This is a genomic window from Neobacillus sp. BF23-41 (assembly GCF_041106275.1).
In genome coordinates this window covers 57,672-114,686 of record NZ_JBGBPR010000006.1, presented here as the reverse complement: position 1 = coordinate 114,686, position 57,015 = coordinate 57,672, and the positions used below count along the sequence as shown (strand labels likewise).

54 protein-coding genes and 1 other RNA gene (1 of these 55 cut by a window edge) are annotated in these 57,015 nt (G+C 38.4%); 43 read left to right on the top strand and 12 right to left on the bottom strand.

Going from position 1 to position 57,015, the window contains the following annotated elements; genetic code table 11:
* Both AB7942_RS12050 and rpsD read right to left on the bottom strand, forming a co-directional pair.
* A partial coding sequence (locus tag AB7942_RS12050; RefSeq protein ID WP_369447034.1) for a hypothetical protein occupies positions 1–1,195 on the bottom strand: 1,195 nt, incomplete at its 3' end.
* Positions 1,196–1,600: 405 nt separating this feature from the next.
* Positions 1,601–2,203: a 30S ribosomal protein S4 gene (gene rpsD / locus AB7942_RS12045; RefSeq protein ID WP_088089267.1), complete on the bottom strand. Its 603-nt coding sequence runs from the start codon at positions 2,201–2,203 to the stop codon at positions 1,601–1,603.
* Between the two features lie 389 nt (positions 2,204–2,592).
* Here rpsD and AB7942_RS12040 point away from each other — a divergent pair, with 389 nt between their 5' ends.
* Positions 2,593–4,023: a sensor domain-containing diguanylate cyclase gene (locus tag AB7942_RS12040; protein WP_369447033.1), complete on the top strand. Its 1,431-nt coding sequence runs from the start codon at positions 2,593–2,595 to the stop codon at positions 4,021–4,023.
* A 91-nt stretch (positions 4,024–4,114) separates the two neighbouring features.
* A complete protein-coding gene (megL, locus tag AB7942_RS12035; protein WP_369447032.1) occupies positions 4,115–5,299 on the top strand; it encodes a methionine gamma-lyase in 1,185 nt (394 codons plus the stop codon).
* A gap of 38 nt (positions 5,300–5,337) precedes the next feature.
* Here the strand turns inward: megL and AB7942_RS12030 are convergent, their stop codons facing one another.
* A complete protein-coding gene (locus AB7942_RS12030; RefSeq protein WP_369447031.1) occupies positions 5,338–5,820 on the bottom strand; it encodes a GAF domain-containing protein in 483 nt (160 codons plus the stop codon).
* 156 nt (positions 5,821–5,976) lie between these two features.
* Between AB7942_RS12030 and refZ the strand changes: the two genes are divergently transcribed.
* The 7 genes from refZ to rarD all read left to right on the top strand — a co-directional run bounded on the left by refZ (position 5,977) and on the right by rarD (position 14,481).
* The gene (gene refZ / locus AB7942_RS12025) at positions 5,977–6,609 is read left to right on the top strand and encodes a forespore capture DNA-binding protein RefZ (protein ID WP_088089263.1); all 633 of its coding nucleotides are present in this window, start codon (positions 5,977–5,979) and stop codon (positions 6,607–6,609) included.
* Between the two features lie 247 nt (positions 6,610–6,856).
* Positions 6,857–8,545, top strand: a complete 1,689-nt coding sequence (gene ezrA / locus AB7942_RS12020; protein WP_369447030.1) for a septation ring formation regulator EzrA — start codon at positions 6,857–6,859, stop codon at positions 8,543–8,545.
* Between the two features lie 284 nt (positions 8,546–8,829).
* Positions 8,830–9,972, top strand: coding sequence for a cysteine desulfurase family protein (locus AB7942_RS12015; protein WP_369447029.1), 1,143 nt, complete (start codon positions 8,830–8,832; stop codon positions 9,970–9,972).
* Positions 9,973–11,178, top strand: a complete 1,206-nt coding sequence (gene thiI, locus AB7942_RS12010) for a tRNA uracil 4-sulfurtransferase ThiI (RefSeq protein WP_369447028.1) — start codon at positions 9,973–9,975, stop codon at positions 11,176–11,178.
* Between the two features lie 100 nt (positions 11,179–11,278).
* Positions 11,279–11,482, top strand: a complete 204-nt coding sequence (locus AB7942_RS12005) for an alpha/beta-type small acid-soluble spore protein (protein ID WP_098933347.1) — start codon at positions 11,279–11,281, stop codon at positions 11,480–11,482.
* Positions 11,483–11,649: 167 nt separating this feature from the next.
* On the top strand, positions 11,650–13,236 hold the full coding sequence (mbcS, locus tag AB7942_RS12000; protein ID WP_369447027.1) for an acyl-CoA synthetase MbcS: 1,587 nt from the start codon (positions 11,650–11,652) through the stop codon (positions 13,234–13,236).
* A gap of 312 nt (positions 13,237–13,548) precedes the next feature.
* Positions 13,549–14,481 carry an EamA family transporter RarD gene (gene rarD / locus AB7942_RS11995; protein ID WP_369447026.1) on the top strand — a complete coding sequence of 311 codons (933 nt, stop codon included), beginning with the start codon at positions 13,549–13,551 and terminating at the stop codon, positions 14,479–14,481.
* Between the two features lie 43 nt (positions 14,482–14,524).
* Here rarD and AB7942_RS11990 read toward each other — a convergent pair whose 3' ends face one another.
* The gene (locus AB7942_RS11990; protein ID WP_369447025.1) at positions 14,525–15,328 is read right to left on the bottom strand and encodes an NAD kinase; all 804 of its coding nucleotides are present in this window, start codon (positions 15,326–15,328) and stop codon (positions 14,525–14,527) included.
* Between the two features lie 168 nt (positions 15,329–15,496).
* Between AB7942_RS11990 and sppA the strand changes: the two genes are divergently transcribed.
* From sppA to AB7942_RS11945, 9 genes are all read left to right on the top strand, one after another.
* Complete coding sequence (gene sppA, locus AB7942_RS11985; RefSeq protein ID WP_369447024.1) at positions 15,497–16,507, top strand: signal peptide peptidase SppA; 1,011 nt, start codon at positions 15,497–15,499, stop codon at positions 16,505–16,507.
* Positions 16,508–16,519: 12 nt separating this feature from the next.
* A complete protein-coding gene (locus AB7942_RS11980) occupies positions 16,520–16,987 on the top strand; it encodes an RDD family protein (protein ID WP_369447023.1) in 468 nt (155 codons plus the stop codon).
* Between the two features lie 103 nt (positions 16,988–17,090).
* Complete coding sequence (locus tag AB7942_RS11975; RefSeq protein WP_369447022.1) at positions 17,091–17,762, top strand: DUF2953 domain-containing protein; 672 nt, start codon at positions 17,091–17,093, stop codon at positions 17,760–17,762.
* 17 nt (positions 17,763–17,779) lie between these two features.
* A complete protein-coding gene (gene ytfJ / locus AB7942_RS11970; RefSeq protein ID WP_369447021.1) occupies positions 17,780–18,286 on the top strand; it encodes a GerW family sporulation protein in 507 nt (168 codons plus the stop codon).
* A 194-nt stretch (positions 18,287–18,480) separates the two neighbouring features.
* A complete protein-coding gene (gene tpx, locus AB7942_RS11965) occupies positions 18,481–18,981 on the top strand; it encodes a thiol peroxidase (RefSeq protein WP_369447020.1) in 501 nt (166 codons plus the stop codon).
* Between the two features lie 109 nt (positions 18,982–19,090).
* Complete coding sequence (locus tag AB7942_RS11960; RefSeq protein ID WP_369447019.1) at positions 19,091–20,074, top strand: class I SAM-dependent methyltransferase; 984 nt, start codon at positions 19,091–19,093, stop codon at positions 20,072–20,074.
* Positions 20,075–20,319: 245 nt separating this feature from the next.
* Positions 20,320–21,513: an acetate kinase gene (locus tag AB7942_RS11955; RefSeq protein WP_369447018.1), complete on the top strand. Its 1,194-nt coding sequence runs from the start codon at positions 20,320–20,322 to the stop codon at positions 21,511–21,513.
* Between the two features lie 111 nt (positions 21,514–21,624).
* Positions 21,625–22,467, top strand: a complete 843-nt coding sequence (locus AB7942_RS11950) for an EcsC family protein (protein ID WP_369447017.1) — start codon at positions 21,625–21,627, stop codon at positions 22,465–22,467.
* Positions 22,464–22,976: a MogA/MoaB family molybdenum cofactor biosynthesis protein gene (locus AB7942_RS11945; RefSeq protein WP_369447016.1), complete on the top strand. Its 513-nt coding sequence runs from the start codon at positions 22,464–22,466 to the stop codon at positions 22,974–22,976. The genes AB7942_RS11950 and AB7942_RS11945 overlap by 4 nt, the downstream gene beginning before the upstream one ends.
* Before the next feature lie 39 nt (positions 22,977–23,015).
* Here AB7942_RS11945 and AB7942_RS11940 read toward each other — a convergent pair whose 3' ends face one another.
* A complete protein-coding gene (locus AB7942_RS11940; protein WP_369447015.1) occupies positions 23,016–23,330 on the bottom strand; it encodes a hypothetical protein in 315 nt (104 codons plus the stop codon).
* A 141-nt stretch (positions 23,331–23,471) separates the two neighbouring features.
* Entirely contained in the window at positions 23,472–23,924 is a 453-nt protein-coding gene (locus AB7942_RS11935; protein ID WP_369447014.1) for a universal stress protein, read from the bottom strand.
* Between the two features lie 105 nt (positions 23,925–24,029).
* On the opposite strand from AB7942_RS11935, the gene AB7942_RS11930 reads away from it, so the two are divergent.
* The 3 genes from AB7942_RS11930 to ald all read left to right on the top strand — a co-directional run bounded on the left by AB7942_RS11930 (position 24,030) and on the right by ald (position 26,037).
* On the top strand, positions 24,030–24,188 hold the full coding sequence (locus tag AB7942_RS11930) for a hypothetical protein (RefSeq protein WP_369447013.1): 159 nt from the start codon (positions 24,030–24,032) through the stop codon (positions 24,186–24,188).
* Between the two features lie 165 nt (positions 24,189–24,353).
* Complete coding sequence (locus tag AB7942_RS11925) at positions 24,354–24,743, top strand: hypothetical protein (protein WP_369447012.1); 390 nt, start codon at positions 24,354–24,356, stop codon at positions 24,741–24,743.
* Between the two features lie 175 nt (positions 24,744–24,918).
* Entirely contained in the window at positions 24,919–26,037 is a 1,119-nt protein-coding gene (gene ald / locus AB7942_RS11920; protein ID WP_369447011.1) for an alanine dehydrogenase, read from the top strand.
* A 396-nt stretch (positions 26,038–26,433) separates the two neighbouring features.
* Here the strand turns inward: ald and ssrS are convergent.
* Both ssrS and AB7942_RS11910 read right to left on the bottom strand, forming a co-directional pair.
* Positions 26,434–26,629, bottom strand: a non-coding RNA gene (ssrS, locus tag AB7942_RS11915) — 6S RNA.
* A 56-nt stretch (positions 26,630–26,685) separates the two neighbouring features.
* Positions 26,686–27,783: a M24 family metallopeptidase gene (locus AB7942_RS11910; protein WP_369447010.1), complete on the bottom strand. Its 1,098-nt coding sequence runs from the start codon at positions 27,781–27,783 to the stop codon at positions 26,686–26,688.
* Positions 27,784–27,974: 191 nt separating this feature from the next.
* Between AB7942_RS11910 and AB7942_RS11905 the strand changes: the two genes are divergently transcribed.
* The 3 genes from AB7942_RS11905 (at position 27,975) to AB7942_RS11895 (ending at position 30,423) form a co-directional block, all read left to right on the top strand.
* A complete protein-coding gene (locus AB7942_RS11905; protein WP_369447009.1) occupies positions 27,975–28,655 on the top strand; it encodes a metal-dependent hydrolase in 681 nt (226 codons plus the stop codon).
* A gap of 84 nt (positions 28,656–28,739) precedes the next feature.
* Entirely contained in the window at positions 28,740–28,979 is a 240-nt protein-coding gene (locus AB7942_RS11900; protein ID WP_369447008.1) for a hypothetical protein, read from the top strand.
* Positions 28,980–29,103: 124 nt separating this feature from the next.
* Complete coding sequence (locus tag AB7942_RS11895; protein WP_369447007.1) at positions 29,104–30,423, top strand: DRTGG domain-containing protein; 1,320 nt, start codon at positions 29,104–29,106, stop codon at positions 30,421–30,423.
* 205 nt (positions 30,424–30,628) lie between these two features.
* On the opposite strand, the gene AB7942_RS11890 is transcribed toward AB7942_RS11895, so the two are convergent.
* Positions 30,629–30,940: a YtpI family protein gene (locus AB7942_RS11890; RefSeq protein ID WP_369447006.1), complete on the bottom strand. Its 312-nt coding sequence runs from the start codon at positions 30,938–30,940 to the stop codon at positions 30,629–30,631.
* Between the two features lie 97 nt (positions 30,941–31,037).
* Between AB7942_RS11890 and AB7942_RS11885 the strand changes: the two genes are divergently transcribed.
* On the top strand, positions 31,038–31,988 hold the full coding sequence (locus AB7942_RS11885) for a DHH family phosphoesterase (protein ID WP_369447005.1): 951 nt from the start codon (positions 31,038–31,040) through the stop codon (positions 31,986–31,988).
* A gap of 142 nt (positions 31,989–32,130) precedes the next feature.
* On the opposite strand, the gene ytrI is transcribed toward AB7942_RS11885, so the two are convergent.
* The gene (gene ytrI / locus AB7942_RS11880; RefSeq protein ID WP_088089237.1) at positions 32,131–32,631 is read right to left on the bottom strand and encodes a sporulation membrane protein YtrI; all 501 of its coding nucleotides are present in this window, start codon (positions 32,629–32,631) and stop codon (positions 32,131–32,133) included.
* Complete coding sequence (ytrH, locus tag AB7942_RS11875; protein WP_088089236.1) at positions 32,628–32,966, bottom strand: sporulation membrane protein YtrH; 339 nt, start codon at positions 32,964–32,966, stop codon at positions 32,628–32,630. The genes ytrI and ytrH overlap by 4 nt, the downstream gene beginning before the upstream one ends.
* A 236-nt stretch (positions 32,967–33,202) precedes the next feature.
* Here ytrH and dnaE point away from each other — a divergent pair, with 236 nt between their 5' ends.
* From dnaE to AB7942_RS11835, 8 genes are all read left to right on the top strand, one after another.
* Positions 33,203–36,565 (top strand): DNA polymerase III subunit alpha, encoded by a 3,363-nt coding sequence (gene dnaE / locus AB7942_RS11870; RefSeq protein WP_369447004.1) that lies wholly within the window; start codon positions 33,203–33,205, stop codon positions 36,563–36,565.
* A 127-nt stretch (positions 36,566–36,692) separates the two neighbouring features.
* Entirely contained in the window at positions 36,693–37,931 is a 1,239-nt protein-coding gene (gene ystJ / locus AB7942_RS11865) for an NADP-dependent malic enzyme (RefSeq protein ID WP_098933361.1), read from the top strand.
* Positions 37,915–38,568, top strand: coding sequence for a FadR/GntR family transcriptional regulator (locus tag AB7942_RS11860; RefSeq protein WP_369447003.1), 654 nt, complete (start codon positions 37,915–37,917; stop codon positions 38,566–38,568). The genes ystJ and AB7942_RS11860 overlap by 17 nt, the downstream gene beginning before the upstream one ends.
* A gap of 183 nt (positions 38,569–38,751) precedes the next feature.
* Entirely contained in the window at positions 38,752–39,630 is an 879-nt protein-coding gene (accD, locus tag AB7942_RS11855; protein WP_088089233.1) for an acetyl-CoA carboxylase, carboxyltransferase subunit beta, read from the top strand.
* The gene (gene accA / locus AB7942_RS11850; protein WP_088089232.1) at positions 39,624–40,601 is read left to right on the top strand and encodes an acetyl-CoA carboxylase carboxyl transferase subunit alpha; all 978 of its coding nucleotides are present in this window, start codon (positions 39,624–39,626) and stop codon (positions 40,599–40,601) included. Before accD ends, accA begins: the two co-directional genes overlap by 7 nt.
* Positions 40,602–41,066: 465 nt before the next feature.
* Complete coding sequence (pfkA, locus tag AB7942_RS11845) at positions 41,067–42,026, top strand: 6-phosphofructokinase (protein WP_215011045.1); 960 nt, start codon at positions 41,067–41,069, stop codon at positions 42,024–42,026.
* 59 nt (positions 42,027–42,085) lie between these two features.
* Positions 42,086–43,849: a pyruvate kinase gene (gene pyk, locus AB7942_RS11840; protein WP_369447002.1), complete on the top strand. Its 1,764-nt coding sequence runs from the start codon at positions 42,086–42,088 to the stop codon at positions 43,847–43,849.
* 107 nt (positions 43,850–43,956) lie between these two features.
* On the top strand, positions 43,957–44,343 hold the full coding sequence (locus AB7942_RS11835) for an FxsA family protein (RefSeq protein ID WP_369447001.1): 387 nt from the start codon (positions 43,957–43,959) through the stop codon (positions 44,341–44,343).
* Positions 44,344–44,389: 46 nt separating this feature from the next.
* Here the strand turns inward: AB7942_RS11835 and ytvI are convergent, their stop codons facing one another.
* Positions 44,390–45,505 (bottom strand): sporulation integral membrane protein YtvI, encoded by a 1,116-nt coding sequence (gene ytvI, locus AB7942_RS11830; protein ID WP_369447000.1) that lies wholly within the window; start codon positions 45,503–45,505, stop codon positions 44,390–44,392.
* Between the two features lie 219 nt (positions 45,506–45,724).
* Between ytvI and AB7942_RS11825 the strand changes: the two genes are divergently transcribed.
* The 10 genes from AB7942_RS11825 to ytaF all read left to right on the top strand — a co-directional run.
* Positions 45,725–46,186 carry a DUF441 domain-containing protein gene (locus AB7942_RS11825; RefSeq protein WP_369446999.1) on the top strand — a complete coding sequence of 154 codons (462 nt, stop codon included), beginning with the start codon at positions 45,725–45,727 and terminating at the stop codon, positions 46,184–46,186.
* A gap of 281 nt (positions 46,187–46,467) precedes the next feature.
* Positions 46,468–47,586, top strand: a complete 1,119-nt coding sequence (gene citZ, locus AB7942_RS11820; RefSeq protein ID WP_369446998.1) for a citrate synthase — start codon at positions 46,468–46,470, stop codon at positions 47,584–47,586.
* Between the two features lie 135 nt (positions 47,587–47,721).
* Complete coding sequence (icd, locus tag AB7942_RS11815; RefSeq protein ID WP_369446997.1) at positions 47,722–48,990, top strand: NADP-dependent isocitrate dehydrogenase; 1,269 nt, start codon at positions 47,722–47,724, stop codon at positions 48,988–48,990.
* A 103-nt stretch (positions 48,991–49,093) separates the two neighbouring features.
* The gene (gene mdh / locus AB7942_RS11810) at positions 49,094–50,032 is read left to right on the top strand and encodes a malate dehydrogenase (RefSeq protein ID WP_088089224.1); all 939 of its coding nucleotides are present in this window, start codon (positions 49,094–49,096) and stop codon (positions 50,030–50,032) included.
* A gap of 90 nt (positions 50,033–50,122) precedes the next feature.
* Complete coding sequence (locus AB7942_RS11805; RefSeq protein WP_369446996.1) at positions 50,123–50,599, top strand: MaoC/PaaZ C-terminal domain-containing protein; 477 nt, start codon at positions 50,123–50,125, stop codon at positions 50,597–50,599.
* 241 nt (positions 50,600–50,840) lie between these two features.
* Positions 50,841–51,557 (top strand): response regulator, encoded by a 717-nt coding sequence (locus AB7942_RS11800; protein ID WP_369446995.1) that lies wholly within the window; start codon positions 50,841–50,843, stop codon positions 51,555–51,557.
* Positions 51,554–52,972, top strand: coding sequence for a two-component system histidine kinase PnpS (gene pnpS / locus AB7942_RS11795; RefSeq protein ID WP_369446994.1), 1,419 nt, complete (start codon positions 51,554–51,556; stop codon positions 52,970–52,972). Before AB7942_RS11800 ends, pnpS begins: the two co-directional genes overlap by 4 nt.
* A gap of 20 nt (positions 52,973–52,992) precedes the next feature.
* Positions 52,993–55,629 (top strand): DNA polymerase I, encoded by a 2,637-nt coding sequence (gene polA, locus AB7942_RS11790; protein ID WP_369446993.1) that lies wholly within the window; start codon positions 52,993–52,995, stop codon positions 55,627–55,629.
* Positions 55,630–55,647: 18 nt separating this feature from the next.
* Positions 55,648–56,475, top strand: a complete 828-nt coding sequence (mutM, locus tag AB7942_RS11785) for a DNA-formamidopyrimidine glycosylase (RefSeq protein WP_088089219.1) — start codon at positions 55,648–55,650, stop codon at positions 56,473–56,475.
* A gap of 105 nt (positions 56,476–56,580) precedes the next feature.
* On the top strand, positions 56,581–57,015 hold the 5' portion of the coding sequence (gene ytaF / locus AB7942_RS11780; protein ID WP_215001023.1) for a sporulation membrane protein YtaF. It continues 201 nt past the right edge of the window; only the first 435 of its 636 coding nucleotides appear in the window; its start codon is at positions 56,581–56,583; its stop codon lies off the right edge, out of view.

The window sequence follows — 57,015 nt, the reverse complement described above, 5'->3', positions numbered from 1 at the left end:
TATTGGTGTTATTGTTGTTATTTTCACTCTCATCGTTTGATTCTTGAGGTAATATTTGGGAAGTTCCCTGAGGGCTACTATTGGTGTTATTATTGTTATTTTCACTCTCATCGTTTGATTCTTGACATAATATTTGGGAAGTTCCCTGAGGGCTACTATTGGTGTTATTGTTGTAATCTTCACTCTCATCGGTTGGCAATATTTGGGAAGTTCCCTGAGGGCTATTATTGGTGTTATTGTTGTTATTTTCACTCTCATCGTTTGATTCTTGACGTAATATTTGGGAAGTTCCCAGAGGGCTATTATTGGTGTTATTGTTGTTATTTTCACTCTCATCAGTTGATTCTTGACGCAATATTTGGGAAGTTCCCAGAGGGCTATTATTGGTGTTATTGTTGTTATTTTCACTCTCAACGTTTGATTCTTGACGTAATATTTGGGAAGTTCCCAGATGGCTACAATAGGTGTTATTGTTGTTATTTTCACTCTCAACGTTTGATTCTTGACGTAATATTTGGGAAGTTCCCAGAGGGCTATTATTGGTGTTATTGTTGTTATCTTCACTCTCAACGTTTGATTCTTGACGTAATATTTGGGAAGTTACCTGAGGGCTACAATAGGTGTTATTGTTGTTATTTTCACTCTTATCGTTTGATTTTTGACGTGATTTTTGTGAAGTTCTCTTAGGGCTGCTATTGGTTTTATTGTTGTTATTTTCACTCTTATCGTTTGATTTTTGACGTGACTCATGTTTTTCCGATTTAGCCTTTTTAATTTTTACTCCATAACTAACATTTTTAATGTGGGACATGGCAATGCGAATGATTTCCCCATTATTGACCAAATGAACTAAATCATTTTTTACCTCAATGAGTACCCCCTCTACCTTCTCCGTACTGCCACGATTGATATTTACCCAACGATATACCAATGATTTAAGCAGGTCTTTGAAATTGTTAGCTTTTTTAAATTCGAAATCCTTCGGAACATCAACGTCGAATTTAAACTGCTCTTTCAGATTATCTGTAAAACTTTTAATATGTTTAGTTTTGTGGTAGACGATCCCATCATCTTCCGTGAGAAGGCAGAGATAATCTTCACTTGCATCCATTAACATCCCAATTATGGATTCTGGTCCGCCTCGATCAACCTTGATTACTCTATCTTGAAAATATTTCGTGAGGTCTTTGCCCATATAAAAAATTCTCCCCTTTAAGTTATTAACTACACTGCATCGTATGTATAACGGGAGGAAGTTGTCCTAAGCAAATAGCCTGTCTTTTAATTGTTTGTCCTTTTCACTTTTTAACTAATAGGTGCTAGAGTTGAAGATCAGAGCTGTCATTTGGCAGCTTCTTGTTGTGCTAACGGGGAAGGATAGTGAAATATGGGCTCTATCATAAGGAGGTTTGTGTATGATAATTCTCCATTCAGGAATTATGGGTTTTCATCCAGCACCATCGGTTAATGAGAATAAATTCAAACAAATATGTTACTCTCTGTTCAGGTCAAAAGTATAGTAAAAATAAAAAAACCCTAGAAGTTGAGTAATATCAACATTTCTAGGGTTTTTATTATTGCTGGCTACGACACGTTTTTATTAACGTGAGTAGAACTCGACGATAAGAGTTTCGTTGATTTCAGCAGGTAATTCAGAACGCTCTGGTAAGCGAGTGAAAGTACCTTCTAATTTGTCCGCATCAAATGTTAAGAAATCAGGAACGAAGTTATTAACTTCGACAGCTTCTTTCACAACATCAAGATTGCGAGATTTTTCGCGTAGGCTGATTGTTTGACCAGCTTTTAAGCGGTATGATGGGATATCTACACGAGCGCCATCAACTAAGATGTGGCCATGGTTTACTAATTGACGAGCTGCACGACGAGTGCGAGCAAGACCTAAACGGTAAACAACGTTGTCAAGACGTGATTCAAGAAGAATCATGAAGTTTTCACCGTGTACGCCGCTTAATTTGCCAGCTCTATCAAAAAGATTACGGAATTGACGCTCAGTTACGCCATACATATGACGAAGCTTTTGCTTCTCTTGTAATTGTAATCCGTATTCAGAAAGCTTTTTGCGTTGGTTTGGACCATGTTGTCCAGGAGCGTACGGACGCTTTTCTAATTCTTTACCTGTGCCGCTTAGAGAGATTCCAAGACGACGGGAAATTTTCCAGCTAGAGCCAGTATAACGAGCCATGAATGACTCCTCCTTAGTGTTTTTATTTTGGTAAAATAAAAACCGTTATGAGACGCTTTAAAGCCATTTTATTTTCATGCACCTTCGCCCTAGCAGCTAAGGGTTACAAGATACACCATCATTTAAGGGCAATCTACCTTTAAGAGGAATAAAATGAGACGAATAAAGTTTTCACATAGGCTGCAATATTTTACACAAGGAGTATTATATAATTTTTATTCCTGTAAAGTCAAGAATATTTTTTGGGGATGATGATACAGGAGAAAATTATCGGAAAGATTATTTTAATAAAGTTAATAAATTATACAAATAAATGTCGCCAAAGTGTCTGAAAATTAACTATAATTAGGGTACTATGTATATATCTGGAATTAGATCGGGTGAAACCTATGGAAATTCTCGAATGTGATTTACACATGCAAGTTAATAGATATAAACAATTACTACAAATTACAGAAAAACTTCATTCGTTCCTTGATGTTAATCTCATCTTGGGAGAATTATGCGTAGCCCTTAAGGAAGTGTACCCTGACTATTCATTTTCCTTATTGCTTTCACAGGATACTCAAAGCCACAGTGACCTTCCGATTATTGAACTTGAATATGATAGTGAAAATATTGCTGCTATCAATGCATATGCAACCGGGGAGATTCAATTTGAATATTCCCCCCCTGAAAAACATGCAATTATTTATGCCCCATTAAAAGGGAAGCAGGTAACCTATGGAGTCTTGCAGATAATTGCAGCGGATACGACTGAATTTATTGCATATGAGGTGGAGTTTCTTACATTATTGGCAGGTTCTGCGGGATGTTCAATGGAGAATGCCCACCTCTATCAACAGTCAAAGAGGGAAATCTCAAACCTACAATTAATCAACGAAACTTCCCATTGTTTAAATTCTAACCTGCGCATGGTTGATACGATGACATATATGACAGAACAAATCATCACTTCCATTGATGCACAAGAAGTTGGCTTTTTCTTATTCTCAAATGAACAAGCAAATGTAAAAATACTCCCAGGTTCCACTTCATACTTTTACACTAAACAGGCCCGACTCTACATTGATTATATAAAGGAAAAGATCGAAAAGGAAAAAAATCCTTTATTTATAGGAGATATCAATCTCCAAAACATAAAGAGTATGACAAGCTTTCATTCGATTCTTGCGATTCCGATGATTCAGAGCGAAAAATTAAAAGGTTTCTCCATTGTGATGCATCAAAAGCCTTATTTCTTTTCCTTTGACACATTTAAGCTCCTGCAGTCACTAGTTCATCATTCATCGCTAGCGCTTACCAATTCAATGCTCAGAGAAGAGTTAGAGCATATGGTAATTACAGACCACCTTACCAAGCTCCATTCCCGCAAATTTTTGGATGAAAAAATCCAGTGGTCAATGAAAGAGATTGAAGAAGGTACCTTTATTCTCCTCGATATTGATAATTTTAAAGAATTAAATGATACATACGGCCATCAGGTTGGAGATAAAGTTCTTGTTCAGGTTGCAAACCTTATTAAACGAAATATTCGCGGGCAAGATATAGGCGCCCGCTGGGGTGGGGAAGAACTGGCCCTTTATCTTCCTGGTGTCCCTTTAGACAGAGGGGCAGCAATCGCTGAAAGATTAGTTAAAATGGTATCCGAATGCTCCGACCCGCATATTACAGTGTCCTGTGGTGTTTCTTATTGGAATAAGGAACGGCTCGATGCCTATCATTTCTTATTTAAACGAGCTGATGAAGCGTTGTATATTGCTAAAGGAACTGGGAAGAACAAAGTGGTCATTCAAGGAAACAATATAATGGTTAGTTAGGGCATTCATTTATGAATGCCCTAACGATATTCCCCCAACCTACATAATATATTATAAATATGAAAACGTTTTCAAACAGGAGGAATCCAAAATGGGGAAAAAGAAATCACGGTTTGAAACGGAAGTTATTCATTCAGGCTACTGGCCAAACGAACATCAAGACAGTTTAGTTCCCCCGTTATATCAAACATCTACCTTTACATTTACCAGTGCGGAGCAAGGGGAAAGAAGGTTTGCAGGGCAAGAAGAGGGATTTATTTATTCACGCTTGGGAAATCCGACGGTGAAAATACTGGAAGAACGGATGGCAGTCCTTGAACAAGGTGAGGCAGGCTTAGCTTTTTCGTCAGGAATGGCGGCCGTGAGTGCAGTGCTAGTAGCCTTAACAAAAACAGGTGACCATATCCTATGTTCACAAGGAGTATACGGCTGTACCTTCGGATTGTTGGAACTATTAAAAGGGAAATATGGGATTGAACACGACTTTTCTTTAATGGAATCGGCAGAAGCATTAGATCAAGAAATCCTCCCTAATACGGCTTGTATCTATATTGAAACGCCAATAAACCCTACAATGAAGCTGGTAGATTTGGAATTGGTGGCGATGGTGGCAAATAAAAAAGGGATTCCCGTTGTTGTGGATAACACATTTTGTTCCCCATATATACAAACCCCTCTTACCCTCGGATGCAATGTTGTCATTCATAGTGCAACAAAATATATCTGTGGACATGGCGATGTTATAGCGGGTCTTGTCATTGGGGAGAAGGAGTTTATTAGGCAGGTGTCACGGACGACCCAAAAAGATATTGGCGGGATTATCTCTCCTTTTGATGCATGGCTGTTGTTAAGGGGGATTAAAACACTGCCAGTGCGCATGGACCGCCATTGTGAAAATGCCCTGAGGTTATTTGAATTTATGAAAAGTCATCCGAAAATTGAATCAGTGTATTTCCCTGGGGATCCAGAACACCAAGATTATTCGATCGCGAAAAAACAAATGAAACAATCAGGCGGGCTCATATCATTCACGATAAAGGGATCCAAGGTATCGGCACAACAGTTTATGAATCAATTACAATTAATAAAAATTGCGGTAAGTCTTGGAGACGCCGAAACATTAATTCAGCATCCTGCAACGATGACCCATGCCGTGGTTCCAGAGGAAGAACGAAAAAAAATGGGGATTGAAGATAACTTGCTGCGGCTATCTGTTGGGCTCGAAGCATGGGAGGACATTCAAGAAGACCTGGATCAGGCACTGGAAAGGATTTAAAGAGAAAAAGCACAGAGAGAATTTCTCTGTGCTTTTTTCTATATATGTTCAACTAAAATTGCAACAAATTCTTCCAACATTTGTTGATCAAGTGCATCAAAACGATTTTTTTCAGGTGAATCAATATCCAGAACTCCAATTAGCTGCTCATTTTTAATGAGAGGGATAACAATCTCGGATTGGGAGGCTGCATCACAAGCAATGTGGCCGGGAAACTGATGAACATCTGCCACAAGAACGGTTTCTTTTTTCAAAGCAGATGTCCCGCATACACCTTTACCCAAAGGAATTCGTACACAAGCAGGAAGACCTTGGAATGGTCCTAATACCAGTTGTTGATTCGTATCCATTAAATAAAATCCGACCCAATTAATTCGGTCAAGAAATTGGTTCAAAAGGGCACTGGCATTGCTGAGATTCGCAATCTGATTGTTCTCATCGTGAATAAGAGCATGCAGTTGTTTTTTAACAAGATTATAATTTTCCTCGCGGCTCGCAGTATACATTTCGAAGTTAAACATGGTATTTCCCCTTTGTTTCAACAATTTTATTTATTATTTTATCAAATTTACAAGAAAATGAGCAGACTTTGTCGATTTTTTCATAAAGGAATCTGTGTTATAACAAAGAATTATAATGTAAGGGGATTTTTGGGTATACCAGAAGGGGGACAAATTATGAAGAAAAATGCTAAAGAAGCGATTGTTAAGGCCGCTATAACATTGTTTAAGTCCAATGGATACTCTGGAACATCAATCCGGGATATCGCCCGACTGGCAAAAGTAAATACGGCAACGATTGCCTACCATTTCGAAAATAAACCAGGTCTGCTAGAATATTGCTTTACGCATTTTTTTGAACAGTATATTAGTAAAATGGAAGAAGCCTACGCATCGATAGACAAGGGAGCAAAGGAGTGTTTAAAGCGAATTGTCACAGATTTACTTCATTATCAATGTGAAAATAGTAAATTAGCCAGTCTTGTCTATCGGGAAATGTCCATGGATTCGCAAGTGGTTCGCGAAATCATGTCAACCTATTTACTTAAGGAAAAATACTATTTTCAATTAGTATTTGAGCGTGGTTTTGAATGGAATGAATTCCGCCCTCACTCGATTCCTTATTTAATTATTCAACTTAAAGGATTATTGATGATGCCATTTATGAATACACATTATATGAGGGAAGTCTTGTATGTCTTTCCAAATGAACCATTTTTTGAGCAGAAATATTTAAAGGATATTAATTTATGGATTGATAAAACACTATGCTCGGATGTACCAATGAAAATGAGTGCAGTCATAAAATAGCGGCAATCGCTATTTTTTTTTAGTTAATAGGAAAGCATAAATTCAACTGCGCCTCATGAACCGTCCTATCAGACTCGGCAATTGGTGAGTTTTCATTTATTTTACAAAAAAATTGAAAATAATAGTCAAAAAATGTCGTTAACATGGTATCATAATAGCATTGAATCGAACATTAAGAGATTTTTTTATAATAGATGCATGAAAACTGGAATTTGAAAGAATGTTTTGGGAAATAGGGGGCTTACTTGTGAAATATTTCATTGGATTTTTTATCCTTTTACTAGCCTTATTTGTAATTGGGTATTTAATAAAGAAAAAGTACTTTAAGGAAATGGATCGATTGGAAGCATGGAAAATCGATTTAATGAATCGTCCAGTACTGGATGAAATGTCAAAGGTGAAGCTGCTTAATATGACAGGGCAAACTGAAGAACTATTCGAACGTTGGCGAAATCAATGGGACGATGTGGTAACGGTACAGCTGCCTGATTTAGAAGAATTGCTTTTTGATGCCGAAGAGTACATAGATAAGTACCGATTCAGTAAAGCGAAAGGTGTCCAGCAAGCTATTGGAGCAAAGTTACAAGAAACTGAGGATCAAATAAAAAGTATATTAGAAGAGTTACATGAATTGGTTGGCAGCGAGGAAAAGAACCGAGTTGAAATTGAAGAGCTTAAGGAGCAGTATCGGGAATCAAAAAAGATGCTGCTTGCCCATCGTCACAGCTTTGGCAGTTCAGAAAAGTGCTTAGAGGAACAACTCAACGTCGTTTCACTAAAATTTCAGGAATTTGATGAGAAAACTGAACATGGTAATTATCTTGAAGCCCGTGAAGTAGTTTTAATGATTCATAGTCAGCTTGGAATGATTAAAAAAGATATGGACTTGATTCCACAGCTGTTAATTGAATGTCAATCACTTCTGCCAAATCAGCTTTCAGATATTCATGACGGATACCGTGAAATGTCTGATCAAGAATACTATTTAGAACATATTAATTTGGAAAATGAAATCAAACGCTTAGAAGAGAAACTGGCTGAGAATCTAGAGCTTATCGAAGCAACGAAGATTGATGAGGCAGTAGAATGTATAAAAGAAATAAAGGAAAGAATTGATGTCCTTTTCGATTTATTGGAAAAAGAAGTACACGCCAAGCATTTTGTCATAAAAAATGAAAAAATAGCAAGTGAACTTCTTATTTCTGCCCAAGAGGAAAATAGTCATCTTTCAAATGAAGTCATTCATGTTCAAGAAATCTACCAGTTATCTGAAGGTGACTTTGAAACGCAGCGACAGCTGGAAAAAGAACTTTCCACTGTTTATAAACATTTTGAGATTCTGATTGAAAAAGTAAAGTTAAACGAAACAGCACAATCAGTGGTTAGTGAAGAGTTAGCTCAAGTAAAAGAACAGTTGGATATCATCCGAGAAGGGCAGCAAGATTTCGCTTTAAAACTTCAAGCCCTTAGGAAAGATGAATTTGAAGCAAGAGAAAAGCTTAAAGAACTTACCAAGAAAGTTGGAGAGACGGTTCGTCTCGTATCTAAGAGTAATGTTCCTGGCTTACCAGAAGATTATAAGTATTTATTTGAGGATACAAATGAAAGTATTCAAAATGTGAGATACCAGCTTGAAGAAAAGCCACTTAACATTTCTGCTCTCAATCAATATTTAGAAATTGCTGTATTAACGGTGGATAAACTTACCAATTCAACGATAGAACTGCTAGAAAATGTGATGTTAGCGGAAAAAGCCATTCAATATGGAAATCGTTATAAAAGCCAATATCCAAATGTAGCCAAAGGATTATTGGAAGCAGAAATGGCATTTAGACACTATGAATATCAAGTGGCTTTAGAACAAGCGGCTGCAACACTTGATGTTATTGACCCAGATGCATTGAAAAAAATAAAAGCCACATTTGCAACAGAATAATAAGAAAAGCTCGCTTCCTCTGCGCGGCGTATGGACTGGAGCACTTTGACTGAGATAAAGGAAACACGGAGAGCGTTAGCGCATTCGTGATTGACTTATCGTAGGGAAAAGGGCGAAGTACACTAGCCGCTGGAGCTAGACAAATCGCTGAGTTCAAAAAATTATACTCTTTTAACACATACAAAAAACCGATCAGTGCACTTTTAAGCTGAATCGGTTTTTTGTTATTCTTTTTTTTGTCTTTATGATAAGATTTATTTTTGTAAGAGTTCGGAGGAGAAAAAATGATTTATTTTGATAATAGTGCAACGACAAAACCGTTTAAAGACGTTATAGATTCGTTTGTTACGGTGTCTAGTGAATATTATGGGAACCCTTCCTCACTACACAGTATGGGGGGACATGCAGAGAAGCTGCTATCCCAGGCGCGGGAACAAGTAAGCAAGCTCTTAACAGTAAAGCCATCTGAAATATATTTTACTTCCGGGGGCACGGAAGGAAATAATATAGCGATAAAGGGATCTGCTTTATTACATAAAAATAAGGGTCGGCACCTGATTACATCAAGTGTTGAACATCCATCAGTTAGAGCCGCAATGGAACAGCTTGAACAGGAGGGTTTTGAGATAACTTACTTGCCTGTTGACAGGTTTGGAAGAATTAATGTTTCGGATCTTGAAAAAGCGATAAGAAAAGATACCATTTTAATATCCATTATGCAGGTGAATAATGAAGTGGGGACGGTTCAGCCAATTAAAGAAATTGGAGACCTATTAAAAAAACATCCAACGATTTTATTTCATGTTGATGCAGTCCAAGGAATAGGAAAGATTCCCCTTTCTCTCTATAAAAACAGAGTGGATCTTTGTTCGATATCCGGTCATAAATTTCATGGCTTAAAAGGCACCGGTGCCCTTTTTATCCGTGAGGGTGTGAGACTTGCTCCATTATTTTCTGGCGGCAATCAGGAACGGAAGATTCGAAGCGGTACAGAAAATGTGGCAGGCGCCGTTGCAATGGCAAAGGCACTTAGGATGACATTAATGAAAGGCGAAGCAGAGATGGAACGAATGAAGAATATCCACAGCCTGCTCAGGAAGGGGTTAGCAGAAATAGAAGGTGTTCAAATTCATACACCTACTGAAAATGCAGCACCCCATATTTTAAATTTCTCATTAAAGGGAATAAAATCAGAAGTATTCATTCATTCACTTGAGCGGAAAGGTATCTTTGTATCCACCACAAGTGCATGTTCCTCAAAAAAGAAATCACCAAGTAAAACGCTTCTCGCAATGGGCGTTCATGAAACGCAAGCTGAAAGTGCCATCCGGATTAGTCTCTCATTTGAGAATACCAGAGAAGAGGCAATGACAGCTCTAGTTGCTTTTAAAGAATCCGCAAACCAATTACGAAAGGTTATGAAATAGATGGAATATGATCGTATACTCATTCGCTACGGTGAAATATCGACAAAAGGAAGAAATCGCAATCAATTTGTAGAAAAATTAAGAAAAAGTGTTAGACTTGCTCTTGCTCCCTTCCCAAAAATTAAAGTAGAAGCAAGCCGTGATCGGATGTATGTCTTATTAAATGGTGAAAGCAGCGAAGCAATTATTGGAAAATTAAAGAATATATTTGGAATCCAATCCTTTAGTCCGGCCATCAAGCTGGAAAGAGATATTGAGGTATTAAAACAGACTTCACTTGATATGATGCGCTCCCTATACAAGAAGGGTCAAACCTTCAAAATTACTCCGAAAAGATCTGATAAAACATTTGAGTTGGATACGGACGGAATTAACCACACCCTTGGCGGCCATTTGTTGCAGCATATTTCTGGACTCAAAGTGGATGTGAAAAATCCGGATATTAATTTACGGATTGAAGTCAGAAAAGAAGCGATTTACCTATCATGCGAAACCATTCAGGGCGCCGGTGGACTTCCAATTGGATCAAGTGGAAAAGCCATGCTCATGCTTTCTGGTGGAATTGACAGCCCTGTTGCCGGCTATATGGCAATGAAGAGGGGACTAGAAATCGAAGCGGTTCATTTTTTCAGCCCCCCATTTACAAGTGAACGATCAAAGGAAAAGGTCATTGACCTTTCAAAAAAACTGGCTGAAATATATGGATCGATGACCTTGCACATCGTCCCGTTTACTGATATTCAGCAAACAATTCGCGAACAAGTACCTGAAAATTATTCGATGACATCAACGAGAAGGATGATGCTTCGAATCACGGATGAGATTAGGAAAAAACATGAAGGTCTTGCTATAATTACCGGTGAAAGCCTCGGGCAGGTTGCGAGCCAGACGCTTGAGAGTATGTACGCAATCAATGATGTAACAAATACACCTCTTTTGCGTCCATTGATTACGATGGATAAAACGGATATCATTAAAATCGCAGAGGAAATTGATACACTTGAAATTTCGAATAGGCCGTTTGAGGATTGCTGTACCATCTTTGTCCCAGCTTCTCCAAAAACAAAGCCAAAAAGGGAAAAGGTTCAGCATTATGAAAGCTTCTTTGATTTCGAACCACTCATTCATGAAGCGGTGCAAGAGACAGAGACGCTTGTCATTAAACCTGATGACAAGCAGCACTCAGAATTTAGAGAATTATTTTAAAAAGGTAAAATTCGAATATTTTGTGAACAATTACCAATTGTAATATAGAATGAAGCTAATAAGTTCTACACATTCTATACTCACAAGGAGGTGATATCACATGGCAAGCAACAACTCAAATCAATTAATAGTTCCTGGTGTTGAACAAGCTCTTAGCCAAATGAAATATGAAATTGCTACTGAATTTGGTGTAAATCTTGGTGCTGACACTACTTCACGCGCTAACGGTTCTGTTGGTGGTGAAATCACGAAGCGTCTAGTAGCAATGGCTGAATCACAATTAGGCGGCGGATTCTCTCGTTAATAAAAAATTAATACGATGGCTACAGAGAGCGTGGGGCTTCCCCCGCTCTCTTTTTTATGCTCAAGATAGTGAAAAATATTTTTAAATGAATAGCAATTTAAAATTTTTAAATAATTTTGTATAATTAATTTTGTGGGATAAATACGAAAAAGTTAAGGGGGAGAAGTATGAAGCGGGAAGATTTAATTGCACCAGAAAAGTATAATCTTGTTTCTGAAATGGAGCGTTTTGCCAAAGAACCGAACAGAGTCGCATTGAAGTGGGAGAATGAGACTGGAGAGACAAAACAAGTTACATATCAGCAATTAATGAAGAAGGTTAACCAAGCTGGGAATGTTTTCGCCAAGAATGGTTTAAACAGGGGCGATGTGGTCCTTGTAATCGTGCCCCGTCTGATTGAAGCATATGTTGTTTATTTAGCCGCATTAAAAGCTGGAATGGTTGTCATTCCAAGCTCTGAAATGTTAAAGGAAAAAGACCTGAAGTATCGTATTACACACGGTGATGTTAAGGGGATCATTAGTTATTATCCATTCGTTGATCAATTTGAAAATATAACGGCACCACAAGCTTTGGTGAAATTTACTATCGGGGGGTCTGAAGAAGGCTGGATTCATTTGGACGAAGAGATGAAAGATGCATCAGAAGAATTGGTGCTCGCAGATACGTTTAGAGACGATATGGCATTTTTGTCCTATACCTCCGGCACAACAGGGAATCCTAAAGGGGTTGTTCATACGCACGGATGGGCCTATGCTCATTTAAAAACAGCTGCGCCAAAGTGGCTTTGTATTGAAGATGGTGATACGGTTTGGGCAACTGCGGGTCCAGGCTGGCAAAAATGGATTTGGAGTCCCTTCCTATCGGTACTTGGCTCGGGAGGAACAGGATTAGTCTACAACGGAAAATTTGATCCGAAAAAATATTTGAGCCTCCTTCAAAAATATGATGTCAATGTCCTTTGTTGTACACCTACCGAATATCGATTAATGGCGAAGGTAGATAATTTAGCTGATTATCAATTGCCAAATCTTCATAGTGCGGTTTCAGCAGGTGAACCTTTAAATAGAGAGGTTATTAATACGTTTAGAAAGCATTTTAATATTGATGTCCGTGATGGTTATGGACAAACTGAAAATACCTTGCTAGTAGGCGTTACAAAAGGGATGGAATTGAAGTCTGGATCCATGGGCAAGCCGACACCTGGAAATAGAGTTGAAATCATTAACGAAGAAGGCCGGGTTTGTGCTGTCGGAGAAGTGGGCGATATTGCCGTCCATGTAGAAACTCCAGCTCTTTTCAAAAATTATTACAAAGATCCAGAAAGAACGGCAATGCAGTTCCGAGGTGACTATTATGTAACAGGCGATAAAGCCAAAATGGATCAAGATGGCTACTTCTGGTTTGAAGGCCGCGGTGATGATATTATCATTAGCTCGGGCTATACAATTGGACCATTTGAAGTGGAGGATGCGCTCGTTAAACATCCATTTGTTAAGGAATGTGCCGTCGTGGCAAGCCCTGATGAAATTCGTGGCTTTATTGTCAAAGCATTTGTGGTCTTACAAGAGGATATTGATTCAACGGACCCAGAATTAACAAAGAACTTGCAGGAGCATGTCAAAACACTTACAGCTCCATATAAGTACCCTAGAAAAATAGAATATTTGAGTGAACTTCCAAAAACAACCTCAGGGAAAATCCGTCGAATTGAACTCCGCAAAAAGGAACTCGAGGCGGCTAAACAAGTTTAGGTTAATATATAAAGTTCATTGTTGATTTTGGCATTATGTTGATTGGAGCGGAAGGCGCGAAGACTCCTGCGGGAGGACGGGGTAGGGGAGACCCCGCAGGCGCTTAGCACCGAGGAGGCTCCCCGGACCGCCCGCGAACCGCCCGCGCCTGGAGCGGAAATTAACAGGCAAGTTTAACAGAGATAATATTTCAAGGAAGCAGGCGGAATTCCGTCTGCTTTTTAATGGAAGCAAAAAATTCCCCATTTCACAATGTTTCGAGTTATAATAGAAATTATTTCGAAACTAGAAAGAATAGGGGCTCGAAAACAGATGAAAAAGACTGAAACGCAAAAAGGAGTCATTTATGCCGGCTTTTCTTACTTGTTGTGGGGATTATTGCCGATTTATTGGAAGCTTTTAGACAATGTTAATGCCAAGGAAATTTTAGCGAGCCGTGTTTTATGGTCGTTTATTTTTATGATCATCATTCTCTTCCTAACCAAAAAATTAGGGCTATTTCTTCAAACCATTAAAGGGTTCGCTAAGAATAAAAAACAAATGTATGCCCTGACGATTGCCTCCTTATTAATAAGTGTGAATTGGTTCATATATATTTGGGCGGTTAATAGTGGTCATATGATTGAAGCTAGCCTTGGATATTATATCAATCCATTAATTAGTATTTTATTAGGTATGATTGTTCTTAAGGAAAAATTAACTATTTATCAATACGTCTCTTTCATTTTAGCTGCAATAGGGGTATTGATTATTTCCATTTCGCATGGTCAGTTTCCGTGGATTGCCATTTCTTTGGCCCTATCCTTTGGATTGTATGGTTTAGCGAAAAAGTTAATAAACGTTGATTTTGCAGTCGGATTAACATTAGAAACACTGGTTGTTACACCTGTTGCCGCCATCTATATTGGTTACTTATTTATGAATGGATCCAATTCCTTTATAACATCAGGAATCCAAACCGATCTGCTTTTAATCGGTGCTGGAGTTGCAACAGCAGTGCCGCTTCTTTATTTTGCAAAAGGAGCACAAAAAATTCCCTTATCTTTATTAGGATTTCTCCAATATATTGCACCTACATTAACCTTATTATTAGGGGTATTTATCTATCATGAACATTTTTCAAAAATACAACTTCTATCCTTTATGTTCATCTGGTCCGCGTTAACAATTTATTCCCTTTCAAAAACAAAACTATTGTCTCCACAATGGTTACATTTGCGAAAAGAAAAGAGCACGAGTATATAATGAAAAAACCTTATCCCTGACATAGGATAAGGTTTTTTTAGCTTTATAAAAAAGTCCGTTTCACTTTTTCCCAGAAGGAGTTGTCTTTTAGTTTGAGTGTTTTTAACTTTCTATCACTTATTCTTATGCTGATTTTCTCAACGTGTCGAATGCTTAATGCTTCATTATCCATCCCCATGGTTGGATGATCATTGCCTTCGGATATTACTTTGAGTGTAAGTGTCCTTTCATTTCCAACAATAAAGGAGGAACCTAATGTCCGGTAACTGTTTGTATTTAGGGATGCTACTTCACTAACCTGCATGCAGGGTAGAAGGGGGTCAACAATCGACCCGTTCACCGATTTGTTATAAGCAGTACTTCCAGTTGGTGTGGCAACAATTAGTCCATCCCCGCGGAAAGTTTCTAAATGGAGCTGGTTAATAAAGACATCTACCACTAGTGTCTTTATGATTGAAGAGCGGATGCTGAATTCGTTTAAGCAAGGAAAAGTACCTTGCCCATCAACAGAAACCTCAATTAGCGGATACCGACGGACTTTTATATTTTCATTTGTAATAATAACGTCAATCATTTTTGAAATATCATTAATTCGGAAATCACAATACATATTCAAACTATCATTGGTTGAAATCCCCATATAAAGGCAATCATCACGGAAGCCTGTTTTCCTAACAGCTTGTAGAAATGTGCCGTCATCACCTACACTGGCAATAATATTAGCGTTTCGGTAATCGCTGACAATCGTAAAGCCATACCGGTTTGCAACTTCCACTAGAGGAGCTACCTTTGAAAGCATGTCCGCATCCCGTTTGTGATACAAGAAAATATTACGTCTATTTCCCATTTTATGTACCCCCTGTAAAAAGATGAGATAATTGTAACATGATTATCCAACCGATAAATAATCTTTGGCAAAATAATGTTAGTCTGAAATTAGTTTAGCATTTTATAGAAACAATATAAAAGCAGGACATAAATTTTAGACAAAAGAAAAAGGGGGACTTACATTTCTATGAATGGAAAACGGTGGGCCGCTTTAGGGATTGCGGCAGCGTTATTTTTTGTTTCTGTGGTAATTAATTTTTTATCTGCTACTGCTTTTAAAGGAATACAAACTGATTTTACCGACTTTATGGCATCAGCTGAGCAGCCTTTTACGGAAGAGGTTGTCAAAGAAGGCAACGAATTAAAGAAAATAGTGATTCTCGATGTAAATGGTGTCATTCAGGACACAGGGGAATCAGCTTCTTTGCTTGGAAGTTCAGGCTATAATCATCAGGATTTTATGAAAAAGTTAAACTACATAAACGAAGATGATTCTGTAAAAGGGATAATTGTAAAGGTTAACTCACCGGGCGGCGGCGTGGTTGAAAGTGCAGAGATTCACGATAAGCTAGTGGAAATTCAAAAAAACAGTAAAAAACCAGTCTATATATCAATGGGTTCAATGGCAGCATCAGGAGGATATTATATTTCAACTGCTGCAAAAAAGATTTATGCAAGTCCTGAGACGATGACGGGCAGCCTTGGGGTTATTATGGAAGGCATCAATTATGAAGGTCTTGCTGATAAGTATGGGGTTGATTTTGTCACCATAAAAAGTGGCAAGCATAAGGACATTATGAGCCCAACAAGAAAAATGACAGATGAAGAACGGCAAATATTACAGTCGATGATCAATAATTCCTATGAAGGATTTGTCAAAGTGATTTCAGAAGGGCGTAACTTGCCAGTCGCCCAGGTGAAAAAAATTGCTGACGGCCGTGTTTACGATGGACGACAAGCGAAGGATTTACACCTAATTGATGGATTTGGCTACTTAGACGATGTAGTGAAGCTTATGAAAAAACAAGAAAAGCTCAAAGGTGCGCAGGTGGTCCGTTATTCAGATTCTCTTGGTTTGGGTTCTTTATTTACTATGCAGGCAAAGAAATTTATGGGTGAAAACGTTGAAATGGCCGGATTAATGCAAATACTTTCGAAGCCGAATTCTCCACGTCTCATGTATCTGTATGCAGAATAGGGGGGCTAATTAATGGAAATAAATGAATATCAAGAAACCACGACTGAAAGAAAGGAAAATTATACCGTTCGGTATGCGGGCTTCTGGATGCGCTTTTGGGCGTATCTGCTTGATTTAGTGGTCGTAGGAAGCATTGTACGGCTGCTAATTAAACCTATATTTCGATTATTGGATATTCCTTTATCAGAAACCAATATGTTTGCGCCAGTATCCATTTCATCGGCGGTCATCTTTTATTTATATTTCGTCTTGATGACAAAATATTTTAATCAAACCCTTGGGAAAATGGTGTTTGGATTGAAGGTAGTCGATTTAAAAAATAATCAATTGACTTGGGGAACCATTCTCTTTCGAGAATGGATCGGCCGATTTATATCGGCAACGATTATCTTTGGATATATCATTGTCGCTTTTTTACCAAAAAAACAGGGCTTGCATGATCTCTTCACTGACACGACAGTTATCCATGTGGAACGGTGAAAATAAACCTATCAACAATTGTTGGTAGGTTTATTTTTTTGTATAAAAGCAAATACTACCCGCTGAAAGGTTGTGATTGAAATTGTTTTGGGTGCTCCTGGTTTTGTCCATTCTATTGCTCTTATTCATTCTCATTCTTTTTACTAAATTAACGATCCTTATTAATTATTATCATCATAATGACAACGACGAGCTAAAGATAAAATTAAAGATATGGTTCGGGTTAATAAAATATACAATTAATGTTCCGTTAATAAAAGTGGATGATAATTCTCCTAGCATAGTTGTAGAAAGTAATACTAAAATGGGCGATTCCGCAGGAGAATCAACTAAAAAAGGCTCGAATCAAATCACCACTGAAGATGTGGAGACTAATTTATCAAATGCCAAAAAATTACTTAATCATGTGTTCGGATTACATCGTATTGTCAGGAAATTTTTTCGGAAGGTCACAATGAAAGGCTTAGAATGGAATACGCTGATTGGTCTAGGAGATGCGGCGCACACTGGGACAATAACCGGAGCAATATGGGCCTTTAAGGGGAGCATCATAGGGCTTCTCAGTCATTATTTCAAACTTAAAGAAATGCCCAAAATAACGGTTACCCCACACTTTCAAGCAGCCGTAATTCAAACAAGATTTACATGTATTATTCAGTTTCGTATCGGGTATGCTATTCTAGCAGGATTAAAACTGTTTAGATTCTGGAAGGGCGGACTTCCGCACTTTAAAAAGAAAACTAATTTTGCAAATGATAAAACAAAATCCGTTTGAAAAAGGAGGAAACAGCCATGTCTGACCACCCAATTCAAGGTTTGATGACAACTGCAATGGAAAGTTTGAAAGAAATGATTGACGTTAATACGATTATAGGGGACCCAGTTGAGACCCCAGACGGCAGTGTTATTTTGACAGTATCGAAAGTAGGCTTTGGATTTGCTGCAGGTGGTAGTGAATTTAAGCTCGAAGGATCTCAAAGTCAAGGTCAAGGTCAAGGACAAGGACAAGGAAAAGAACAAGGTCAAGGACAAAGTAAAGGTTCATCCCATCCATTTGGGGGAGGGAGCGGGGGCGGTGTTTCTATTACCCCAATTGCTTTTTTAATTGTCAACTCTCATGGAGTTAAAATGCTTCACCTAGATGAAAGCACCCATTTGTATGAGAAAATACTTGAACTTGCTCCATCAGCGATTGATAAAATTCAGCAAATGTTCTCAAAAAAGGACCAAGGCCAACAGCAAAATAGTTCGCAAGGAACTAAAAACGAGAATAAACCAAAAGCAGAGCTTGAATTATAGTAGGAAAGGTTAATCTTCCAGAGGATTAGGAAGGTTAACTTTTTTCATGTAGCTAAACAGATGCTTATGATTTTCGATTAAGTCTAAATAATTGCAAAATAGATTTTGAAAAGATATATTTACACTGTACATATTTGAAGTGAAGTGGTTTACAACAATCGCTTGAACTTGGATACGACAAAGGAGGATGTATTATGGCAAATGTAACATTTAAAGGAAACCCAATTACTCTATTAGGCAATGAAGTAAAGGTAGGGGACAAAGCGCCTAACTTCACTGTCCTAGCGAATGACTTATCAGCAGTATCATTAGAGAATACAAAGGGTCAAGTGCGTTTAATTACTTCCGTCCCATCTTTGGATACGGGTGTGTGTGATGCAGAAACACGCCGGTTTAATGAAGAAGCAAACAGCTTAGGCAACGTGAAAATTTTAACTGTAAGCATGGACTTACCATTTGCACAAAAGCGCTGGTGTGCTGCAAGCGGGATAGAAAATGTTCAAACGTTATCTGATCACCGTGACCTTTCATTTGGAGAAGCATATGGGGTTGCTATCCAAGAATTAAGACTACTGGCTCGTGCTGTATTTGTTGTTGATTCAAATGATACAGTGACATATGTTGAGTATGTTAGTGAAGCAACAAACCACCCTAACTACGAAGCAGCAATTGAAGCTGCAAAGGCTGCAAAATAGTAAAGCAGAAGGCCTCGGTATTGCGAGGCCTTTTTGTTTGCTTAAAACTTGTATAAAATAGCTATACTCGATTAAAATGGATAAGGAATTTAAAGAGGGAGGGGAAAAGATGAACGTTTCTCCAGTAGAACAACTTTTTACGCTATTTAATGAAACAGCACTTCTTTTACAGGAAGAACTTAATTGTACATATTTAGAGGCACTTGCAGAAACTGGCGAGAATTTATTTCATGGCTCTATCCTTCAGGCTGAGGTCAGCGAACTAACAGAAAAAAGGATTAAGAAACAATATGAACAGATCAATTTAAACAAATTTTCAAACGAGGAACTTCGAAAGGCATATCAGCTTGTCATTTTAAAAGGGATGAAAGAAAGTGTTCAGCCTAACCATCAAATGACACCTGATACAGTGGGGATGCTTGTCGGTTATTTAGTAAATAGATTTATGAAACAGTCAACATTCCGCTTGCTTGACCCAGCAGTAGGAACCGGTAATTTGTTAACAACTGTATTAAATCACCTGCAAAAAAAAGTAGATTCTATCGGTGTGGAGATTGATGACCTGTTAATTAAGCTTGCCTATGTTAATGCAAATTTACAAGAGCACCCTATTCAACTCTTCAATCAAGACAGCCTTGAGCCACTGCTTATCGACCCCGTAGATGCGGTCATCGGTGATTTACCTGTTGGATATTATCCGAATGATGTCAGAGCAGCGGAGTATCAAGTTAAGGCAGATGAGGGACATACCTATTCCCATCATTTATTCATTGAGCAAAGTGTCATGTATACAGCACCTGGTGGGTATTTATTCTTTATTATTCCTAATGGTTTATTTGAAAGTGAACAAGCCTCTCAACTAAGTGAATTCTTTAAAGAGCATGTCATTGTGCAAGGATTGTTACAATTACCTACGAGCATGTTTAATAATAAAAACACAGCTAAGAGTATCATCATCCTTCAAAAAAAGGGTTTAGGCGTGCAACCGCCAAAGCAGGCATTACTTGTCGATTTGCCTAGCCTTTCGAATGCAGTAGAAATGGATAAAATACTATCTAAAATGGAAAAATGGTTCCAAGAGAACAAAGGATGAACAGGGTTTAAACCTTGCTCATCCTTTTTTTTCTGAGTGTTATAAATCTTATAAAATTACCGAAATATGTGAATATATTAACATTCGTAATGTAAACGCTGCCATGTGAATTATACCTTGAAATATAATATACACAATGATTAAATGAGGAAGGAAATAATCAAGAGCGGTTTGAGCAAAATAATGTTGTACTAACAAAAATAACTCCAAACCAGTGTTGTTATATAAAAGGAGCGGTAACAAAAATGGCAAAAATTATTGCAATTAATGCAGGAAGCTCTTCCTTGAAGTTTCAATTGTTTGAAATGCCAAGCGAAGATGTTATTACAAAAGGATTAATTGAAAGAATCGGTTTGAATGATTCGATTTTTAATATTACAGTAAATGGAGAAAAAATCCAAGAAATCAGTGATATTCCTGATCATGAAGTCGCGGTTAAAATGCTTTTGGATAAACTAACCACCTTAGGAATTATCAAATCACTTGATGAGATTGTCGGAATGGGACACCGAGTAGTCCATGGTGGTGAAACATTTAATGACTCAGTGCTTATCACAGATGAAGTATTAAAGAAAATTGATGAATTATCAGAACTTGCACCTCTGCATAACCCAGCAAATCTTACAGGAATTACAGCTTTCATGAGTGTGCTCCCAAATGTTCCTGCAGTAGCTGTTTTTGATACGGCTTTCCACCAAACGATGCCAGAAAGTTCTTACCTGTATAGCCTGCCAATGGAGTATTACGAAAAGTATGGCATTCGTAAGTATGGCTTTCATGGAACATCACATAAATATGTTTCACAACGTGCTGCAGAGTTACTAGGTCGACCCGTTGAACAACTTCGCCTTATTTCATGTCATTTAGGGAATGGAGCAAGTATTGCTGCGATTGAAAGCGGTATGTCGATTGATACATCTATGGGCTTCACACCACTTGCAGGGGTAACGATGGGAACTCGCTCAGGTAATATTGACCCTGCACTCATTCCTTATATTATGGAAAAAACAAATAAAACAGCGGATGAAGTCCTTGATGTTTTGAATAAAAAGAGTGGTATGCTCGCTATGTCAGGCTTCTCTAGTGATTTAAGGGATATTGAAATTGAAGCGAAAAAGGGGAATGACCGCGCTCAACTTGCTCTAGATGTATTTGCAAACCGTATCCATAAATACATCGGTTCCTATGCTTCAAGAATGAATGGTGTAGATGCGATTATTTTCACAGCTGGTATCGGTGAAAATAGTGATACGATTAGGGAGAAGATCTTAAGAGGCCTTGAATTCATGGGTGTTTATTGGGACCCTGCTTTGAACAAAGTGAGAGGCGAAGAAACATTCATAAACTATCCACACTCACCAGTTAAAGTATTAATTATACCGACTAATGAAGAAGTAATGATTGCTAGAGACGTCGTTCGATTAGCAAATACTCATTAATAAACAGAAGGCAAAAGCTAATTTAATGGCTTTTGCCTTTTGACTTTTTATCCTTTTATTTCATTGTGATATACTGGAGATAGAAAGCCTTGCTGTGGAGGGGAATCGATCATGCCATTAACAGACCGTGAAGCAAAGGTCTTGAATGAAATACAGAATTGGGAAAGAAATTTACGTGATTTTGAGCCCAATGATTTCCAATTAACTTATGAAAAATATCTGCAACAATCATTCTTATTATTACCTGAAAAGGTTCAACGGCAATTCTTTACTGTTATTGATAGTTTGCTGTTTCATTTACATAATATGATACAAGGCTCGCAGCTTCAGATGGATGCAAAGGAGAGAATTCTTTCTGCGGGTAGGATATTCCATAAAGACTTAGATAAAGTAGAAGACTTACGCCAATTAAAAATTGAGCAATTACAATACATTGCAGAGCAGCAAATTGCGAGGCATCGTCTATACTCTTTTGCTCAAGGTGGTTTAGCTGGGACTGGTGGTCCACTTCTTCTAAGCACAGACATACCAGCAATAGCCGTTATTAATTTAAGGGCCGTTCAATTAATTGCAATGACCTATGGGATTGAGGTTAATACCCCGTTTGAAATGATGACCTCTCTGAAGGTGTTTCATACGGCAACATTGCCGCCAAGGCTTCAACTAGAGGGATGGACCTCGTTGATGGATGAATTGGAGAATCGGGATGATTATTATTTTTATAAAGGAAATGAAGAAATTATAGATATTACATGGATTGAACAGCCAGTGCAGCAACTATTGAAAGCGTTGGTTATTACATTGTTTCGAAAAAAGATGATACAAGGTATCCCGCTTGTCAGTATGGCGATTGGTGCTGGCGCTAATTATCAGTTAACGAGAAAGGTAACTGATTTAGCCCATAAATATTACCAACTTCGCTACCTAAAAGAAAAAGAGGAGTTTGTTGGATGAGTACTCAAGAACATAAAAAGGAAGCCCCAAGGACGGTTAATTGTAAAGTAATCACAGTTAGTGATACCAGAAATAGCGAAACAGACAAAAGTGGTAAACTGATGATGGACCTGCTTGAACAAGCTGGTCACAAAATTATAGATTACGTGATTGTAAAAGATGAGGCCGCACCAATTCATGATGAAATAGTAATGGGCTGTTCAAAAGAAGAAATTGATGTCATTTTAACAAATGGCGGCACAGGGATTGCTAAGCGAGACGTAACGATAGAAACCGTACAAAATCTACTAGATAAAGAAATTGTTGGATTTGGAGAATTGTTCAGGATGTTAAGCTATCAAGACGATATTGGCAGCGCTGCAATTCTTTCAAGGGCCATTGCGGGTGTGATAAAAAATAAAGCCGTATTCTCCACCCCAGGCTCAACTGGTGCAGTGAAACTAGCGATGAATAAATTAATTTTACCTGAACTTGGCCATGTAGTGAGAGAAATACAAAAAGACCTTTAATAGAGAAAACTCCCTTTTTCGATGGAGAAAGGGAGTTTTTTATTGATGGACTTTTGTTGAAAGAACTTCGTTTGCTCGGTACCATAGCCATAAATCATTAATAATCGAAGCTAGTTCCGCAATTTCTGTGTTCAGTTGACAGGAGCGAGGGAAATTACTTTCATTCGAAAGAAGTGCTTGTTTCTGATTAATTTGGATTTCTAGTTCTCCAATCCGGTCCGGGATAGAGCCGCGAACTTGTTCCCAATATAAGAGAATCTCTTCCTGTGTTTCTATGCTGTAATCAGCCAATTCCATTGTTAAATCGGGGAGCTGGATACCAAGACGTTCATCAAATGAAAAAAATTCTTTCATATAGTTGCCTCCAATCTGTTTATTAGTATTTTATTATACTATACATATATAAACCATTCTCTACAAACCTATTTTTAAGGTAAATTTAGTGTATAAAAAAGCACGAAGCATCATTGCTGCGTGCTTTTGAAAACTTCATATTTATTCGGAATCTTTGTCTGTGCGTACGACGAGAACGTCACAAGCTGCATATCGGGTGATATGTTCAGAAACACTGCCGATAAAGAACCTTTCCACTACATTTAATCCAGTAGCACCGCAGAGAATTAAATCAACATTGTGTTTTTTAGCCAAATCTCTAGGAATTCTTATTTTAGGAGAGCCGTAGTCTATTTCATATTGCACTTTTGTCAATCCTGCAACCTCCGCTTGTTTTAGATAATTTTCAAGCATATCTTTTGCAAGCTTTTCTGCCCGATCACCAATAACTGTATCGTAAGCCTCAATTAATGCAAACGTCCTAGTGTCAATAACATGGACTAATAATAGGGTGGCGTCATTTCTTTTGGCAATTTCAATTCCCTTTTTAAAAGCCCAATCTGCTTCTTTTGAACCATCAATAGCGACTAAAATATTCTGATATTGAAGTCCCATGATTTATCATCTCCTTACTTAAATTATACATTATTTAACAAGGAATAACTGTTGCAATTTTTCGAACAATAAAGAGGTAGTTTACAAAGGAAAGGAGATTGTCGGATGGTAAACCATGACCAGAATAAAAAGTTTTTGTTTGAGTTTGACGAACAGGGTACGATTGAAGTAAGCCAACAAATTATGAATTCGTATAATAGTGGTTTTATTGGCGAAGGAACAGCGATTGCTGATAATGAAGATTATTCTGGTACTGAGAGCTAAGTAAAAAATGTATTGATACTGAGGGACTGTCCAATATTGGGCAGTCTTTTTTTCTGGACATGTGTCTTGGGAATTTTTGCGATTACAGGCTAATACCCAAGAATATGCATATTCACTTGCATATTCTTTAATGTGTCAATTAATTAGAAATTGAGGAGGAGAATTATGAGTACAGAAATGTATGGAATGCCTAATAACGTTGATGTGCAATATGATTTGGTGAATCCTGCTGATGAAAGGATTCGTCCAGGGTTCGGAGGGTTCGGACATTTTGGTGGTTTCCATGGAGGATTCGGCCGTCCAGGATTTGGATTTGGTGGATTCGGCAGACCAGGATTTGGATTTGGTGGATTCGGCAGACCATTTGGATTCGGCTTTGGAAGACCCTTTGGATTTGGTTTTGGTAGACCATTTGGTTTTGGATTTGGGTTCCCATTCTTAACTGGCTTAGCAGCAGGTGCCTTATTAGCTCCAGGTTACGGTTACGGTTACGGATATCCTTACTATCCACCATACCCATACCCGTACCCATACCCTTATTATCCTTATTATTAATGAATCATTAAAACATAGGCTTTGCCATAATCGGCAAAGCTTTTGCTGTATTTTTTATGGAATTAAAATGTGTATTTGTTATCATCAACGAGAATACATCTAACTTATGAAAAAGGTTATAATAAAATTGGCTTGGTCTATTTTTCTATGAATAAAAATACTTGGAGGGAAACACATGCGGATCGGAGTACCTACGGAAATCAAAAATAATGAAAACCGTGTAGCCATGACACCTGCTGGAGTGGTCAACCTGGTGAAATTTGGTCATGAGGTTTTTATTGAAAAAGGAGCAGGGCTAGGCTCAGGTTTTTTAAATGAGGATTATGAAACAGCAGGTGCGAAATTAGTAGATACAGCAGAAGAAGCATGGTCCATGGAAATGGTGATGAAGGTTAAAGAACCGCTTCCTAGCGAATATAAATACTTCCGAGAAGGCTTAATATTATTTACATACTTACATCTTGCACCTGAACCAGAATTAACCAAAGCATTGATTGATAAAAAAGTAGTGGGTATAGCCTATGAAACGGTTCAGTTACCTAATAGAAGTTTACCATTATTGACACCGATGAGTGAGGTCGCTGGAAGAATGGCTGCTCAAATTGGTGCTCAATTCCTTGAGAAGGTTCATGGAGGGATGGGTATTCTTCTATCAGGAGTCCCAGGAGTCCAAAGAGGAACAGTAACTATTATTGGCGGCGGTGTGGCTGGAACGAATGCGGCTAAAATGGCGATTGGTTTAGGTGCAAAAGTGACCATTATTGATTTAAATCCAGATCGACTTCGTCAATTAGATGATATTTTTGGATCCGATGTGACAACCTTAATGTCCAATCCTTATAATATTGCTGAAGCAGTAAGGGAGTCGGATTTGGTCATTGGTGCTGTTCTTATTCCAGGGGCCAAAGCACCGAAACTTGTAACGGAAGCGATGATTCAATCCATGAAACCTGGCAGTGTCGTTGTCGATATTGCCATCGACCAAGGTGGAATTTTTGAAACAACTGATCGGATTACTACTCATGATAATCCAACCTATGTGAAGCATGATGTTGTCCATTATGCTGTTGCCAATATGCCTGGTGCAGTACCAAGAACATCAACCATTGCGCTAACAAACGTAACCGTACCATATGCGGTTCAAATTGCCAACAAGGGGTATAAACAAGCATGTCTCAGCAATGAAGCATTATTGAAGGGTATCAACACACTAGGCGGGTATGTGACTTATGAAGCAGTCGCAGACGCACACGGACTTGAATTTTTAGATACCAAAACATTGTTGGAAAAATAATGATTAACTAGCAAGGAGGAGGGACGGATATGTCCCTCCTCCTTTTTATAAAGGGTTTCTACGTGCCCGAAAAGAGCCAGGACCAGAGAAAAGGGTAACGTAGAGAGGTTCTACGTGCCCGAAAAGAGCCAGGACCAGAGAAAAAGGTAACGTAGAGGGTTTCTACGTGCCCGAAAAGAGCCAGGACCAGAGAAAAGGGTAACGTAGAGGGGTTCTACGTGCCCGAAAAGAGCCAGGATCAGAGAAAAGGGTAACGTAGAGGAGTTCTACGTGACTGAAAAGAGCCAGGAACTTTGAACCAGGGCACATTTGGCGTATAAAGTCTAAAATTATTAACAAAGCATTTAATAAAAATAAAACCAGCTCCTAAAAAGGAACTGGTTTAATAAAACTAAATATGTAGCCGCATTTGCCGTATTAATATAAGAAAGTTTTAAACCACCACTCCTCAAAGTGGGTGTTCTCAGAAACTTTTCTGCATGTCCTCCAGGTCTTATAGACAGAGGCTTGTCATACGAGCTCCAATGGTTAAACTCCCTTTTACAGCTTAAAGGTTAAAACTTTATTATGACTACGAACAACGCAGCTTGTATTTATATAATATATCAACTCTTCACAGATTTCAATGTAAAAAAAGTCCAAAAGAAATTATTTAATGATCTGTAACTCTTTTGGGAATTTCGTTAGGACTTTTGCCCCATCTGCTGTAATAAACACATCGTCTTCAATGCGAACACCAGCCACATTTGGTACATAGATACCTGGTTCAATCGTGTATACCATACCTTCTTCAATAATAAGGTCATTTGTCTCGGTTAGAGATGGGTATTCATGCACGCTTATCCCGAGGCCATGCCCAAGGCGGTGTGGAAAATACTCTCCGAATCCGGCTTCAGCAATGATTCGACGGGCAGTTAAGTCCACTTCGGCTGCACGAACCCCTGGAATGCTTGCTTCAATGGCAGCAAGCTGGGCTTTTAATACGGTGTCATAGATTTCCTGTTGCTTGTCATTAATGTCCCCATAAGCAACCGTTCTAGTGATATCAGAACAATACCTGTCAACGACCACTCCCAAATCAAATAAAACAAGATCGCCTTTTTGAATTTTTGTTTCTCCAGGGTTTCCATGAGGGGAAGCTGCATTTGCCCCGGTAAGCACCATTGTCGAAAACGACATTTCGGTCACACCCTTTTGTTTTAGGGCGTATTCTAAGGCATTAAGTATTTCCAACTCCGTTCTGCCTTCCTTGATTTCACTAGCACCGAATTCAACTGCGTAATCGGCCAGGGCACAGGCCTCTTCAATGGTTTTTAACTCCTTGGCATCTTTAATCATTCGAAGCATTCGTAATTTTTCTTCTGCAGAAACAAATGATGCTTGCGGGAATAACTTTGAGAGTTGTTCATAACGTTCCACATTCATATGCTCTTTTTCAATAGCTGCTTTTGCCACATGGTTTATTCTTTTATTGATGGAATTTAGAATCATTTCCCATGGATTGTCAATGTCGCTATAGCCGAGAATTTCATAGTCCCAGCCAGAACGTTTGGTATCATGGACTTCCATTCCAGGGCAGACTAGGAATGGCTCGTCCGTCTGAAAAACGGCCAGTGCAAGCAAGCGTTCATGTGGATTGGTGTAATATCCGCTTAAATAAAATACATTCTCTGATGAGGTTAGGAAGCTAACTTCAATATCGTTTTCTCTCATCCATGTTTGAAGCTTAGTTAATCGTTGATTCATTTTTACTCCCCCTATGTAATTCATGTCCTATGATGAGATTATCAATTAAAACTTGAAATGTAAACTAACTGACCACCTTGTACTTATCCTTGCTTAAAATCAATATATTAGGATTAAACTAGAGATATGGCAGGAATTCCAGTGATTGTATGGAAGTATATACTGTATGAAAACCGAGAGGAGCAAGTCTAATGAAAATTTCGTATCATGGACATTCAGTTGTACAAATTCAAACTAACGGGAAAACCATCTTAATTGACCCCTTCATAAATGGTAATCAATTGACGGACTTGAAAGTGGAGGAACTAAGACCAGATGTCATTATTTTATCGCATGGTCACAATGACCATGTCGGGGATACGGTTGAGCTGGCAAAGAAAAATAACTCCCTTGTCGTTGCTAACCACGAAATTTCTACCTTCTTAAGCTGGCAGGGAGTTAATACCCATGGCATGCACATTGGTGGTGCCCATCAATTTGAGTTTGGCAAAGTTAAACTAACTCAGGCCTTTCATGGATCAAGCTTTACAACAGAAAATAATGAACTCATCTATTGCGGCATGCCTGCTGGAATCTTATTTATGAATGAAGGAAAGACGATTTATCATGCTGGTGATACGGGGTTATTTTCAGATATGAAGTTGATTGGTGAGCGCCATCCGATTGAAGTAGCCTTCCTGCCCATAGGTGATAATTTTACAATGGGGCCTGAAGATGCAGCATTCGCAGCAAAGCTGTTAAAAGCAAAAACAGTTGTACCGATCCACTACAATACCTTCCCGCCAATCAAACAAGACCCGTTTAAGTTTATTGAGATGCTGGAAGATAAAAACGGTAAAGTACTCCAACCAGGGGAAGCCATCGAAATTTAATTGTTCTTAGGTGATTTACATACTTTTTTCCCTCCACTAAGCATAAATATGGAACAAGCAGTCTTTTAGGGGGAGGAAATAAAATTGAAAAAGAACAGATATTTACTTTGCCTGTTACTCTGTGGCATCTTGCTTTATTATGGAGCACCAAGATTATCGATTTATGCTGATGGGGCTCAAGGGATATTTTCATTAGCCTGGCTCTCATTTGCCTTAATCGTTATCGCTGGAAATCTTACTGGCCTTCTTTATAGCCCCAAAAAGCAAGGACATAAACTTCAATCGGAGCGACGAACTAGGAAGAAATCTAGGTTCTATCATTGAGAATTAAGAGTAATGTGAGAATCCGCATTGAATCAAGGCTTTCAACACTCTATAATAAAAATTATATGTAATCCGGGTTATTCTAAATAGAATAATTGGAATTTGACTATAAAGGGTGAAGGTCTTGGCCACTAAGCATGAACAAATTTTACAATATATTGATGGTCTCCCTATTGGGGAAAAGATATCTGTCAGACAAATTGCCAAGGCGATGTCCGTCAGTGAAGGTACAGCCTACCGTGCGATTAAAGAAGCGGAAAATAAAGGATATGTAAGTACCATCGAACGAGTTGGAACGATTAGAATAGAACGGAAAAAGAAAGAGAATATTGAAAAACTTACTTTTGCTGAGGTAGTAAATATTGTTGATGGTCAGGTATTGGGCGGAAGAACGGGCTTGCATAAAACCCTAAATAAATTTGTTATTGGTGCCATGAAATTAGAAGCCATGATGCGCTACACTGAGGCTGGTAACCTATTAATAGTCGGGAACCGGACTCAGGCGCATGAACTTGCTTTAAAAGCTGGAGCCGCTGTGCTCATAACCGGTGGATTTGATGCTGACGATCATATCAAAAAGCTAGCAGATAAACTAGAAATACCGGTCATCTCAACGAGCTATGATACGTTTACGGTCGCAACCATGATTAACCGGGCGATTTATGACCAATTAATCAAAAAAGAAATTATTTTAGTCGAAGATATTTTAACCCCTCTTGCTGATACTTTTTATCTAAAAACGTCGGATAGGGTGTCAAAATGGCATGAATTTAATCAACAAACTGCACACAGCCGCTACCCAGTTGTTGACCAAAACATGAAGATTCAAGGGATGGTGACAAGTAAGGACATTTTAGGTCAGGATTTAGAAGCATCCATCGATAAAATTATGACCAAGCACCCCATGTCGGTAAATGGGAAGACAAGTGTGGCTTCAACTGCACATACCATGGTCTGGGAAGGAATTGAAGTACTTCCTGTTACAGATGACTCAAACCGTTTGGAAGGTATTATTAGCAGGCAGGATGTTTTAAAAGCATTACAAATGAACCAGCGGCAGCCACAGGTCGGGGAAACTCTCGACGATATCGTTACAAATCAAATGGTATTAATGCAGGGAAAAGCAAAAGGAGAAGAAGTTTACTCTTGCGAAGTAACCCCGCAAATGACCAACCAACTTGGAACAATCTCTTACGGTGTGTTTACAACGATTGTCTCTGATGCAGCAAACCGGGTATTACGGAGCTATAAAAAAGGCGATCTTGTCGTTGAAAATATGACTATATACTTTATTAAACCTGTTCAAATGGAGAGTATATTAGAAATTTATCCGAAAGTACTTGAAGTTGGACGTAAATTTGGAAAAGTGGATGTAGAAGTTTTCAATGAAGGAATATTAGTTGGAAAAGCAATGATGATGTGTCAATTACTTGATAGAAATTAGAAAAGTGGAAGCGCCCGTTTAGCGGCGTATGAACTGGAGCGCGCCAACTGAGATAAAGGAAACACGGAGCTGCACAAGATTCGATGTTGACTTATCGTAGGGCGGAGAGCGAAGTACACTAGTCGCTGGGCGCTGGAGCTGGACAATTATCAAAGTTATATACTCTAAAAAAGCCGCTTCACCAATGGAGAAGCGGCTTCTATATTTATTTTTGCAGTTCAAAATTTTTTGCTTCCTCGATTGCGAATGGAAGGTAATGTTTATATTTTTTGAAACCGATCCAGCTAAATATTGCTCCATAAACAATAAATACTGCGGCAACTATATACATAACCGTTGTTTCGGAAATAAATAGCATGTGATTAACTCCAAATAAAAAGACAAAAAGCCCTAGGGCAATATTTGATTTAGCAGCAAGCCATTTCTTTTCTACTAAACGGTTGCTTCTGATGTATTTTGTTTTATAAAATAGATAGAAAGCAAATAGTATAGCAATTAATACAACAAGTACAAACATATTATTTCCTCCAAGCATAGAAAATCTTCTATTATTGTAACTGTAAAAACAAAAAAATACCACATTTGGTTTTTTAGTTGGTAAAGGAGCATTGCACATGATTGAGCAGATTTTAGCAGAGATTGAACAATTTGAAACCATCATTATTCATCGTCACGTCCGTCCAGATCCTGATGCCTACGGTTCACAAGGTGGATTGGCAGCGATTCTTCAAGAATCCTACCCGAATAAAAAGATTTATGCCGTTGGTCTAGAGGAACCAACCCTTCATTACATGCGCAGGCTTGATGTGATTGAAGATGAAGTATATAAGGGTGCATTAGTGATCGTTTGTGATACCGCAAATGCTGAAAGGATTTGTGACAAGCGTTATTCTCTGGGTGAAAAGTTAATAAAAATTGATCATCATCCAAATGAGGACCCGTATGGTGATTTATTATGGGTGGATACAAGCGCTAGCTCGTGCAGCGAAATGATTTATGAATTTTATTTAAACGGAAAAGACAAAGGGCTAAAAATGAATGATGCAGCAGCGAGATTGTTATACGCTGGAATTGTCGGTGATACTGGAAGATTTCTTTTTCCGAGTACGACGGAAAAAACACTGGGGTATGCTGGGGAATTAATTCGTTACAATTTTTCACGGACTGAGCTATTTGACAAGATGTATGAATTGGATACCAATATCATTAAGTTAAACGGTTTTATACTCCAAAATTTTGAGTTACAGAATAACGGTGTTGCCTCCGTTAAGCTAACAAAAGAACTATTACAAGAATACAATGCAAAACCCGCAGAGGCATCCCTCTTAGTTGGAACATTAGGAAATGTAAAAGGAATAAAGGCATGGGTTTTCTTCATCGAGGAAGCCGAACAAATAAGGGTACGGCTGCGTTCAAAGGGTCCTGTCATCAATGGAGTTGCAAGGCAGTTTAAAGGTGGGGGGCATCCACTGGCATCAGGAGCATCCATCTATTCTTGGAACGAAGTGGACGATGTATTGAAAGCACTTGACGAAGTATGTGAAAATTATTCATTTGAAAAATAGGATGTGTTAAAGACATTATTGATTTTTAGCCAAGTTGATTGGAGCGGAAAGCGAAGCGCCTGGAGCGGAAATCAACAGCTAAGTTTAACTGAGCCAACAAATAGAAAAATCGGCCCTCGTGAGAGTGAGGGTCGATTTTTTATTATTCAAACTGAATCTCTAATTGGATCGATAGGTTTGTATAAAAAACCATTTCTTTAACCTTTAGTTTATACCTTTTATCATTGATTTTAATTGGTTTATTTTCAATAATTTTTTTCAAAAGGTCCTTACTTTTGTAGACTGTTTCGATATCTTTTGCAATCATCATGCTAATATCATCTCTTACCGAGTCTTCTGTCTCCAATACACTTAAAGAATCAAGTTTATATTTTTCCCAGTTTGTAATTCTAATGTTGATTTTCTGGACTGTAAGCTGTTCAATATTTCGCTTATTAATTTCTTTATATTCTTCCTGCCAAATTTTTTTCTCTCCGTTTAAGTCAATAATTTCCTTCGCTTGTGTCCGAATTAATTCGGTGTTCTTTTCCTGCCAAACCCCATAAATATATAAAAAAATACACCAGCTAATCACACCACCTACGGCCATTCCTCCAAAAAAACGCTGCCAGGAAGGTCTTCGATATAATGGCGGGATTCTCATGATGAGATATGCTCCTGGGTTAACCAATTAATCAGGAGGGCACCAGTTTGGGCCCCGCCTAAGGCAGAGAGTATTAATAAAAATTGTTTGAAAAGATCCTTTGTATTCGCATCAAACAAACCTCTTTCAAACGTATAAACCGCGTCAAATGTCCCGCCAATCGCCGAAACAATCGCCCAAATTCGAAGCGCTGATGATAAGCGGTAAACGGTCGTTAGCGGTGGCTGTCCGGTTAGAAATGAGGCTATCCCACCAATAAGCGAACCACCAAGCACCACACCTAAGGCAATAAAGTAGCTTTCTATAAAAGCAGGAAAAAAACCAATTTCTTTCATCTCGTCAACCGCCCTTATCCATAATCAATCCCAATACTCATTTATATGGACAAACAATTACAAATATGTTTTTAAAAATAGGCAGAGTTAAAAGTCATTGTTGATTTAAAGCCAGTTGATTGTAGCGGAAATCAACAGCCAAGTTTAATAACGCCTAAAAATAAGAACATATTTTCCTTTTTTCAAATTAAGTTCTATAATAAAGGGAGAGATTATGGAATTAAGGGTGTGACAATATGTCTTTTATTCACCTACATGTATATAGTGCATATAGTTTATTAACAAGTACGGCATCTGTCCCGGATTTAATTGAAAATGCACAAAAAAAAGGCTTTTCTGCGATCGCCTTAACCGACAGAAACGTCATGTACGGAACGATTGAATTTTATAAGTTGTGTAAGAAAAATAATCTTAAACCCATCATCGGGTTAACAGTGGATGTAGAAAGTGAAAACAACAATAACGAGTCCTATCCGTTGGTCTTACTCGCAGAAAATGATCATGGCTATAAAAATCTATTAAAGATATCTAGTACGGTTCAAACAAAAACTGATCATGGGATTCCGCTCAGATGGTTGAAACATTATTCGGAAGGGCTTATAGCGATCACACCTGGACTAGAAGGAGAAATTGAGCAGTCCATCTTAAATGGTGAAGAAGAAATTGCCAGAAATATAATAAGAAAACTAGATACCATCTTCGGCAGAAACTGCTTTTTTCTAGGGATTCAAAATCATCAACTCGAACAAGAAACAACAATCAGAAATCAGTTTAACTTGATTTCAAAAGAAATGAATGTCCCGCTGGTAGCGACAAATCAGGTCTATTATTTAGAAAAAGAAGATATGTTTGCCCAAGAGTGTTTGTTAGCCATAAAAAATGGCGATAAATTGCAGGACGATCACAGAGAAAAGTTGGAAAACGATCAGTTCTATTTAAAAACTGCAAGTGAAATGGTGGATCGCTTTTCTGATGTACCGGATGCATTAGAAAATACACACAGGATTGCAAACAGATGCGACTTTAACATTGAACTGAATAAGACCTATCTGCCAACATTCCCAACGGAGAATGGAATTCCAGCTGAGGAGTACCTTGAAGTGTTGTGCAAGCAGGGATTAAGCGAACGTTTTTCTGCCCCATCTCAGGAATATTATGATCGTTTGTCCTATGAACTATCGGTCATTAAGCGAATGGAATTTAGTAACTACTTTTTAATTGTTTGGGATTTTATGAGATATGCCCGCGCGCAGGGAATTCTAACAGGTCCAGGAAGGGGCTCGGCAGCAGGTTCGCTTGTTGCTTATATTTTATACATAACTGATGTTGACCCATTAAAGCATAATCTATTATTTGAACGATTTCTAAATCCTGAGCGGATTTCAATGCCTGATATTGATATTGATTTTCCAGATCATCGGCGCGATGAGGTGATTAATTACGTTGCGGCGAAATACGGTGAACTACATGTCGCGCAAATCGTAACATTTGGAACCCTCGCAGCAAAAGCTGCATTAAGGGATGTCGGTAAGGTATTCGGGTTAAATTCAAAGGAACTGGAACATTTATCAAGGACGATTCCGTCGCGATTAGGAATAAACCTGCAAGGAGCCTATAAAGAATCGGAACCACTTAGAAAATTTATTAAGGAAAGCCCTATGAATCAAAGGCTTTTTGAAACGGCCTTAAAACTAGAAGGTCTACCGCGCCACACTTCCACCCATGCAGCCGGTGTGGTCATAAGTGAGAAGCAGCTAATTGATTTAATCCCCATTCAACGCGGGTCTAACCATATATATTTAACGCAATTTTCAATGGAACATCTCGAAGAAATTGGCCTCTTGAAAATGGACTTTCTAGGCTTACGGAACCTTACATTAATCGATTCAATTTTATCTTCTATCTATCGGAAAACTGGTAAGAAAGTAAACATCAACTCGATTCCATTAGAGGACACTGTGACCTTCAACCTGTTAGCGAGCGGAGAAACGACAGGTATATTTCAGCTGGAATCTGAAGGAATGCGCAAAGTTCTAACCCGCTTAAAACCTTCCCGATTTGAAGATATTGTAGCAGTCAATGCCTTGTACCGTCCGGGACCAATGGAAAATATCCCACTCTTTATTGATCGAAAACACGGCGTAAAGAAAGTCGAATATCCACACCCTGATTTGCAGCCTATCCTTGAGAATACATATGGCGTCATTGTTTACCAAGAGCAAATCATGCAAATTGCTTCGAAAATGGCTGGTTTTTCACTTGGTGAAGCCGACCTTTTAAGAAGAGCGGTCGGAAAAAAGAAAAAGGATATTCTTGATAAAGAGCGGAGTCATTTTGTCCAGGGAGCGCTAAGAAAAGGGTATGATCAAACACTAGCCAACGACATCTACGATTTAATTGTTCGTTTTGCTAATTATGGCTTTAACCGAAGTCACGCTGTTGCCTATAGTATGATTGCTTACCAGTTGGCTTTTTTAAAAGCAAATTACCCGGTTTATTTTATGGCCGGCCTGCTTACATCGGCAATCGGTAATGATACGAAAATAGCACAATACATCATGGAAACAAAACAAAAGGAAATCAAGATCCTGCCTCCATCCATCAATAATAGTGGTTACTCCTTTCAAGTTGAACATGAAGGAATACGTTACAGCTTAGCAGCCATTAAAAGCGTAGGGGCTGCCGCCTTAAAAGAGATCTTTCAGGCAAGGAAAAAGAAAAGATTTGTAGACTTATTTGATTTTTGCATTCGGGTTTCCTCAAAAGCCATCAATCGAAAAACGCTTGAGTTCCTGGTCCATTCTGGCTGCTTTGATGAATTTGGTGAGGATCGTGCCGTTCTGCTCGCCAGTTTAGATGTAGCGATGGAGCATGCACAAATATTTAAGCCGTCTGAAAATAATCAATTTGATTTATTTGAAGAAGAATTCATACCAAAGCCTAACTATATGCAAGTCGATCCCATTAGTCTGGAGAATAAGCTGACATTTGAAAAAGAAGCACTTGGCTTTTATCTTTCGGACCATCCGGTCTCTATTTATGAAGAGCAACTCAAACATGCAGGGGCACATGCTCTGTTTGGGATCAAAAATCAAACCCAAAGGATTTCATCAGGCGTTTATATCACCTCTATGAAATCCATTCGTACCAGGAAAGGCGATTCAATGGCCTTTTTAACGGTAAGTGATGCAAGCGGCGAAATGGAAGCAGTGGCATTCCCGAATGTTTACAAAAAATATTCGCATCTATTAGGGCATGGGAAATTTTTATTGATTGAAGGGAAAATAGAGGAACGTGAAGGGAAGCAGCAATTTGTCATTCAACAAGTTTCAAACTTAGAAGAGTGGTTACAAACTAGAACGGTTAAACAGTCAGTCTTATATTTGAAAATAGTTGAGGATAAACAGGATGAATCTTCCCTCCAGCAATTAAATCAGCTGCTAAAAGAAAATCAAGGAACTGCAGCAGTGATCTTACACTATGAAAAAAAACGGAAAACAATTAGACTGGGGTCAGAAAATAATATCAATCCTACCCCCGAATTACTGCAATTATTAAGAAATGTGCTAGGTCCAAAAAATGTTGTCCTGAAGGAATAATTCTTTACAACTTTCGAAGATATGTTATAGTGATAATGAGACAAGTGTGGTCTGACCACCACAAAATCGAACTACATATAGCGGGATGTTAAATAATCTTTTGTAAAAATTTGAGGGGTGAACTATCTTGACTTTACGGGAAGAAGCATTACATATGCATCGAATTAATAAGGGAAAGTTAGAGTCAAAATCAAAAGTTTTAGTCCGAAATGCACATGATTTAAGTTTAGCTTATTCACCAGGTGTTGCAGAGCCATGCAAAGATATTTATGAGAAACCAGAATTGGTTTACGAATATACCATGAAAGGGAACATGGTTGCAGTTGTATCTGATGGCACCGCTGTTCTTGGACTTGGTAATATTGGACCTGAGGCAGCTCTCCCTGTTATGGAAGGTAAAGCAGTACTTTTTAAAAGCTTTGCTGGTGTTGATGCTTTTCCCATCTGTTTGAACACAACTGATGTTGACAAAATTGTTGAAACTGTAAAATTACTTGAACCTACTTTTGGAGGCGTAAATCTTGAAGATATTGCTGCTCCAAATTGTTTCGTAATTGAGGAAAGATTAAAAAAGGAAGCAAATATTCCAATCTTTCATGATGATCAGCATGGGACAGCAATTGTTACGGTTGCAGGTCTTGTCAACGCACTTAAGCTTATCGGCAAAAAAATGACAGAAATTAAAGTGGTCGCAAACGGTGCTGGTGCAGCGGGGATTGCCATTATTAAATTGTTATATAGTTACGGTGTTAGGGACATAATTATGTGTGATACAAAAGGCGCCATCTATGAAGGGCGTCCACAGGGTATGAATGCAGTTAAAGCTGAAGTAGCGAAATATACAAACCGAGATAACCTTACAGGCAGCCTTGCAGATGTAATTAAAGGTGCGGATGTTTTTATCGGAGTTTCGGTTGCAGGTGCACTTACAAAAGAAATGGTAGCATCAATGAATCCAGATTCTATTATTTTTGCTATGGCCAATCCGGACCCTGAAATTATGCCTGATGAGGCAAAAGCAGCAGGAGCAAAAGTGGTCGGAACAGGCCGTTCAGATTTTCCAAACCAAGTTAACAATGTTCTCGCATTCCCGGGAATTTTCCGTGGGGCACTCGATGTTCGTGCCACCCATATAAATGAAAAAATGAAAGTCGCGGCAGTAGAAGCTATTGCCAACCTAATCAGTCCAGATGAGCTGAATTCCGACTATGTCATTCCCGGACCTTTTGATCCGAGAGTTGCTCCAGATGTTGCAGCAGCAGTCGCAAAAGCAGCAATGGAAACGGGGGTTGCCCGCATTAAGGTTGATCCTGAAGAAATAAAGGAAAAAACAAAGAGGCTCGCTATTATTGGCAAAAGTGAGTGATACGTTAGTGGGAAACAATACTAAGGTATATTTAGAGATTGTTAAGCAGTTACGAGAAATGATAACAATCGATGGATTACAATCCGGAGATAAGATCCCATCTGAACGAGAATTGTCGGAGCGCCTGAATTTCGGGCGCTCTTCCGTTAGAGAGGCACTTAGGGCATTAGAATTGCTTGGGTTAATTGAAACACGGAGGGGCGAAGGGACGTTTATTCGCGACTTTCGGGGCAATCATCTTGTCCAGCTTCTTAGTACATTTATTTTACAGGATGAAAAAGCGAAACGTGATGTTTTTGAGACAAAGTGTTATATTGAGATGGACTGTCTAAGATTAGCCTTGCAAAAAATAGATAACAAAAATATAGTGAATTTGAAAGAATGGACAAATCAAGATAACAGCGTAAATGATGATGAGTTTTTTTATCAAATTATTGAGATCGCTGATAACCATCTTTTCTCTAGAATTTGGTCTATTTTAAAAGAGTATTACCATTCGCTTGATTCAAAAAAAATTGTCAATCCTCGTCAAGACTATCTATTACTAATTGAGGCCCTGTCTGAAAAGAAGGAAGCCAAAACACTATCTGCTTATTACAATCTACGTAATTTGTCTGTTTTTAACGACAAATACTAACAGATTTTGAACTCATTTTAATTTATAGTGTAGGTTAACCAAGCCCTAAGATAGGGTATTTTTATTTCAATGGTGGTCTGACCACTATGGATGTATGAAGTTTAGCATGAATAGAAAAACTTCTTAATAGTAATAATTGGAGAAACTTGCCAGAGTTATCGTAACACAAGGGAGGTTTAATTTTTGGCGCTAAAAGATCTTTTTTCAAAAAATCATACAAAAAAGAAGAAATATGCTCAAATACCGACGGAAACTGCAAAAAATGATGTTCCTGAAGGAATTATGTCAAAGTGTCCTTCATGTAAGAAGATTATGTATACAAAAGAATTAATGAAAAATTTAAAAATATGTTTGCATTGCGGTCATCATTTTCCAATGAACTCAAAAGAACGGATTGACACTTTCATTGACGAAGGAAGTTTCATGGAAATGAATGATAATATGATTTCAAAAAATCCATTAAACTTTCCTGACTACCTTGAAAAGCTTGAAAAAGACCGACAAAAGAGTAAATTGAACGAGGCTGTTGTCACTGGAATAGGAACAGTTAACGGTCATAAAATTGTTCTCGCCATTATGGATGCCACGTTCCGAATGGGAAGCATGGGATCGGTTGTTGGCGAAAAAATTACACTAGCAATTGAAAAAGCGGATGAGTTAAATGTTCCGTTTATTATTTTTACCGCATCAGGTGGAGCGAGAATGCAAGAGGGTGCCTTAAGTTTAATGCAAATGGCAAAAACAAGTGTTGCCTTAAAAAGGTTTAGTAATAATGGTGGATTAATCATTTCGATAATGACGCACCCGACAACTGGTGGTGTATCTGCGAGCTTCGCATCATTGGGAGATTTCAACCTTGCTGAACCAGGCGCGCTCATCGCATTTGCCGGACGGAGAGTTATTGAACAATCCATCCGCGAAGAATTGCCTGAGGATTTTCAAACGTCAGAGTTTCTGTTAAAACACGGTCAGTTGGATGCAATTATCGTTCGAAATGACCTAGTTGAGAAAGTCACAAACATTCTAGAAATCCATCAACCTGGAGGTGTGCTCAGATGGTAGGAGAATTAGAATTTGAACGCCCGGTCATCGAGTTGAGAAAGAAAATCACTGATTTAAAAGAGTTTACCAAAACCGCGGATGTTGACTTAAGTTCAGAAATTAGCAAATTAGAGACTAGGCTTGAAAAGCTTGAGCAGAGTATCTATGAAAACATTAAGCCTTGGGATCGGGTACAAATTGCTCGTCTTCCAAACAGGCCGACAACGCTAGATTATATTCCCTATCTGTTTGAGAATTTCTTTGAATGTCATGGCGACCGAACCTTTGCTGATGATGAGGCAATAGTGGGCGGAATTGCTAAATATAAAGGATTACCTGTAACAGTGATTGGCCACCAGCGCGGAAGAGACACGAAAGAGAATATTCGCAGGAACTTTGGAATGCCACATCCAGAAGGCTATAGAAAAGCACTTCGATTAATGAAACAAGCAGATAAATTTAATCGACCGATTATCTGTTTCATTGATACAAAGGGTGCCTATCCTGGAAAGGCAGCAGAAGAACGCGGGCAAAGTGAAGCAATTGCTCGCAATTTGTTTGAAATGGCTGGTCTTAGGGTTCCAGTGGTTTGTATAGTGATTGGTGAAGGCGGGAGTGGCGGCGCTCTTGCACTTGGAGTTGGTAATCGTATCTATATGCTGGAGAATTCAACCTACTCGGTTATTTCACCGGAGGGTGCTGCGGCAATATTATGGAAAGATGCAGCTCTGGCTAAAAATGCAGCCGAAACAATGAAAATAACCGCACCGGACTTAAAAGTACTAGGCGTCATTGATGGGATTATTCCCGAAATTAAGGGCGGTGCCCAAAGAGACGCAATCAAGCAAGCAGAAGAAATTGATAATGTACTTAAGACAGCGTTGCAGCAGCTGCTAAAGCTTTCAGAAGATGAATTAATTGCTGATCGTTACAACCGTTTCAGGACTATCGGTGAATTTGCAATTGTCAATGATTACATCGGGGTTAATTAATATAAAGTGCTCATAACGATGGGCACTTTTTTTTTTATTCTCTGAATCCAGCTCCAGCGCCCAACTGCTAGTTGACTTCGCTCTCCGCCCTACGATAAGTCAAGCACGAATGCGCTAACCCTCTGTGTGTTTCCTTTATCTCAGTTGGAGCGCTCCAGTCCATACGCAGCTAAACGGGTGCTTCCGCTTTTTTTAAATTCACAAAATGTTCACCAGAAATCCATAAAAAGTTTGTTGATGACGCTTACAAGAGTGAATAAAGCGTTTCCAGTTAATAGATTATTCTGCCTATTATAATTACTAATACCATAAGGTTGTTATAGTTATTTCTTCATGTTATTTTATAAATATTCGAGGGTTTTATGTAAATAATAAAAGAAGTAATTTTTATAGGATCGTAGCTTTATTTTCTATTTCAAATGAGGATATACATATTTTTTTAAATTAAAAATTGAGGTGGTAACCATGAAAAAAATAGGAGTACTTACAAGTGGTGGAGATTCCCCAGGGATGAATCCAGCCATTCGTGCTGTGGTTCGGAAAGCAATTTATCACAATCTTGAGGTTTATGGTATCTATGGTGGTTATACGGGATTAATTTCTGGAAATATTAAAAAGCTTGAACTTGGTTCTGTTGGAGATATTATTCAGCGCGGCGGGACAATGCTCCAATCGGCACGCTGCCCAGAATTTAAAACAAAAGAAGGACAGCAAAAAGGGATCGAGCAGCTAAAAGCACATGGAATTGAAGGCCTAGTGGTTATCGGTGGAGATGGTTCTTACCGTGGGGCAAAAGCGTTAACAGAACATGGCTATCCGTGTGTTGGGGTTCCGGGTACGATTGATAATGATATTCCTGGGACAGAACTTACGATTGGGTTTGACACAGCTTTAAATACTGTTATCGATTCATTAGATAAAATTCGTGACACTGCGACTTCTCATGAAAGAACTTTTATTATTGAAGTAATGGGGCGAAACGCTGGGGACATTGCTCTTTGGGCAGGACTTGCTGGCGGCGCAGAAACGATTTTAATACCTGAAGAAGGCTATGACATGAATGATATCGTTGAAAAACTTCGAAAAGGGCAGGAACGCGGTAAAAAGCATAGTATTATTGTTGTTGCTGAAGGTGTGTGCAGTGGTGTTGAGCTTGGGAAGCAAGTTCAGGAGGCAACAAACTTTGATACGAGAGTTTCTGTCTTAGGTCATATTCAACGCGGTGGCTCACCTACTGCAGCTGACAGAGTTCTTGCAAGCAGATTAGGAGCAAGAGCAGTTGAGCTTCTTATTGAAGGGAAAGGCGGCCGAGCAGTAGGGATTGAAAAGAATCAGCTTGTAGATTATGACATCATTGAAGCACTTGGCCGACAACATACTTTAGATCATGATCTTTACAAACTTTCTATGGAATTATCGATTTAAGAATTTATGAATTTAAGAAATGGCAAAATTGCTTTTCTAATACGGGAGGAAAAATAAGAATGTTACGAAAAACAAAAATCGTTTGTACGATTGGTCCAGCAAGTGAAAGCGTTGAAAAATTAACACAATTAATCAATTCGGGTATGAACGTAGCTCGATTAAATTTTTCACATGGAGATTTTGCAGAACATGGTGCACGAATCCAAAATATTCGCGAAGCATCCAGACAAACTGGCAAAATTGTTGCCATCCTATTAGATACAAAAGGTCCTGAAATTCGGACAAACAACATGGAAAACGGTGCACTTGAGCTAACGGCTGGAGAAAATATTATCGTTTCCATGACCGAAGTAGAAGGAACTCTTCAAAAGTTTTCAGTTACATATCCAGGGCTAATTGAAGATGTCCATGTAGGCTCAAAGATTCTTTTAGATGATGGCTTAATTGGCTTAGAAGTAACGAATGTGGATAAATCGGCGAATGAAATCCATACCAAAATTTTAAATAGCGGCACATTGAAAAATAAAAAAGGCGTTAACGTTCCAGGTGTATCAGTGAACCTGCCTGGAATTACAGAAAAAGATACTCAAGATATTCTTTTCGGAATTGAACAAGGTGTTGATTTTATTGCTGCCTCTTTCGTTCGACGTGCAAAGGATGTTTTAGAAATCCGTCAGTTATTAGAAGAAAATAATGCTACACATATCCACATTATTCCTAAGATTGAAAACCAGGAAGGCGTCGATAACATTGACGAAATCTTAGAAATTTCTGATGGCTTAATGGTTGCTCGTGGAGATCTTGGCGTAGAAATCCCTGCTGAAGAGGTTCCACTTGTCCAAAAGATGTTAATTAAGAAATGTAATGCGCAAGGCAAACCAGTTATTACTGCGACTCAAATGCTTGATTCCATGCAGAGAAATCCTAGACCAACTCGTGCAGAAGCTAGTGATGTAGCGAATGCGATATTTGATGGAACTGACGCAATTATGCTTTCTGGTGAAACTGCTGCAGGACAATATCCTGTGGAAGCAGTCCAAACGATGCACAATATTGCTTCCAGAGCAGAATCAGCTTTAGATCATAAAGAAATACTCTCAAGCCGCAGTAAAGATACAGAACATAATCTTACAGATGCGATTGGACAATCTGTCGCACATACTGCTTTAAATCTTGATGTAAAATCGATTATTACCCCAACTGAAAGCGGTCATACTGCTAGAATGATTTCTAAATATCGTCCGAAAGCAGCGATTGTTGCGGTAACTTCCGTTGAACATGTATGCCGCCGTCTATCCCTTGTTTGGGGTGTTTATACGCAGTATGGAAGGGTTGCAACCACAATAGACGAAATGCTGGATATTGCCGTTGAAGAAAGCTTAAATAGTGGTATCGTTAAGCGTGGTGATTTAGTTGTTATTACTGCTGGTGTGCCAGTAGGTGAAGCCGGTACAACAAACCTAATGAAAATCCATGTTGTCGGCGATATTATTACAAAAGCACAAGGAATTGGCCGTAGAACAGCCTTTGGTAAAGTGGTAGTTGCCCATGATGCGAAAGAAGCTTTAGAAAAAGTAAAGCAAGGTTCGATTCTTGTGACAATTGGTACGGATCGCGATATGGTGCCAGCACTTGAAAAATGTGCGGCCGTTATTACCCAAGAGGGCGGATTAACAAGCCATGCAGCAGTGGTTGGACTAAACCTTAGCATCCCAGTGGTTGTTGGGGTAGATAATGCCTTAGAATTGTTTAAAGATGGCCAAGAAATAACCGTAGATGCTACTAGTGGAGTTATCTACAATGGACATGCTAGTGTCTTATAAGAGCAGATAAGGAAAAAAGAAGGGGAAACCCCTTCTTTTTTTTAATAACCACAAAATCATCCCCATTGGTAATATAATAAGAATAAGCGTTTGAAAGGGGACAATCTATGCGTTATTTATTTTTGTTGATCATTGTAATTCCTGCTATGGATATTGGTGTTTTACTTTTTTCAGGTAAAGCTATCGGTGTTTGGCCAACCATTGCTCTAATTTTATTAACAGGAATCATTGGGGCTTATTTAGCCAAAAAAGAGGGACTCCAGACAATCAGAAGGGTGCAGGAACAACTAAGCTCCGGTCAGATTCCAGGCGAAGCACTTTTAGATGGAATTTGTATCTTAATTGGCGGAACACTTTTATTAACGCCAGGATTTATCACTGATGTTACCGGGTTCCTATTTCTTTTCCCGCCAACAAGAAAGCCGATAAAATTTCTAATCCTCAAAGCGTGGCGAAGACGGATTAATAAAGGAAATATTAAAATCATAAAATAAGAAAAGTCAGCATCCAATTGGGGCTGACTTTTCTTTTTAAAAAGTCTCAAACCTCTTTTCCTTTTATAAAAACCCATAAATCATGAAAAACATTAGCACGATACAAGGTGCTAATAATGACAAGAGTGACTGGGCCAACAATTAATCCTAAAAGACCAATCAATTTAAAACCGACAAATAACGCAATCAGTGTGGCTAATGGATCAAGTCCAATATTAGAAGAAAGGATTTTGGGCTCCATGACTTGCCGTTGAACGATGACAACAATATAAAGAACCCCTAAGCCAATGGCAAGACCCGTATTGCCTCCAATCGCCACATAAATAATCCATGGGACAAAAACAGCACCCGTACCCAGGTAAGGAATAACATCCACTATTCCGGTTACTAAAGCGATAGTTATCGCGTAATCAACACGAAGAATAAGTAGGCCGATTAGTATAATAACTGTGGTAATCGATATCAGTGTTAATTGGGCTTTAATAAAACCAAACAGAGCCTTTTTTAAATCAACAAAAACTGACCGGCTGCTTGTTTTTGCTTTCTCAGGTAAGAGTTTGCCGCCCAATGTCGATAAACGGTACCAATCCTTACTAATAAAAAAAGTAGCCAATAAGGAAAAGATTAAAACGGTAGCTGCATTGGGAAGCCAAGCGATGATATTTGGGATAATCCCAAATAGATTCTGAATAAAATTGCCAACGGTTGAGCCAATTCTCGTTCCAACATTCTGTATATTACCAATAATCGTGTCCTGCTGCCCTGATTCAAGTTTATTAAACACACTTGTTAATTGATCATATATCGGAAGAATTTGAGCAGTAAAATATTTCTCTATATATTCAATTAACGTATCTAGATGATCTGGGACTACTGTAGACAAGTAATTTGCACCAGAGACAATCTCGGCTATTAGTAGTGTAATTAAACCTGCAAATAAGGCAAAAATAATAATAAGTGCAATAAAAACAGCTAATGCACGAGGCATTCTAGCCTTTTTTTCAAAAATATCTACAAGTGGATTAATCATAAACGCAATAATTAGTCCAATTAAAAATGGATAGGTCACTTTTGACAGAAAGTAAAAAGAGTAAAGCGCCAAAACAATAGCACCTATTACAATTAAGAATCGTATTGTCCGATATATGTACTTTAGATTCAAAGACAAACCTCCTTTAAATGTATGTTTGGTAGTTCTAGTTTAACATTTTATGAAATAAACTGCATAACTTTTCCAGATAAATATAATAGGCTTAAAAATATTACGAACATTTTATTTGAAGGTTTCGCAAGTAGATAGAACAGAAACTTATTGTAATCATTAATTTCATGCTTATGCAGATATTATGTTACGATAATTTGGATAGGGGATGGTGAGAACATGCTAAATGAGTCATTTTTATTTTTACTGTTATTGCTCGTTATTGGTTTTATTGCGAAAAACAGTTCCTTATTGGTTGCCATTGCAGTGCTCATTACCTTAAAGGTAGTAGGATTGGATACAAAGGCATTCTCATTTATACAGTCTAAAGGTATTAATTGGGGTGTCACAATTATTACAATTGCGGTATTAGTCCCGATTGCAAGTGGAGAAATTGGTTTTAAAGACTTAACAGGAGCATTTAAATCATCATATGCTTGGATTGCCCTGATCTCGGGCATGATTGTCGCTATGCTGGCAAAAGGAGGGGTTAAGTTACTAGCAGATGATCCACAGATTACAACAGCACTTGTTCTTGGCACTATTTTATCTGTGTCAATATTTAAAGGGGTCGCAGTTGGCCCTTTAATTGGAGCTGGAATTGCCTATACAGCAATGAAACTTTTTAGCTTTTTTACCTAGATTTTTTGTAAAATAATATTTTTTTGCATTTTTCGATTCCTTTTCGTTCACAAAAGTCTGATAATTGTTTATAATAGGCTTGTAAGCGTATCCTTTTTAACATAAACCACATATATATGCTGATTTGATTTTTAATCAATTTATTTCTCTAAATAGAATAGGTATTTTAATTGTTTACTTTTTACCTGAGCAATCGCTCAGTCAATTTAAAGGATGAAATAAGGGGAATAATTTTACTTAAAAGGTATGGGGAAATTTAGAATGTGAAGGAGAGATTTACTATGACAGTAACACGCGGTCTAGAAGGGGTAGTGGCAACAACTTCCTCAATCAGTTCAATTATCGATGACACGCTAACCTATGTTGGCTATGATATTGATGATTTAGCTGTGAATGCAAGTTTCGAAGAGGTAATTTATTTATTATTGCACTTAAAGCTGCCAAATGCAGAGCAGTTAGCAGAATTGAAAAAACAACTTTCTGAGAATGCAGCACTTCCACAGGAAGTAATTGAGCACTTTAAGCTATTTCCGATTCAAGAAGTACATCCAATGGCGGCACTTCGTACAGCGGTTTCTCTTTTAGGCATTTATGATGATGAAGCTGATTTAATGGATGCAGACTCAAATTATAAAAAAGCGATTCGTCTTCAGGCAAAAATGCCAGCAATTGTAGCAACTTTTGCGCGTATTAGAAAAGGTCTTGAACCAATCGCTCCTAAACAGGATTTAAGCTTTGCAGCGAATTTCTTATACATGTTAACTGGCAAGGAACCAGCACCAATTGCTGAAGAAGCAATAAATAAAGCGCTCGTATTACATGCAGACCATGAATTGAATGCATCTACATTCACAGCACGTGTTTGTGTAGCTACGTTATCAGATGTTTATTCTGGAGTAACTGCGGCAATCGGAGCCCTAAAAGGACCACTTCACGGTGGGGCAAATGAAGCTGTAATGAAAATGCTAAAAGAAATTGGCACGCTTGAAAATGTAGAGCCATACGTCCGTGGTAAACTTGAGAAGAAAGAAAAAATCATGGGCTTTGGCCACCGTGTATATCGACAAGGTGACCCACGTGCCAAGCACTTAAGAGCAATGTCTAAAAAGTTAACTGAACTAACGGGCGAACCTCACTGGTATGATATGTCTGAAAAAATTGAAAGCATTGTCACAGGTGAAAAGAATTTGCCACCTAACGTGGATTTCTATTCAGCCTCTGTTTATCACAGTTTAGGGATTGATCATGATTTAATGACACCAATCTTTGCTGTCAGCAGGGTATCAGGATGGCTTGCACATATCCTTGAACAATATGAGAACAACCGGTTAATCCGACCGCGTGCAGATTATATTGGTCCTGGAAAGCAAAAATATGTTGCAATCGACCAACGAGGTTAATATTTTACTTTTGTTAGAATAATTGGTCTAATAGATATGTATGAAAAGGTTAGAGACTCACCTCTCTAACCTTTGATAAGACAAAGGGTGTAAGTTTTTTAGTTTTCTTTTACATAATAGGAGGGTGAATCAACTATGTCAGGCGAAAAAATCACGGTTACAAACGGAGTATTAAATGTACCAAATAATCCAATCATCCCATTTATTGAAGGTGACGGTATCGGTCCAGATATTTGGGCAGCTTCCGAGCGAGTTTTAAATGCAGCAGTTGAAAAAGCCTATAAAGGCGAGCGTAAATTGATTTGGAAAGAAGTTTTCGCGGGAGAAAAGGCATTTAACCAAACAGGTGAATGGCTTCCAAGTGAAACGCTTGACGTGATCAGAGAGTATTTAATTGCCATTAAAGGTCCATTAACCACTCCTGTTGGCGGAGGAATTCGTTCATTAAATGTGGCTCTTAGACAAGAATTAGATTTGTTTGTCTGCTTACGTCCAGTTAGATGGTTCGAAGGTGTTCCTTCCCCGGTTAAGCGCCCACAAGATACGGATATGGTTATTTTCCGTGAAAACACTGAAGATATTTATGCGGGTATTGAATATGAAAAAGGTACTGAAGCAGTTAAAAAGGTTATTGACTTCCTACAAAACGAAATGGGTGTTAAGAAAATCAGATTCCCTGAAACTTCAGGGATCGGTATTAAACCAGTTTCGGAAGAAGGAACAAGCCGTCTAGTACGTGCAGCGATCAATTATGCTATTAAAGAGGGCCGTAAATCCGTTACACTCGTGCATAAAGGAAATATCATGAAATTCACTGAAGGCGCGTTTAAAAACTGGGGTTATGAGCTTGCTGAGAAGGAATTCGGCGATAAAGTATTTACATGGTTACAGTATGACCGCATTAAAGCGGAACAAGGTTCTGAAGCTGCTAATAAGGCTCAAACTGATGCAGAAGCTTCAGGCAAAATCATCGTAAAAGATGCTATTGCAGATATCTTCTTACAGCAAATCCTTACACGTCCACGTGAGTTTGATGTGGTTGCAACAATGAACTTGAACGGAGATTTCATTTCTGATGCACTTGCAGCGCAAGTAGGCGGTATTGGTATTGCACCAGGCGCTAACATCAACTATGAAACAGGACATGCCATTTTTGAAGCAACACATGGTACTGCACCTAAGTATGCGGGTCTTGATAAAGTAAACCCTTCTTCTGTCATTTTATCAGGTGTGTTATTACTTGAGCACTTAGGCTGGAATGAAGCGGCTACAATGGTTATTAAATCTGTTGAAAAAACAATTGCTTCTAAAGTTGTAACTTATGATTTTGCTCGTTTAATGGACGGAGCAACTGAAGTAAAAACTTCTGAATTCGGTGACGAGCTAATTAAGAACATGGAATAAGAAGGGAAAGTGAAGAGCAGATGCGGGCTGTTAATAAAAATAGCCACTTCTGCCTTTTCTAGATTCAAGTGAAACATTAAAAAGTTCAAAGGGGAGAATTAAAATGTCATTAAAACGTAAAAAGGTATCTGTTATCGGCGGCGGATTTACAGGAGCGACCACTGCATTTTTACTGGCACAAAAGGAACTTGGCGATGTAGTTCTAGTTGATATCCCACAAATGGAAAACCCAACAAAAGGTAAAGCGTTAGATATGCTTGAAGCGAGTCCAGTACAAGGCTTTGATTCTAATATTACAGGTACTTCAAATTATGAAGATACTCGTGATTCTGATATTGTCGTTATCACTGCTGGTATTGCCCGCAAACCTGGAATGAGCCGCGATGATTTAGTCCAGACAAACCAAAAGGTAATGAGAAGTGTTACACAGGAGATTGTAAAGTATTCTCCAAACTGTACGATTCTTGTTCTAACCAACCCAGTAGATGCAATGACATATACTGTATTTAAAGAATCAGGATTCCCTAAAAACCGTGTAATTGGTCAATCTGGAGTTCTAGATAGTGCTCGTTTCCGCACATTTGTTGCTCAAGAATTAAATCTTTCCGTTAAAGACATTACGGGATTTGTATTGGGTGGACACGGAGATGACATGGTTCCGCTTGTACGCTACTCCTATGCTGGTGGTATTCCATTAGAAACTTTAATTCCTAAAGATCGTCTAGAAGCAATTGTAGAACGCACAAGAAAAGGCGGCGGTGAAATTGTTAACCTTCTAGGTAATGGAAGTGCTTATTATGCGCCTGCAGCTTCTTTAGTAGAAATGTGTGAAGCAATCCTTAAAGATCAACGTCGAGTGATTCCTTCCATTGCGTATCTTGAAGGCGAATTTGGTTACGATGGCATTTACCTCGGAGTACCAACGATTCTTGGTGCAAATGGTATTGAAAAAGTAATTGAGCTTGAGTTAACTGCTGACGAAAAAGCTGCATTAGATAAATCAGCAGAATCCGTTCGCAATGTAATGCAAGTGTTAGCATAAAAAATTAAAATTGAGAAATTCGGGGCTGCAAGGGTTTCCCCGAATTTCTTTGCATTCAAATGAAATCGCTTACAACGGAGGTGGAGTTATATGCTTTTAGGTAAGAAAAGAAAGTTAGGCAGAAGGATTGAAGAAATTACTGTCGGTGAAAAATTGTCTATGACTGAAAAGATAGAAGACAAGGATATCCTCCTTTATTTAGGTTTAACAGACGATGCAAACCCTCTCTATATTCAACATGATTATGCTTCACAGACTCCTTTTGAAAAACCAATCGTTCCTAGTATTATGCTTACAGGAATGATAACCTCTGCCATCTCAAAATATTTACCCGGACCTGGGAGCCATATCTTAAGCCAAGATATTGAGTTTCCTAAGCCCGTATATCATTATGGAACCGTCGAGTTTTTGTTTGAAGTGATCGAGGTTGTAAGAGATAAACATACCATTGTGATCAGTGTCATAGGAATGAATGAAAAAAATGAGACTGTCATACTGGGAAAGGTTAAAGTTTGTCCTCCACATCGTTTGGAGGAAATACATGGTAGGGCGCTGGATAATTTTTAATAAAGATGTAAAAAAGGAATGTGTAGACGTTCCTTTTTGCGTTAAAAAGACGGTTTATAAAGCCTAAAAAGGTTTAGGCGCCAACATGTTAGTCGATAAGAACGGTTCAATTATTTTAAAAAAATTCAAACTCATTTCGATGGCTATGTCCACATTCCTTTAATGTTAAAGTTTTGTAAAACTAGATTATATGTAATTTTTATTATTATAATGGAGGTAACTTATTTGAGTGGGGGATATTATGAAAAATAAAATACTTGTTGTCGATGATGAACAGTCAATTGTAACTTTGCTTAAATATAATTTGGAGCAGGCCGGGTATGAAGTGATCACTGCAATGGATGGTGAAGAGGGGAAACATCTTGCAGAGACACAAGGCCCTGATATCATTGTATTAGACCTCATGTTACCGAAGTTGGATGGAATGGAGGTATGTAAGCAGCTCCGTCAAAAGAGTATAATGACCCCAATTTTAATGTTAACTGCAAAAGATGATGAGCTCGATAAAATATTAGGTTTAGAGCTTGGTGCAGATGATTATATGGTAAAGCCTTTTAGTCCTAGAGAAGTGATCGCCCGCGTGAAAGCAATTCTTAGGAGGACACAAGTCCAAACGGAGGCAATTGACGTAAGTGAAAAAGAGACGGGGCAACTAGTGATCGCTAATTTAAGAATCGATCCCGAAAAGTATGAGGCTTATTTTAACGACCAACTTTTGGAGTTAACCTTAAAGGAATTTGAATTACTTCTTTATCTCGCGCAAAATAAAGGCCGCGTCTTGACGCGTGATCAATTACTTAGTGCTGTTTGGAATTATGACTTTGCTGGCGATACTAGAATTGTGGATGTACATATATCACATTTAAGAGAGAAAGTTGAAGTGGATACGAAAAAGCCGGCCTATATTAAAACGTTACGGGGCTTGGGCTATAAATTGGAGGAGCCGAAAGGAGAATGACCAAATACCGAAAAGGGCTGCTAATTACACTAATCTTATTAATTATGGCGGTTTTAGTTGGATTAGGAATATTACTTGGCCAATTTTTTAAAAGCTATTACTTAGAGTCTCTAAATGAACATTTTAAAGTTGAAATCTTATGGGTCCTTTCCATCTGTCTAGGGATTGCAATAATAATAATTATTTTTCTATCCATTAGAATTACCTCAAAGTATACAAAACCAATTGAAGCTGCCACAAATGTAGCGATTGAACTGGCAAACGGAAACTACCGGGCACGAACAAAAGTAGATCGACTGGATGAAACCGGCATGCTTGGGTCATCGATCAATATGCTGGCCGAAAACCTCCAAGAACTTGTTAAAGCACAAGAAATGCAACAGGACCGGTTAAGTGCTTTAATTGAAAATATGGGAGCAGGATTAGTCTTAATAGATAGTCGCGGTTACATTAATCTCATTAATAAAGGGTTTATTGATATTTTTCAGGTGAATCCAACTGATTATTTAAATAAACTCTACTATGAAGTGATTGAATATGAAGAAATTTGTCATTTAGTAGCAGAGGTTTTTCGGACTGAAAAGAACGTAAGTGAACAATTACTTGTGCCTTTTTTGATCGAACGAAGGTATTTTGTTGTGTATGGTGTCCCGATAATTGGAACAAATAATGTTTGGAAAGGGGTACTGATTGTTTTTCATGATATAACCGAAATAAAAAAACTCGAGCAAATGCGGAAGGATTTTGTCGCCAATGTTTCGCATGAATTAAAAACCCCTGTAACTTCTATTAAAGGATTTACTGAAACATTGCTGGACGGTGCCATGAACAATAAAGAAACATTAGAAGCGTTTCTTTCGATCATTTTAAAAGAGAGTGATCGCCTGCAAACACTTATACAAGACCTGTTAGAGCTTTCAAAAATAGAGCAGCAAGGCTTCAGACTAAACATTCAAGAAATAGATTTACATATGTTATTGAAAGAAGTAATCACGATTCTTACAGGAAAAGCAGAAGCAAAGAATATCAAGCTTGAACTTTACTGCAAGCAAAATAAAGTGTTAATCAATGGCGATTCGGACCGTTTAAAACAAGTATTTATCAATTTAATCGGCAACGCAATTAACTATACCCCGCCAGAAGGGGACGTAAAAATTATCCTTCTCGAACATGGTGAGAACGTACGGGTCCATGTGAAAGACTCAGGGGTAGGAATTAGTAAAGAAGAGATTCCACGTATTTTTGAACGATTTTACCGAGTGGACCGTGCCAGAAGTCGTAACTCGGGTGGAACAGGCCTTGGATTAGCAATCGTAAAACACTTAATAGAAGCGCATCATGGTAACATAAGTGTCAGAAGTAATTTGGGTGAAGGAAGCGACTTTATTATTGAACTACATAAATATTCGATATGATTTTTGGAAGGTGGATATAAATGGAAAAAAGGAAACTTGTCCTGATTGACGGTAATAGTATTGCTTACCGAGCATTTTTTGCATTACCCCTGCTTAATAACGATAAAGGAATCCACACGAATGCGGTATATGGCTTTACGATGATGTTGATGAAAATTCTTGAAGATGAAAAGCCAACACATATACTTGTCGCATTTGATGCTGGAAAAACTACTTTTCGCCATAAAACCTTTAGTGAGTATAAAGGTGGAAGGCAAAAAACCCCACCCGAACTATCCGAACAATTTCCGTTTATCCGTGATCTTCTTGATGCTTATGGGATTTCCAGGTATGAGCTTGAAAATTATGAGGCCGATGATATCATTGGTACCCTTTCATTAACTGCAGAAAAGGATGGGTACGAAGTAAGAGTCATTTCAGGAGACAAAGATTTAACCCAACTCTCTTCCGCCACTACAACCGTCGGAATTACTCGAAAGGGTATTACGGATATTGAAGAATATACCCCTGAACATGTAGCCGAAAAATATGGACTTACACCAGAACAAATCATTGATATGAAAGGGTTAATGGGTGACCCTTCCGATAATATACCTGGTGTTCCTGGGGTAGGTGAAAAGACAGCGATCAAATTATTGAAGGAGTTTTCGACCCTCGAAAATTTATTAAACTCAGTTGAACAAGTAACTGGGAACAAGCTGAAAGAGAAGCTTGAAGAATTTAAGAACCAAGCATTAATGAGTAAAGAACTTGCTACGATTGAAAGACAAGCACCTGTGGAAGTGGATTTAGAAAACGTCGCATACGAGGGCTTTACGCGCGAAAAATTAGTAGCCTTATTTAAAGAATTAGGCTTTCATTCATTATTGGGCAAGCTTGGAGAAGGTCCAGACACGATTGAAGAGCAGGAACTTGAAGATGTTGATTTTCAAATTCCAACTGAAATAACAGAAGAACTTTTTGCAGACACTAATTATTTTTATGTTGAAATGCTGGATGATAATTATCATTATGCAGAGATTATCGGTTTCTCTCTTGTCAATGAAATAGGACATTTCTACTTGCCAACTGACCTGGCATTACAGTCAGAAGCTTTTAAAAAATGGGCGGAAGATGAGAGTAAAAAGAAAACAGTTTATGATGCCAAACGATCCGAAGTTTCATTAAGAAGGCATGATATTCATTTAAAAGGGGTCGATTTTGATATTCTAATGGCTTCCTATATCATAAATCCTTCAGATAACATTGAAGACCTCGCAGCGATAACGAAAAGATTTGATTTACATAATATCCAATCGGATGAATCGTTTTATGGGAAAGGTGCGAAACGAAAAGTCCCTGAAGTGTCAAAGCTCGGAGAACATCTTGTTCGGAAAAGTCTTGCAATGTCTGATATAAAAGAAAAACTAGAAGATGAATTAAGAAAAAATGAACAGTATGAATTATTTACCGAGCTCGAAATGCCTTTATCCCTGATTTTGGCTGATATGGAATCGTGCGGGATCAAGGTGGAACAGGAACGCCTTCAGACAATGGGTAAGGAGCTAAATGATAGACTCGTCGAGATTGAAGAGAAGATTTGTGAATTAGCAGGCGAAAAGTTTAATATCAACTCACCGAAACAACTTGGTGTAATTTTATTTGAAAAATTAAACCTTCCTTCGTTTAAGAAAACGAAAACAGGTCATTCAACTTCAGCAGATGTATTGGAAAAATTAGCAGAAGATCATGAAATCATCGAGCATATTCTTCTATACAGACAATTAGGTAAGCTTCAATCCACTTATATAGAAGGATTACTGAAGGTTATTAATCCTAAAACGGGAAAAGTCCATACCAGGTATCAACAAACTTTAACTGCGACTGGCAGATTAAGTTCAATTGATCCTAATTTGCAAAATATACCGATTCGCCTTGAAGAGGGACGTAAAATCCGCCAAGCCTTTGTTCCATCAGAGGAAGGCTGGATCATTTTTGCAGCCGACTATTCACAGATCGAACTGCGTGTCCTTGCTGATATTGCTGGTGATGAAAAGCTGATTCAGGCCTTCAAAGAGGACATGGATATTCATACAAAAACAGCAATGGAAGTTTTTCATGTCAATAAGGATGAGGTAACCTCCAATATGAGGCGTCAGGCCAAGGCTGTTAACTTTGGAATTGTTTATGGAATCAGTGATTACGGTCTGTCCCAATCCTTAGGAATTACAAGGAAAGAAGCTGGTCAATTCATTAATCGTTATCTGGATACCTATCCAGGTGTCAAAGAATACATGGATGATATTATTCACTCGGCAAAACAAAAGGGCTATGTCTCCACTTTGATGCAGCGAAGAAGATACCTTCCTGAAATAACAGCTCGTAATTTTAACATCAGAAGCTTTGCAGAAAGGACAGCCATGAATACTCCAATTCAGGGCAGTGCCGCAGATATCATAAAAAAAGCAATGATTGATATGGACGATGCTTTAAAGGACAAGGGCTTAAAGACGCGCCTCTTACTTCAAGTCCACGATGAATTGATATTTGAAGCACCTGAGGACGAATTGGAAATTTTAAAGAAGTTAGTCCCAGACGTGATGGAAAATGCCCTCGAATTGAAGGTGCCGTTGAAAGTGGACTATGCCTATGGACCAACTTGGTTTGACGCCAAATAAAAGGGGGACCCCTCAGCAATGCCGGAGCTTCCAGAAGTAGAAACCGTAAGGAAAACGTTAAAAAAATTAGTTGTCAATAAAACCATCAAAGATATCTCCGTCTTTTGGCCAAAAATCATTAAAAGCCCACTTGAAGTGGAACAATTTGTCGATGCTTTAGTAGGGGAGACCATTGTTGATGTAGGCAGAAGAGGGAAATTTTTAATCATTTATACGGATCATTTCGCGTTAGTATCGCATTTGAGAATGGAAGGAAAGTACGGGCTTTATCCTAAGGAAGAACCCTTTGATAAACATACACATGTACTCTTTCACTTTACAGATGGAACAGAATTAAGGTATAGGGACGTTCGGAAATTTGGAACGATGCACTTATATAAAAAAGGGGACGAATTCTTAACGGAACCGCTCATAGGGCTTGGCCCTGAACCTTTTTCAGAGGAATTTACGGTAGAGTACTTGACTAAGAAGGTTGAAAAAACGAATCGAAAAATTAAAACAGCACTATTGGACCAAAAACTTTTTGTGGGGCTCGGTAATATCTATGTGGATGAGGCACTTTTTCGGGCAGGTATACACCCAGAACGTATTGCTAACACATTAAATAAAAATGAACTTGCCGTTCTTCACCGTGAAATTGTTGCGACCTTAAGCGAAGCCGTCAAAAAGGGCGGAAGTACGATCCGCTCATATGTTAACTCCCAAGGGGAAATAGGTATGTTTCAGCTTGAATTATACGCATATGGTCGTAAAGGGGAAGAGTGTAAACGATGTGGAACACCTTTAGAAAAAACGACCGTAGGGGGCAGAGGGACCCATTACTGCCCGCAGTGCCAAAAGATTTAAGGGGGATAAAAAAGTAGAAAAAGTGAGAATTGAATAATATTAACCTTTGATAGGCTCCTGCCATATACTATCGTAATGATTTTGGAGGAAGGAGCCCTAGACATCATGGTTCAGTTGTTCTCACTTCTCATACTTGCTTTTGCTCTCAGCCTTGATAGCTTTAGCGTGGGTTTTACCTATGGACTAAGGAAAATGGTCATGCCGATCCGATCAGTGATTATTATTGCAAGTTGCTCGGCTATTTCTTTAATGATTGCCGTGTCAATTGGGCATGGACTTGAAAAAGTTCTATCTCCAAGTATTACGGCAAGCCTAGGGGGAATCATTCTAATTGCTCTTGGTGCATGGGTTTTGTTTCAATTTTTCAAACCAGAAAAAGAAAAAGACGTACTAGAACATGAAAAAACAATCGTAAATTTTGAAATTAAATCCCTAGGATTAGCCATCAATATCTTGAAAAAGCCGATGTCGGCTGACTTTGACCAATCGGGTACGATTACGGGGATCGAAGCTTTAATGTTAGGCTTTGCCTTGTCGCTG

Bases quoted from the DNA above. Each gene is read 5' to 3' on its own strand.
- rpsD (WP_088089267.1), bottom strand. From the start codon at position 2,203: ATGGCTCGTTATACTGGCTCTAGCTGGAAAATTTCCCGTCGTCTTGGA.
- AB7942_RS12040 (WP_369447033.1), top strand. From the start codon at position 2,593: ATGGAAATTCTCGAATGTGATTTACACATGCAAGTTAATAGATATAAA.
- megL (WP_369447032.1), top strand. From the start codon at position 4,115: ATGGGGAAAAAGAAATCACGGTTTGAAACGGAAGTTATTCATTCAGGC.
- AB7942_RS12030 (WP_369447031.1), bottom strand. From the start codon at position 5,820: ATGTTTAACTTCGAAATGTATACTGCGAGCCGCGAGGAAAATTATAAT.
- refZ (WP_088089263.1), top strand. From the start codon at position 5,977: ATGAAGAAAAATGCTAAAGAAGCGATTGTTAAGGCCGCTATAACATTG.
- AB7942_RS12015 (WP_369447029.1), top strand. From the start codon at position 8,830: ATGATTTATTTTGATAATAGTGCAACGACAAAACCGTTTAAAGACGTT.
- thiI (WP_369447028.1), top strand. From the start codon at position 9,973: ATGGAATATGATCGTATACTCATTCGCTACGGTGAAATATCGACAAAA.
- AB7942_RS12005 (WP_098933347.1), top strand. From the start codon at position 11,279: ATGGCAAGCAACAACTCAAATCAATTAATAGTTCCTGGTGTTGAACAA.
- mbcS (WP_369447027.1), top strand. From the start codon at position 11,650: ATGAAGCGGGAAGATTTAATTGCACCAGAAAAGTATAATCTTGTTTCT.
- rarD (WP_369447026.1), top strand. From the start codon at position 13,549: ATGAAAAAGACTGAAACGCAAAAAGGAGTCATTTATGCCGGCTTTTCT.
- AB7942_RS11990 (WP_369447025.1), bottom strand. From the start codon at position 15,328: ATGGGAAATAGACGTAATATTTTCTTGTATCACAAACGGGATGCGGAC.
- sppA (WP_369447024.1), top strand. From the start codon at position 15,497: ATGAATGGAAAACGGTGGGCCGCTTTAGGGATTGCGGCAGCGTTATTT.
- AB7942_RS11980 (WP_369447023.1), top strand. From the start codon at position 16,520: ATGGAAATAAATGAATATCAAGAAACCACGACTGAAAGAAAGGAAAAT.
- ytfJ (WP_369447021.1), top strand. From the start codon at position 17,780: ATGTCTGACCACCCAATTCAAGGTTTGATGACAACTGCAATGGAAAGT.
- tpx (WP_369447020.1), top strand. From the start codon at position 18,481: ATGGCAAATGTAACATTTAAAGGAAACCCAATTACTCTATTAGGCAAT.
- AB7942_RS11960 (WP_369447019.1), top strand. From the start codon at position 19,091: ATGAACGTTTCTCCAGTAGAACAACTTTTTACGCTATTTAATGAAACA.
- AB7942_RS11955 (WP_369447018.1), top strand. From the start codon at position 20,320: ATGGCAAAAATTATTGCAATTAATGCAGGAAGCTCTTCCTTGAAGTTT.
- AB7942_RS11950 (WP_369447017.1), top strand. From the start codon at position 21,625: ATGCCATTAACAGACCGTGAAGCAAAGGTCTTGAATGAAATACAGAAT.
- AB7942_RS11945 (WP_369447016.1), top strand. From the start codon at position 22,464: ATGAGTACTCAAGAACATAAAAAGGAAGCCCCAAGGACGGTTAATTGT.
- AB7942_RS11940 (WP_369447015.1), bottom strand. From the start codon at position 23,330: ATGAAAGAATTTTTTTCATTTGATGAACGTCTTGGTATCCAGCTCCCC.
- AB7942_RS11935 (WP_369447014.1), bottom strand. From the start codon at position 23,924: ATGGGACTTCAATATCAGAATATTTTAGTCGCTATTGATGGTTCAAAA.
- AB7942_RS11930 (WP_369447013.1), top strand. From the start codon at position 24,030: ATGGTAAACCATGACCAGAATAAAAAGTTTTTGTTTGAGTTTGACGAA.
- AB7942_RS11925 (WP_369447012.1), top strand. From the start codon at position 24,354: ATGAGTACAGAAATGTATGGAATGCCTAATAACGTTGATGTGCAATAT.
- ald (WP_369447011.1), top strand. From the start codon at position 24,919: ATGCGGATCGGAGTACCTACGGAAATCAAAAATAATGAAAACCGTGTA.
- AB7942_RS11910 (WP_369447010.1), bottom strand. From the start codon at position 27,783: ATGAATCAACGATTAACTAAGCTTCAAACATGGATGAGAGAAAACGAT.
- AB7942_RS11905 (WP_369447009.1), top strand. From the start codon at position 27,975: ATGAAAATTTCGTATCATGGACATTCAGTTGTACAAATTCAAACTAAC.
- AB7942_RS11890 (WP_369447006.1), bottom strand. From the start codon at position 30,940: ATGTTTGTACTTGTTGTATTAATTGCTATACTATTTGCTTTCTATCTA.
- AB7942_RS11885 (WP_369447005.1), top strand. From the start codon at position 31,038: ATGATTGAGCAGATTTTAGCAGAGATTGAACAATTTGAAACCATCATT.
- ytrI (WP_088089237.1), bottom strand. From the start codon at position 32,631: ATGAGAATCCCGCCATTATATCGAAGACCTTCCTGGCAGCGTTTTTTT.
- ytrH (WP_088089236.1), bottom strand. From the start codon at position 32,966: ATGAAAGAAATTGGTTTTTTTCCTGCTTTTATAGAAAGCTACTTTATT.
- dnaE (WP_369447004.1), top strand. From the start codon at position 33,203: ATGTCTTTTATTCACCTACATGTATATAGTGCATATAGTTTATTAACA.
- accA (WP_088089232.1), top strand. From the start codon at position 39,624: ATGGTAGGAGAATTAGAATTTGAACGCCCGGTCATCGAGTTGAGAAAG.
- pfkA (WP_215011045.1), top strand. From the start codon at position 41,067: ATGAAAAAAATAGGAGTACTTACAAGTGGTGGAGATTCCCCAGGGATG.
- pyk (WP_369447002.1), top strand. From the start codon at position 42,086: ATGTTACGAAAAACAAAAATCGTTTGTACGATTGGTCCAGCAAGTGAA.
- AB7942_RS11835 (WP_369447001.1), top strand. From the start codon at position 43,957: ATGCGTTATTTATTTTTGTTGATCATTGTAATTCCTGCTATGGATATT.
- AB7942_RS11825 (WP_369446999.1), top strand. From the start codon at position 45,725: ATGCTAAATGAGTCATTTTTATTTTTACTGTTATTGCTCGTTATTGGT.
- citZ (WP_369446998.1), top strand. From the start codon at position 46,468: ATGACAGTAACACGCGGTCTAGAAGGGGTAGTGGCAACAACTTCCTCA.
- icd (WP_369446997.1), top strand. From the start codon at position 47,722: ATGTCAGGCGAAAAAATCACGGTTACAAACGGAGTATTAAATGTACCA.
- mdh (WP_088089224.1), top strand. From the start codon at position 49,094: ATGTCATTAAAACGTAAAAAGGTATCTGTTATCGGCGGCGGATTTACA.
- AB7942_RS11805 (WP_369446996.1), top strand. From the start codon at position 50,123: ATGCTTTTAGGTAAGAAAAGAAAGTTAGGCAGAAGGATTGAAGAAATT.
- AB7942_RS11800 (WP_369446995.1), top strand. From the start codon at position 50,841: ATGAAAAATAAAATACTTGTTGTCGATGATGAACAGTCAATTGTAACT.
- pnpS (WP_369446994.1), top strand. From the start codon at position 51,554: ATGACCAAATACCGAAAAGGGCTGCTAATTACACTAATCTTATTAATT.
- polA (WP_369446993.1), top strand. From the start codon at position 52,993: ATGGAAAAAAGGAAACTTGTCCTGATTGACGGTAATAGTATTGCTTAC.
- mutM (WP_088089219.1), top strand. From the start codon at position 55,648: ATGCCGGAGCTTCCAGAAGTAGAAACCGTAAGGAAAACGTTAAAAAAA.